We start from the raw sequence: 40925 nt of genomic DNA on the forward strand, positions 1-40925 counted from the left end.
AACATGGCCGGCGTCATCCCGGTGATCTTCGCGTCCTCGCTGCTCGCGCTGCCCACCCTGGCGGCCCAGTTCGGCGACCAGTCGGCGAGCTGGGTGCAGTGGATCGTCACGCACGTCGCCAACCCGCAGTCCGCGATCTACATCACGATCTACGCGGTCCTCATCCTGTTCTTCGCGTACTTCTACACGTCGATCACGTTCGACCCCGACGAGGTCGCGGACAACATGAAGCGGTACGGCGGGTTCATCCCCGGCATCCGAGCCGGGCGGCCCACCGCCGAGTACCTGCGGTACGTCATCTCCCGGATCACCACCTCCGGCGCCATCTACCTGGCGGTCGTGGCCCTGATCCCCACGATCGTCTTCGCCCAGATGAACATCACGCAGCTGGCCTTCGGCGGCACCTCGATCCTCATCGTCGTCGGCGTCGGTCTCCAGACCGTCAAGGAGATCGACTCCCAGCTCCAGCAGCGTCACTACGAAGGGTTCTTGCGATGAGCGCACGACTCGTCCTCCTCGGTCCGCCCGGGGCCGGCAAGGGCACCCAGGCCGCCCGGCTCTCGGACCGCCTCGGCATCCCCGCGATCTCCACGGGCGACATCTTCCGCGCCAACGTGGCCGAGCAGACCGAGCTGGGCAAGCGCGCGCAGCGCTACATGGACGCGGGGGAGTACGTCCCCGACGAGGTCACCAACGCCATGGTCCGCGACCGCCTCGCGCAGCCGGACGCCGCCGACGGCTTCCTGCTCGACGGCTACCCCCGCACGGCGGACCAGGTCGACGAGCTCGAGGGCATGCTGAGCGCCGACGGCCAGCGCCTCCACGCCGTCGTCGAGCTCACGGCCGACACCGACGAGGTCGTCACCCGTCTCCTCAAGCGGGCCGAGGAGCAGGGGCGCCCCGACGACACCGAGGTGGTCATCCGCCGTCGCCTCGAGGTCTACGCCGAGCAGACCGCGCCGCTCGCGGCCACCTACGCCGCCCGCGGGCTGCTCGTGCAGGTCGACGGGATCGGCGGCCTCGACGAGGTCACCGAGCGCATCATGACCGCGCTCGCCCCCCACCTGAACTGAGAACCACAGCCCCCGCCGGCGCAGCCCGAGGTCTCGGGCTGCGCCGTCGTCGTCGGCCCACCCGCGCGGGCCGGGCGCACATCACCTCGAGGAGAGCCATGTTCGGCCGCGAGAAGATCGAGTACAAGACGCCGGAGCAGGTCCGGGCGATGCGCCGGGCCGGCCTCGTCGTCGCCGACATCCACGCGGCGCTGCGCGAGGCCGTCGCGCCGGGCATGACGACGGCGGACCTCGACGCCGTCTCCGCCGGCGTCATCGAGCGGGCGGGGGCGACCTCCAACTTCCTGGGCTACAACGGCTTCCCCGCCACGGCCTGCATCTCCGTCAACGAGGTCATCGTCCACGGCATCCCCGGGGACAGGGTGATCCGAGAGGGTGACGTCGTCTCCTTCGACTGCGGGGCCGTCGTCGCGGGCTGGCACGGCGACGCCGCGTTCTCGCTCGTGGTGGGGCAGGGCACCGAGGCGGACCAGGCGCTCGTCGACGTCACCGAGCGCGCCATGTGGGCCGGCATCGCCGCGCTCGCCACGGGCACCCACGTGGGCGCGGTCGGCCACGCCGTCGAGGACGTGGTCGAGGACGCCGCCACGGCGGGCGTGCGGCTCGGCATCGTCGAGGAGTACGTCGGCCACGGCATCGGCACCGCCATGCACCAGCCGCCCGAGGTGCTCAACTACCGGGCGCGGGACAAGGGACCGCGGCTCCGGCCGGGCATGTGCCTGTGCGTCGAGCCCATGCTCACCGCCGGCAGCCCGGACAACGTGGTCCTCGAGGACGACTGGACCGTCATCACCCTGGACGGCTCCCGCGCGGCGCACTTCGAGCACACCGTCGCGCTGGGGGAGGGCGGGATCTGGGTCCTCACGGCGCCCGACGGCGGAGCCGAGAGGCTCGCGGAGCTCGGCGTCCGGGTGAGCCCGCTCGACTGAGCGAGGACGGGCGGGCTCACCCTCTCCTGCGGGTGACCGTCTACCTCACCCTGGGCGAGTCCCCGGAGCGCGCTCTCGCCCCACGTCCCTCACCCGGCTCATCCCGGGGCTTTCAGGCGCTGATCATCCCTGCGGGCCCGCCCGCGAGCGGCATCGCCCTGGTTGCCTAGAACGACGACCGGAGGAGATGGCGGGCATCGGCGCCCGTGCAGATCCCCGGACCATCGGTCTGGGAGGGAACTCGTGCGCAGCATGTCGACAGGTGCCTCAGCACTCGTCGACGCGCGCCGCGCGGCAGGGGCGGCGACATGGCCGTCACGGTAGGGCGCCAGGAGACCCTCAGCCGCGCGCCCGGGGTGCGGCGGCGGGTGCTGCGCGTCGGCCTCGGCACGCTCGCGGGCCCGGCGGCGCGGGCCGGCCGGCCGTGGCGCTCGGCGGCGCGCGCCTACCAGGTCGCGGCAGTGGGGCTGGACGCGGTGCTCGCGGTCGTCGCCGTGGCCGTCGTGTGCGCCGGCGTGCTCGAGATGGCGGCGCTGGTTCCCGTGGCCGCGGCGACCGCCGCCGTCCTCGTCGCCCTCATCGCGTTCCACCGCGGGTATGCGACCGCCGCGGCCGGCTCGGGGCCGGGCGAGCTCGCCGCGATCTTCCGCGCCGGGGTGATCCTGGCGGCCCTCGTCCTCGCCGTGGCCTACCTCACGGAGGCCGCGCTGCCCCGGCCGCTGCTCCTGGGCGCCCTGCCCGTCACCCTCGGGGCCATCGCCGCGGGCCGGCTCGCGCAGCGCGCCGCGCTGCGGAGGGCGCGGCGCCGCGGGCGCCTGCTCCGGCCCACGATCGTGGTGGGGGACGGCGAGCGCCTCGGGCCGTTGCTGGCGGAGCTGCGTGAGAGCGCCCAGCACGGCTACGCGCCGATCGGCGTCTGCTCCCCGGCGCCCGCGGAGGGCCTCGGCGTCCCGCTCCTGGGCACCGTCGCCGACGTGCCCCGGATCGTGCGGGAGACGGGCGCGGAGGCGGTCGTCGTGTCCGCGGCGTGCCTGGACGCGGCCGCGCTGCGGCAGCTGTCCTGGGCGCTGGAGGACTGCGACGTGCAGTACCTGGTCGCGCCCAACCTCCTCGACGTGGGGATGTCCCGCATCTGCGTGCAGCCCGCCGCCGGCATGCCTCTGCTCGGCGTCCGGGTCGGGGCGCCGCGGCGGCGGCTGCTGGCCAAGGCGGTCATCGACCGGCTCGCCGGCGCGCTCCTCCTGCTGTGCGCCGGTGTGGTGCTCGTCCCGGCCGCCCTCGCGGTGCGGCTGACGTCGCCCGGGCCGGCGTTCTACCGCCAGACCCGGGTGGGGGCGCACGGGCGCCGGTTCACCATGTACAAGCTGCGCAGCATGACGACGGATGCGGACCGGCGCCTGGCCGACCTCGCCCAGCACAGCGACGGGAACGGCACCCTGTTCAAGATGCGCCAGGACCCCAGGGTCACGCCGCTGGGCCGGGTCCTGCGCCGGTACTCCATCGACGAGCTGCCCCAGCTGTGGAACGTGGTGCGCGGAGACATGTCGCTCGTGGGCCCGCGGCCCCCGCTCCCGGAGGAGACCGCGACCTACGACGGCACCGCCCTCCGGCGTCTGCGGGTCAGGCCCGGGCTGACCGGGCTGTGGCAGGTCAGCGGTCGCTCCGACCTGAGCTGGGAGCAGTCTGTCCGCCTCGACCTGCGCTACGTGGACAACTGGACCGTGCCGATGGACGTGTCCATCCTCGGCCGCACCGTCGGCGCCGTCTTCGGCGGCCGCGGTGCCTACTGACCCCGCTTCGGCGAGCGCCTGCACGGGCCCCGGCCCCCGCAGAGAAGGAGAGGCCCCCTGACAGCATCCGGCCCGAGCACCGTCTCCCCCGACCGACGTCGGTGACACCCCGCACCATGCCCCCTCACCCCACAACATTGGGGCATCGTTCCGCCCGGACAGGTGACGACCATCACCTAGTGTGGGCTCCCTGGAGCGGAGTCCTTGGTCGAGCTGACCTGGGCCCGGGCGGACGGCGGGCTCTCATCGGGTCGGAAGTGAGGGATGATGGGCGAGGCAGCACCGTCGGTCGTTCTCGGGCGTCCCCGCGCACCGCGGGGCGTCGTCGTGGAGCAGGAGCTCGTCGACCTCCTCGCCATCCGGTCGCCGCTGACGGTGGTTCGCGGACCCCGCGGCTACGGCAAGACCACCCTCGTGGACGCGTGGCTCTCCCGGCTCGCAGGCGACCGGGACCAGGAGGTCGTGTACCTGCGGCTGACGCAGGCGTGCAACGACGGCCCCACCTTCTGGGACGGGCTGGCCCGGGCGCTGTCTGCGGCGGGCGTGATCGAGCTGCCGGACGGGGCCGACCCCCATCACGAGGCGGTGCGTCAGCTCGCCGCCCGGACCGAGCCGCTCACCCTGGTGATCGACGACTACCACCACGCCGGGCGCCGCGATGTCGCGGCCGACATCGACGACGAGCTCGTCGAGCTGGTGCGGCAGAACGACCAGCTCTACCTCGTGGTCGCGACCCGGGCGATCCGGGTGCTGGAGACCACGGGCTCGCTCTCGATCGACGTCACCATCATCTCCCCCCAGGAGCTGCGGCTGAGCCCCGGCGGGGTCGCCGCGCTCGCCGCGCGCACCGGCGTCCCGATCGGGGACGCCCAGGCCGCGCGGCTGTCCGTGGGCTTCGGGGGCTGGCCCGCCGCGATCCGCGACGTCCTGGTGCGCTCGCGCCGGGACGGCGGGCACATCAACCTGGCGCTCGCCGACCAGTACATCGCCAGCATGGTCCGCGACCTGCGCCACGAGGCGGTGCGGACCTTCATGCTGCGCACCGCGGTGCCCGAGGAGTTCGACGCGGAGCTCGCCCAGCTGGTCGCGCCGAGCGAGAAGGTGCTCGCCATCCTGCGCAACGTCCGCTCCCAGGGCCTGCTCCACGAGGAGATCCGGGACGAGCGGCGGGTCTACTCCTACGCCCCTCTCGTGCGCCAGGCCCTGGTCCGCGTGCTGACCGAGAGCCGGCCGCAGCAGCTGCGCGAGGTCCACAGCACGCTGATGGACTGGCACGTGAAGACCGGCGACCACGTGCGCGCCATCGTCCACGCCATCCACGCGGGCGACTGGGCCACCGTCGAGCTGCTCATGGAGCAGCACTGGCCGCACCTGATCACCCAGGAGCCGTGGGCGCTGGTCGCGGCGGCCCAGCTCATCCCGCCGGAGATCGCCGCGGCGCACCCGCGCCTGCGGGTCGCCCGCGACGAGCTCGCCCAGGCGCTGCCGCCCGGCACGGCGGGGCCCGGCGTGCCGCCGTGGCCGACGGGCGACCTGCGCGGCATCACCGCCGAGCTCCAGCTCCAGCGCCGGGGCGCCACGCCCGGGGGGACGACGCTCGCCCTGCTGCAGTGGGGCGTGGCCGCAGTGCTGGCCGGTGACCTGGCGACAGCCCTGTACGCCTTCGGCCGCACCCGCGACCACGGCCAGGCCGCCGGGGACGACGCGGCGCTCGTCCCGGCCACCGCCGGCCTGGCCCTGACCCACGCGCTGCTCGGCGACGTCGAGATCGCCCGGGGCTGGCTCGCCGACGCCGCCGTCGCCGACGTGGACGCGGCGCCGGAGGGCCAGGACCTGGCCGGCGTCGGTGTCCGGATCGCCCGCGCCCTCGTCGCGCTCGACGGGCTCGACGAGGATGTCGACGACGCGGTCCTGGCGATGGGGGAGCGCCACCGCCGGGACGAGATCTGGGCGCTGACCGTCTACATCCGCGCCCTGCACGCCGGGATGTCCCGCGAGCCCGGGGAGGTGGCGCGCTGGGCGGCCAACCTGCGGGCGGCGCGCCACTACCTGCCCCGGGGCGGCCTCGCCGAGATGCTTGTGCGCTCCGGCCTCGTCGAGACGCTGACCGTGGGCGGGATGCTGGTGGCCGCCCGGCAGGCCGCCGAGGACATGCAGCCCTCGGTCGTGAGCTTCGCGACCCTGGCCCGCCTCAGCCTGGCCGACGGCGACCCCGCGCGGGCCGTCGCGCACGCCCGCACGGGGCTGGCGCACCCCCGCCTGACGCAGCGCTCGGCCATGGAGTGCCACCTGGTGCTCGCGGGGGCGCACCACGCGCTGGGGGAGCGCGTCGCCGCCCGGCGCGCGTTCGACCAGGCCATCGAGTCCGCCTACGGCTCCGGCCAGCGCCGGCCGCTGCTGGCGATGCGGCACTCCACCTTCCTGCAGCTCGCGGCCGGTGACCGCGGCGTCCTCGACCTGTGGCCCGCCCGGCTGACCCCGTCCACCGAGGAGGGCCCCGCCGTCGCCGCCGCACGCCCCGCCGAGCCGCTGAGCAGGCGCGAGCGGCAGGTCCTCGACTCCCTGGCGCGCAACGCCGGCGCGGTGGGCATCGCGCGGGAGCTGGGGCTGTCGGTGAACACCGTCAAGACCCACCTGCGCGCGGTCTACCGCAAGCTCGGCGTGGGCAGCCGTGACGAGGCGCTGGTCGCGGCCTCCACGCCCCGCAGCGCCGCCCTGCCCGGGATCGTCACCTGGGCGCAGGGCTGAGGTGGATGCCTGTGCCCAGCGCCGCGCACGCCTCCCTCGCCGGTGACGGCGCCGGCCTGCCCCGGGTGCCCGCAGCCTTCACGCCCACCCCGCGGGTGCAGGAGCTGCTCGGCGGGCTCCCGAGCGTGGTCGTGCTGCGCGCGCCGCGCGGCTTCGGCAAGTCCAGCACCGTGGCGCACTGGCTGCGGCGCACCGATCTGCCGGACCACGACGTCGTCTGGGTGACCGTGCCGCCGCGGCCGATCTCACGGGCCGAGCTCTGGGCCGCGGTCCACCTCGCGATGGTCCGGGCGGGGTTCGACGATCCCGGCGCCGAGGGCTGGGACCGGGTCGTGCGGGGCGCACGGGCGGGGCGGCGGCGCCTGGTGCTCGTGATCGACGGCCTCGACCAGGTCGGCGACCGCGAGGTCGACGAGGAGCTCGTGACCCTCGGCCAGACCCACCAGGAGCTGCACCTCGCCCTCCTCATGCGCGCCCGCCGCCCGGTGGAGACGCTCGCCCGGGTCGCCCTGGACACTGTGGTGCTGCGACGCGAGGACCTGGTGCTGGAGAGCGGGCAGGTCGCCGATCTCGCGCGGGCCATCGGCCGCCCGGTGAGCGCCGCCGAGGCGCGCCGGCTCACCGACGGCCTCGGCGGATGGGCCGGCCTCGTCCGCGCCGCCCTCCTGACCTCCGAGCCCGGCCCCGACGGCGTCCTCGCCCTGGAGATGGCAAGCCTCGCCGACTACCTGCGCCTCGTGCTCCAGGACGGCGCGATGACCGCCGCCGCGCCGGCGGTCACCGCCCTGGCTGTCCCCGACCACGTGACCCCCGAGCTCGCCGGCCGGCTCGCGGGGGCGGGGGCGCTCGCCGGCGCGGTCAGCCGGGCCCGGGAGGCCGGCCTGCTGCCCGAGCACGGCGGGGACGGGCCGGACGCGGTCGCCTACCCCGCCATCGTGCGCGAGCTGCTCCTGCGGATCTTGCGGGAGGACGAGCCGGACCGGTACCGCATGCTCAACCGCGTCACGATGGAGCACTGCCTGCGCGCCGGCGAACCGCTCGCGGCCCTGACCCACGCGGTACGCACGCAGGACCCCCGCGCCGTGGTCGCCGTCCTCGAGAGCGCCTGGCCGCAGCTGCTGGCGCACCCCGAACCCGTCCGCGAGGCGCTCACGCTCGTTCCGGCCGAGCTGCTCGCCGCCAGCGCCAGGGGCCGCGTGGCCCGCGACCACATCCTGCCCGCCGAGGTGCCGCGGTCCTTCCGCCTGGCGCTGGTCAGCGGGCTCAGGCACGGCGACTACGTGCCCGGGGCGGACGCCGCGCCGGCGCCCGGGCCGGGACCGGTCCGAGCGCCCGGGCCGGGACCGGGGGCGCACGCCGGGCCGGATGACGACCACGTGCACCAGCACCTCCTCCTCCTCGGCGCGACGCGGCTGCTCGAGGCCGACGTCGTCCGGGCCGCGCACGCCTTCACGGACGCCGGGCTGTGCGCGCAGGCGAGCGGTGACCGGTCCGCGACGGCGCAGGCCCACGGCGGCCTGGCGCTGAGCCTCGCCTTCCTCGGGCACCCGGACGCGGCCCGCAGGTACCTCGGCGAGCTGCCCGGGCCGGACGCACCCGGGCTCGCGCAGGTGGCCGCCCGGGTGGTCCCGGCCCTCCTCGCGCTGGACGGGCTCGACCCCCACACCGCCGACCTGGAGCTCGACCTGCCCGCGGACCTGGCGGGGCTCGAGGCCACCTCCCTCTACGTCCGCGCCGGGCGGGCGCTGCACGCCGGGGGCAGTGAGGAGATGCTGGGCCGCCTCGAGCGGTTCCACCGGGGCCCGGCGGGCGGCTCCGCGCTGGCGGAGAACCTCGTCGTCGCGGCGCTCGTGGACCTCTACCTCGCGACCGACCAGGCGGACCGCGCCCGGTCGCTGCTCGGCTCCGTCCCGGCGGCCGTCGCGGACCGGTCGGTCTGGCTGCGGGCCGCACGCGCGCGGGTGGCGCTCTACGCCGGGGACCACGAGCTCGCGCTCGAGCTCGGCGGCCGCAGCGCCGAGATGGCGGCCCTGCGCCCCCGGGCCGCGCTGGGCCTCAGCCTGGTCCGCGCCGTCGCCGCCCATCGTGCGGGGCACCAGCTCGTCGCCATGGAGGCGCTCGAGCTCGCCACCTCCCTGGCGCTGAGCAGCGGCAACGTGCGCGCCTTCGTCCTGGTGCCGCGCGACGACCTCGAGGCGGTCGCGGCGGCCGTGCCGGCCGCCCGGGCGCTGCTGGTCCGCCCCGAGCTCGCCGCGTCCCCGCCGCTGCCGGCGCCGCACCGGGCCGTGCGGCTCAGCCGCAGCGAGCTGCGCGTGCTCGGCGAGCTGGCCTCGGGCCGGCCCGTCACGCACGTCGCGCGCCGGCTCTACGTCTCGGAGAGCACCATCAAGACCCAGGTGCGCAGCATCTACCGCAAGCTGGGCGTCCACTCGCGCGCCGACGCCCTGAGCCGGGCGAGGTCGCTGGGCATCCTCGCCCCCGACGCCCCGGAGTGACCGCCCCGCACCGCGCCCGGGTGAGACCGATCACCCCGGCCGCGGTTCCGTGGCGGGCGAGGATGCCGTAGGATTGTCCGCTGGGCATGGCATCACCGTGTCGGCGTGCGCCCGCACGACGGCCCGGGCCGGCACCAACCATCAGATCAACCTACGTTAGCGGGGGACATGGCGAAGAAGGACGGCGTCATCGAGATCGAGGGCAGCGTTGTCGAGGCCCTCCCGAACGCGATGTTCCGTGTGGAGCTGAGCAACGGCCACAAGGTTCTCGCGCACATCTCGGGCAAGATGCGCCAGCACTACATCCGGATCCTCCCCGAGGACCGGGTGGTCGTCGAGTTGAGCCCTTACGACCTCACCCGGGGTCGGATCGTCTACCGCTACAAGTAACCACCACGAACATGCGCCGTCGTGCTGACCCGGGTGGGTCGCGCATGCGCGGCGGCGGAGGAAACATGAAGGTCAAGCCCAGCGTCAAGAAGATCTGCGACAAGTGCAAGGTCATTCGTCGTCACGGCCGAGTCATGGTCATCTGCGAGAACCTGCGCCACAAGCAGCGCCAGGGCTGAGCCCAGGCATCCGCTGAGGGTCCGCCCTCGGCACAGCGCACCACCAGCGTCGCCGCCCAGGCGTCGGCGCCACCCTCGGCTCGGAGGCCGGGGCCCGCAGCAGCGGGAGGGCGGTGCTTCAGACCTCCGACCCCACAACAGGAGTCAAAGTTGGCACGTCTTTCTGGCGTCGACCTCCCCCGCGAGAAGCGGCTCGAGATCGCGCTCACCTACATCTACGGCGTCGGCCGCACCCGCGCCAAGGAAACTCTCGAGGCCACCGGGATCAGCCCTGACCTGCGCGTCAAGGACATGACCGACTCGGACCTCGTCACGCTGCGCGACTACATCGAGGGCAACTTCAAGGTCGAGGGTGACCTCCGCCGCGAGGTCGCCGCGGACATCCGCCGCAAGGTGGAGATCGGCTGCTACCAGGGTCTGCGCCACCGTCGTGGCCTGCCCGTCCACGGCCAGCGCACCAAGACCAACGCGCGCACCCGCAAGGGCCCCAAGCGCACCGTCGCCGGCAAGAAGAAGGCCGGCAAGAAGTAGTCCGCGCCCCCGCCGCCGCACGGCGCCGGCGGCGGGGACCGGTCCGACGACCTCACACCCTGGAGAAGAAAGCGCATATGCCTCCCAAGACCCGTACGGCGACCGCGGCACGCAAGCCGCGCCGCAAGGAGCGGAAGAACGTCTCCCACGGCCACGCCTACATCAAGAGCACCTTCAACAACACGATCGTCTCGATCACGGACCCGACCGGCGCCGTGATCGCCTGGGCCTCCTCCGGCCAGGTCGGCTTCAAGGGCTCGCGCAAGTCGACGCCCTTCGCCGCGCAGCTCGCGGCCGAGGCCGCCGCCCGCCGCGCCCAGGAGCACGGCATGAAGAAGGTCGACGTCTTCGTCAAGGGTCCCGGCTCCGGCCGCGAGACCGCGATCCGCTCCCTGCAGGCCACCGGCCTCGAGGTCGGCTCGATCCAGGACGTCACCCCCCAGGCGCACAACGGCTGCCGCCCGCCCAAGCGTCGCCGCGTCTGAGCTGCGGCACAGGGGATGCGCGCACCGCGGTGCGCGCATCCCGCCGTGCTGCGTGTGCACCACCCCTGCCGGACGGACAGAGGACCGGCAGGTCCTGCCATGGCGTCATATAGCGGACGCCAGCTGAAAGGAACACCACCGTGCTTATCGCACAGCGCCCCACGCTGACCGAAGAGGTTGTCTCCGACTACCGCTCCCGGTTCGTCATCGAGCCGCTCGAGCCCGGCTTCGGGTACACCCTCGGCAACTCCCTGCGCCGGACCCTGCTCTCGTCCATCCCGGGCGCGGCGGTCACGTCGATCCGGATCGACGGCGTGCTCCACGAGTTCTCGACCGTTCCCGGTGTCAAGGAAGACGTCACCGAGATCATCCTGAACATCAAGAACGTCGTCGTCTCCTCGGAGAACGACGAGCCGGTCGTGATGTACCTGCGCAAGCAGGGCCCGGGTGTCGTCACCGCCGGTGACATCACCCCGCCCGCGGGCGTGGAGGTCCACAACCCGGACCTGCACATCGCCACCATCAACGCCAAGGGCAAGCTCGAGGTCGAGCTGACGGTCGAGCGTGGCCGCGGCTACGTCTCCGCCGTCCAGAACAAGAGCTCGGACGCCGAGATCGGTCGCATCCCGATCGACTCGATCTACTCCCCGGTGCTGAAGGTCACGTACAAGGTCGAGGCGACCCGTGTGGAGCAGCGCACGGACTTCGACAAGCTGGTCGTGGACGTCGAGACCAAGAACGCGATCTCGCCGCGTGACGCCATCGCGTCGGCGGGCAAGACGCTCGTGGAGCTCTTCGGCCTGGCCCGTGAGCTCAACGTCGAGGCGGAGGGCATCGAGATCGGCCCGTCCCCGACGGACGCCGCCCTCGCCCAGGACCTGGCGATGCCCATCGAGGACCTGGGGCTCCTCTCGCGCTCGTACAACTGCCTCAAGCGTGAGGGCATCCACTCCGTGGGCGAGCTCGTCGCCCGCAGCGAGGCCGACCTCCTGGACATCCGCAACTTCGGCGCCAAGTCGATCGGCGAGATCAAGGAGAAGCTGTCCGGCCTGGGCCTCGGCCTCAAGGACAGCCCGGCGGACTTCGACCTCTCGGCGCACGTCGGTGCCGAGGAGGACGACGAGGAAGCTTACGGCGACATCCAGTTCAGCGACGAGCAGCCCAGCTGACCTGCTGGCCCGACATATCTACTAGGAGTAACCATGCCTACACCCGCAAAGGGTGCCCGTCTGGGCGGCAGCGCTGCGCACGAGCGGCTCATGCTGGCCAACCTGGCCACCGCACTGTTCGAGCACAAGAAGATCACCACCACGGAGCACCGCGCCCGGCGCCTGCGCCCGGTGGCCGAGAAGCTCATCACGCTCGCGAAGCGCGGTGACCTCTCCGCGCGCCGCCGCGTCCTGGCGACCCTGAGCCGCAAGGACATCGTCGCCGAGCTCTTCGAGCAGACGGCGCCGAAGTTCGCCGACCGCAACGGCGGCTACACGCGCATCACCAAGGTCGCCAACCGCAAGGGCGACAACGCCCCCATGGCGGTCATCGAGCTCGTGCTCGAGCCCGTGAGCCCGAAGCAGGCGACCGTGCGCGAGGCTGAGAAGGCCACCGAGCGCGCCGCCAAGGCGTCGGCTCCGGTCGAGGCGCCCGTGGCCGACGAGGCCCCCGCGGCCGACGCAGAGGCCCCCGAGGCTGAGGCCCCCGCGGCCGACGCCGCCGAGACCGAGGCCGTCGAGGCTGAGGCCCCCGCGGCCGACGCCGCCGAGGCCCCCGCCGCCGAGAAGGCGGAGGACAAGGAGGCCTGAGCCTCCCTGCCCACGCTCGCGTGAAGGGCCCGGACCGCCTGGTCCGGGCCCTTCGCGCACCCCCGGGAAGCCGTTCGCCAGAGCCGGGCCGCGCCCTACGCTGGCGCCGTGAGCTCATCAGCGGGTGCCATGACGACGGGCACGCCGACCGTCCTGCTCGTGCACGGGATCCGGGCGTCGTCGTCGATGTGGCGGCGTCAGGTCGACGCCCTCCGGGCGGCCGGCGTGCCCGCCGTCGCGCCGGACATGCCCGGGCACGGCAGCCGTGCCGGCGAACCGTTCACCGTCGACGGCGCGCTCGCGACCATCGAGGAGGTCGCCCGCCGTGTGGCGGCACCCGTGGTGGTCGCTGGCATGTCCATGGGCGGCTACCTCGCCCTGCACTGGGCCGCCCACACCCGGCGGCGGCCGGCCGCGGTGCTCGCGGCGTCGTGCAGCACCCAGCCGCAGGGGCTGCCGCTGTGGGCCTACCGGCGCCTCGCCCGCGCCATCGGCCGCCTCCCCGACGCCGGCGCCGGCCTGAGCGACGCGCTGGCGCGGCGCTTCCTGCCCGCGGACGCCCTCGCCGACGTGCTGGCCGGCGGGACGAACGTGGGCGTCATGGACCACGTCCTCGCGGGCATGGCCGGTGTTGACACGCTGGCGGACCTGCGCGCGATCGAGGCGCCCGTCTGGCTGGTCAACGGCCGCTGGGACCACTTCCGCGGCCACGAGCGCCGGTTCCTGCGTCAGTGTGCCGACGGGCGCCTCGTCGTCGTCCCGGGCGCCACCCACCTCGTCTCCCTCGTGCGGCCGGTCGCCTTCAACCGCGTCCTGCTGGACCTCGTCGAGGAGGTCCGCGCAGGCGGCGGTGGGCGGGACGGAGTCCGCACCGGCGGCGGCGGGCGGGACGGGGTCAGTGCCGGGGCGGGTGCGGGCCCGGCGGCAGCGCGTACGGCGTGACGACCGCACGCCGGCGGCCGCCCTCGCCGTACGTGATGGTCCGCACCTCCACGGCGTACAGCTCGGAGAGCGCGTCGTCGGTGAGCAGCGCGGCGGCGGCGCCGGTGCGCACGTCGCCCGCGCCCATCATCAGGACGGCGGAGTCGGCGAGGGACAGGGCGTGGTCGGGGTGGTGCGTGGTGAGCAGCACCGCCATGCCGTCCGCGACCAGCCGGCGCAGCAGCACCAGGATCCGGGCCTGGTTGTGCAGGTCCAGCCCGGTCGAGGGCTCGTCGAGCACGAGGGTCGGGCACTGGGAGGCCAGCGCGCGGGCGATCAGCACGAGCTGCTGCTCACCGCCGCTGAGCGTGGGGAACGCCCGGTCCCACAGGTGCGAGATCCCCACCCGGTCCATCGCGGCGAGCGCCGCGGCCCGGTCCGCGCGGCCGGGGGTCGAGAACATCCCGATGAGGCGCGTGCGTCCCATCACGACCATGTCGAGGGCGTCGTAGGCGAACGCGCCGCCCCGCGCCTGCGGGACGTACCCGACGGCGCCGTCGGTGGCGACGGTGCCCTCGCGCGGGGCCAGGAGCCCGGCGGCGCAGCGCACGAGCGTCGTCTTGCCCCGGCCGTTGGGCCCGAGCACGGCCGTGACGGATCCCGGTGCCACCCGGAAGCTCACCTCCCGGAAGAGCCAGCCTCCGCGCGGGTAGCGGAAGCCGAGGCGGTCGACCTCAAGCACTGTCCCAGATCCTGTCCCGGTTGCGGCGCAGCAGCACGAAGAAGGCCGGCGCCCCGACCAGCGCCGTGATGACCCCGAGCGGGATCTCCGCGGCCGTGGCCGTCCGCGCCAGGGTGTCGACGGCGATGAGATAGGCGCCGCCCGTGAGGAACGAGACCGGCAGCAGCACCCGGTGGTCCGGCCCCACCCACATCCGTGCCAGGTGCGGGACCACCAGCCCGACCCACGCCACGACGCCGCTGACCGCGACGCCCCCCGCGACGATGAGCGCGGCGGCGACGAGCACGACCCACCTCATGCGGCCCGGCCGCAGCCCGAGCGCGGCGGCCTCCTCGTCCCCGAGGGACAGCACGTTGATGCGCCACCGCACGGCCACGAGGACCACCGTGCCCGCGAGGATCGGCACGACGGCGACCGCGAGCGTGGCGTAGGTGGCCGTGGCGACGCTGCCCAGCAGCCAGAACACGATCGCCGGCAGGGTCGTGTACGGGTCGGCGAGGTAGGTCAGCAGGGACACGAGGGCGGAGAAGAACGAGCCGGTCACCACCCCGCCGAGGACGACCATGAGCATCGAGGCGCCGCTGCGCCCGAGGGTGAGCAGGAACAGGAGGGTCAGGGCCCCGAGACCGAAGACGAACGCCCCTCCGACGAGGTACACGGTGCCCAGCCCGAGGAGCAGGGCGAGCGCCCCGCCGAACGACGCGCCCGCGGAGACCCCGATGATCTCCGGGCTGACGAGGGGGTTGCGGAAGGTCGCCTGCAGCGCGGCGCCGGCGATGCCCAGGCCGCCCCCGACGAGCAGGGCGAGCAGGATCCTCGGCAGGCGCACGAGCAGCACGATGTTCTGCTCGTTCCCGGCCGCGGGGCCGGCCGCCCCCAGCGCCCGGGCCGCCACGATCTGCGCGACGTCGGTCAGCGGGACCGGGAACCGGCCCACCGACAGCGCGACCAGGACCACCCCCACGAGGACCGCCGCCATGACGAGGACCGGGAGGGCGGCCCGCCGCTGGTCGTCGTCCGATCGCCGGCGCCGCACCGCCCGGCCCGGCGCCCGGGCGTGGTCATCGGGCATCGAACTGTCCGTAGCCCGCCGAGCCGCCGTTGACCTCGGACCACAGGATCCGGCCCAGGTCCGCGTCCGTGGGCCGGTAGCCGTAGAGGAAGCCGTAGGCGTCGCGGACGTCGTCCCGCAGGGGCCGGCCGTCGTCCCCGGGGAACACGATCCGGGAGAGCCAGCGCCACATCAGCGGGGACTCCTGGCCGGGCGGGTCCCACCGGTACCCGCCCAGCGGCACCTTGTAGACGCGCCGCGACCGCACCGCGGACACGGGGCCCCACACCGCGTCGCCGTAGACGTCGTCGGGCATCGCCTCGTCGAAGTTGCCGAGCAGCACGATGTCGGGGTCCCAGCCGAGCACCTGCTCGACGTCCACCCCCACCATGCCCGGGCCCCGGACGCCGGTGGGCCCGGACGCCGGGTTCTCGGCGCCGACCAGCCGGATGTAGAAGTCGTTGTAGGTCCTCGGCCCGGCCACCTTGAGGCCGGCGGAGAAGCGGTTGAAATACAGGACCTTGGGCGCGGCGCCGGCCACCTTCGCGGTGCGCGCCTTCACCTCCCGCAGCGCGGCGTCGCTGCGGGAGATCATCTCCTTCGCGCGGTCCGGCTTGCCGAGGATGGTCGCGAACAGGGTCGTCCAGGTGTCGAGGTCGTCCTGGGTCCCGTAGGTGACGCCGAGCACCTTCAGCCCCGCGTTCTCCAGGGGGGCGATGATGCCCGTCCCCTCGTCGGCCCACTGCACGACCACGTCGGGCCGGAGCGCGAGGATGCTCTCCACGTTGGGGGTGAAGTCCTGCCCGGCCACGTCGTGGGCGATCCCGGTGGCCCTGGGGAACATCGTGGCCATGATCCCGTCGCGGATCGCCGTAAAGGACGCCTCGTTCATGCCCACCAGGTGGTCGGCGGAGGCGTCGACCGCGATCGCGAGGGAGGCGGCCGGCATCGGCAGCGTGACGATCCTGGTGACGGGGCGGTCGAAGGTCAGCGTGGTGCCCCGCTGGTCCTGGACCGTGATCCCGCCGGCCGCGGTGGTCGCGGCGGGCTCCGCCCGCGACCCGCACGCCGAGAGGAGGCCGAGGCCCCCGAGCAGCGCGGCGCCCCTGAGGACCGAGCGCCGCGAGATCGCCGGCAGCTCGCCGAAGGCCGGGGGACTCATGCGAGCATCCCGGCCGGCCCGGCCTCCGCGGCGGCGTTGACGATGTCCAGGTGGCGCCTCGTGTAGTGGCGCAGCGCCCGGACCTGCCGCTCGGTCACCCGGTCGCAGACCCACTCCCAGTGCATGGCCACCCAGTCACCCGCCCGCAGCGGGGAGCTGAGCCCGAGGCCGCCGATCGCGCGCTCGACCGTCTCGAGCTCGGGCTCGCCGAAGCCGAGCCGGCGCCCGTCCCAGGTGAGGTGCCGGGACTCCACGGCGACCCGGTCGCCGTGGAGGTGGACGACCCTGCCCCAGCGGATCCGGCACATGTCGAGCACGGTCAGGGCCTGCCCGGCCCGCCGGTCGTCGCCCAGCAGGCCCGTCCACGGGTAGATGCAGAACACCGCGAAGCTGTGGTGCGGGACGCCCCCGGCGAGCACCCCGGCGGTGAGGTTGCCGAAGCGCGGGCCGGACCGGAACCGGAAGCGGTCCTCCATCGAGCTGCCGATCTTCGTCACGCCGACACGGTCCAGCCGGGGACTTCCGATCCAGTAGGCCTCGACGGCGCGCGGGTCGAGCGGGTCGGAGAGCCCCGTGGCCCCGGCGATGAGCTCGAGGTAGGGCCAGGCCCCGGCGAACTCGCGCGCCATGGCGCGCAGACCGCGGTCGTCGCCCCCGGTGCCGCTCTCGAAGAACGCCAGGTGGTCCGCCGGGCCGCAGTACCCGTGGTGGTTGGGCGGGAACGCGTACCGGGCGAACAGCACGGGGCCCGGCACGGCAGCGGACGGGGCCGTGGGCATGTCGCCCCTCACCCGTCCGCGTCCCGACCGCCGCCCATGAGCTCGAGCCCCTCCATGGCGCGGGCCGCTCGGCCGGGGTCGATGACCTCCATGGCGAAGCCCATGTGGATGAGCACCCAGTCGCCGGGGCGGGGCGAGGGGCCGTCGAGCATGCCGAGGTTGATGGTGTCCCGCACGCCGCGCACGTCGGCGAGCGCGAGCATGCCGCCGTGGCCCTCCACGGCCTCGACGATCCTGCCCGGGATGCCTAGGCACATCGCTGTCTCCGTCCTTCGGGTCGCTGAGCCTGCCGCCCTCGGTGGTCGGTCACATCCGCAGGAGCCGGTACTCGCGCTTGAGCGCGGGCAGCTCCTTGCGGGCCAGGTACACGAAGCCGACAGCGCCCGCCGCCGCCAGCGCCGCCTTGACCGGCATCGTCACGCTCCTGCCGGCCGTCCGCGCCGCCCGCCCGGGCGGCATCACCCCGCCCGCGGCCGACGTCCTGATCCGCCCGACCAACGTCCGCACGTCCTTCACCGTCCCCGCCTCCTGTCCGTGAGTGGGCCCGCCGCTCAGCCCGGCGGCAGGTTGGGCATTGCCGTGGAGACGGGGTCGTGCTTGCGCGGGTTGATCCCCGTGGAGCGGCGCGCGTCGACGGTGTCGTCGGCGTGGTGGCCGCGCTGCTCCTCCACGGGGCCGCTGTTGCCCTGGTCCACCCCCTTGACGTGCGCCGACGCGTCGGGAGCGACGTCGCGCCTGCCTACCCGGATGCTCATGGACCCTCCCTTCAACGGTGCTCGGTGAGCTCGGCGAAGAACTGGTCGATGGCGGGCCACACCCGGCTCCCGCCGGACAGGCCGCGCCACTCACGCCGCACGACGGCGACCAGCCGGAAGCAGTCGTCGACCGGGACCAGCCAGTGGTGCCGGCTCCCGCGGGCGGTGTTGACCAGGAAGGCCTCCACCTCCGGGGTCAGCCCGGCCAGCTCGGGGCGGCGGCCCACCACGGTCCGCCACGCCAGCGGGTCGACCTCCCACTGGGTGGAGCCGAGGGGGCTCGGGTAGTGGGCGACCACCGCGCCGCCCGCCCCGCGGACGAAGTACGCCAGGCCCACCGGGACACCGAGCTCCTCGGTCGAGACCTCGCCCAGGCGCACGCGGCGCTCCGGCACGAGGCGGTAGTGGCCGAGGCTGGCGACGTCCCGGACGAAGAGCAGCGAGCACGGCTGGCAGGCGCACATCACGTCGCCCCGCTCGGTGTCGAGCAGGTGGCGGTGCCGCTCGCGCAGCGGGGCGCTGCACACGTCGCACCGCTCGGCGAGCAGCGGCGCCGCCCCGCCGCGGACCACCCGCTCCAGCGCCCCGCTGCTCACGCCGATCCCCGCAGGGCCGCGGGGCGCTGGAACAGCGCCTCCACCGGGATCACCGTCGGCCCGCCCCTCGGCGGCTGGACCGGCTCCACCTCGGTCAGCTCCGGGGCCAGCGCGAGCACGGCGTCCGACACCGTCTGCTCGAGGGTGACGGCCGACGACGAGCAGCTCCCGCAGGCGCCGGAGAGCTGGACGTGGGCGACCCCGGCGTCGATGTCGACGAGCTCGACCCGCCCGCCGTGGGACTCGATGTAGGGCCGCACCGCGTCGAGCGCCTGCTCCACCCGGTCCTGGACGGGGTCGGGATGGATGTCGTGGACGACCATGAGGTGAGCCACCAGCTGGTCCCGGGCGAGGTCGGCGCGCAGCGGCTCGGGCGCCACCGCCAGGACGCGTCGCAGGCCTTCCCCGTAGATCTCCGCCAGCGTCCGGATGGCCTCGACCGCCGCCTCGGAGGTCGCGCCGGGTACCTGCTCGACCACGTCCAGCAGCTCGTCGAACCGGTCGAGCAGCTGCCCGACCGCCGCGTCGTCCAGGCGCGGGGCCGACTCACCCATGGGATGCCCCGAACATCGGCGAGTGCGTCTGCGAGATGGTGCGGCCCCCGCCGACGTACATGTGCACCCCGCACGGCAGGCACGGGTCGAAGCTGCGGACGGCGCGCATGATGTCCACGCCGCGGAACTCATCCGGCCCGTTCTCCTCGAAGATCGGCATGTCCTGGACGGCGTCCTCGTACGGCCCCGGGGTGCCGTAGCTGTCCCGCGGGCTGCCGTTCCACGGCGTCGGTGGGTAGGGGTGGTAGTTGGCGATCTTGCCCTCGCGGATGACGAGGTGGTGGGAGAGCACGCCGCGGACGGCCTCGTGGAACCCGCAGCCGATGGCCTCCTCCGGCACGTCGAACGTCTGGAACACCTTCTGGTCACCCCTGCGCACCCGCGTCAGCGCCTCCTCGAGGAAGTACAGGGCCATGCCGGCGGCGTAGGCGATGAAGTAGACCCGGGCCCGGTCCCGCTCGATCGCGTTCGACCACGGCGGGATCCGCCACTCCAGCGTCGACTCCGGCAGCGAGGCGCTGCGCGGCAGGGAGATCTGCACGCCCGAGCCGGTCGAGCGCACGTACGGCGTCTGCACCTTGCCGGCGAGCGCCGTCGCGTAGAGCCGCGCGAACGGGCCGCCACCGGTGTCCAGCGCGAGGTGGTCCCCCGTGCGCCGGTCGAACCAGCGGGGGCTCATCACCCAGCTGTACCGGCCGTCGAAGTCACGCTTGCCGGGGGCGGGCAGCGTCGTCTGGTTCCACGGGTGGCGCATGTCCACCGGGTTGCCGAGCGGGTCATGGGTGACGAACGGCGGCTCGGCGACCCAGTCCTCGTAGTAGGAGCTACCCAGCAGGATCCGGATGCCGAGGTTGATGTCGACGAGGTTGGAGGTGACGAGCTCGCCGTCGACGATGACGCCCGGGGTGACGAACATCGCGTTGCCCCACTCGTTCATCGTCTCGTACCGGTAGTCCACGACCTCGGGGTCCTGGAACGCCCCCCAGCAGCCCAGCAGGACGCGTCGCCGACCGACCTCCTCGTAGCCGGGGAGCGCCGCGTAGAAGAAGTCGAACACGTCGTCGTTCATGGCGACGGCCTGCTTGACGAAGTCGATGATCGACATCAGCCGGGAGAGGTAGTCGGTGAACAGCGTGGGGGTGGGCATCGTCCCCACCCCGCCGGGGTACAACGTCGAGGGGTGGACGTGGCGGCCCTCCATGAGGCAGAACATCTCCCGGGTGACCCGGCTCATGTGCAGCGCCTGCTTGTAGACCTCGCCCTCGAAGGGGTTGAAGGCGCGCATGATGTCGGCGATGGTCCGGTAGCCATGCATGCCGGCGTTCGGTGCCGGCGTGTTCTCCGCCCTGGCCAGGACGCTGGGGTTGGTCGCCTTGACCATGGCCTCGCAGAAGTCGACGAAGACGAGGTTGTCCTGGAAGAGGGTGTGGTCGAAGAGGTACTCCGCGGCCTCGCCGAGGTTGACGATCCACTCGGCCAGCTTGGGCGTCTTGATCCCGTAAGCCATCTGCTGGGCGTAGTTGGAGCACACGGTGTGGTTGTCGCCGCAGATGCCGCAGATCCGGCTGGTGATGAAGCCGGCGTCGCGCGGGTCCTTGCCCTTCATGAAGACCGAGTAGCCGCGGAACAGCGAGGAGGTGCTGTGGCACTCGGCGACCCGCTGGTTCTGGAAGTCGATCTTTGTGTAGATGCCGAGGTTGCCGATGATCCGGGTGATCGGGTCCCAGGACATCTCGACAAGCTGTTCCTGCTCCTGGCCCGGTCCGGCGCCCTTGCGGTCGGTGACGGTCATCGGGGGCCTCCTGCGGTGGTGGGGACGTCGGGGCGCCAGCGCGGGTCGTAGCCGCTGGTGAGCTCGCCGCGGTTGTGCCGCCACCGCGGTTCCTTGTTCAGGGCGGTGTTGGTGATCTCGCGCATCTTGCGGACGAAGACGCCGTAGGGCTTGCCGAGCGCGGCGGAGAGGTAGCCGCCCGGCGGGACGTCCATGAACGGCATGAACTTGTCCGGGAAGCCGGGCATCGTGCAGCCGATGCAGATGCCGCCGACGTTGGGGCACCCGCCGATGCCGTGCATCCAGCCCCGCTTGGGCACGTTGCAGTTGACGACAGGTCCCCAGCACCCGACCTTGACCTGGCACTTGGGGGAGTTGTAGTCGTGGGCGAAGTCGGACTGCTCGTAGTACCCGGCCCGGTCGCACCCCTCGTGCACCGTCTTGCCGAAGAGCCACTGCGGGCGCAGCAGGTTGTCCAAGGGGGGCGGCGGCGCCGCCCCGGCCGCGTGGTAGAGGATCCAGGCCAGGGTCTCCATGAAGTTCTCCGGCTGCACCGGGCAGCCGGGGACGTTGACGATCGGCAGGTCCCCAGCCGAGCGGAAGTCCCAGCCCAGGTAGTCCGCCAGCCCCATGGACCCGGTGGGGTTCCCCGCCATGGCATGGATGCCGCCGTACGCTGCGCACGTGCCGATGGCGACCACGGCCCACGCCTTGGGGGCGAGCCGGTCGATCCACCAGTTGAGGGTGAGTGGCTCGCCCGTGGCGAGGTCGTTGCCGAAGGACGTCCAGTAGCCCTCGCCGTTGATGTTCTCGTTCGGGATGGACCCCTCGATGACGAGGATGAACGGCGCCAGCTCGCCGCGGGCCGCAGCGCGGAAGGGCGCGAGGAACTCCTCGCCGCCCAGGGTGGGGGAGAGGACCTTGTTGTGCAGGTTGACCTTCGGCAGGCCGGGGATGAGCCCGGTCACGACGTCCTCGATCGACGGCTGGCTGGAGGCCGTGATGGAGACGGTGTCGCCGTCGCAGCTCATGCCCTCCGAGATCCAGAGGATGTCGATCTCGGGGAAGCCGGCGCGGTCCTCATAGGCGGCGCGCCGGTCACCCGCCGGGGTCGTGGCGGTCGTGGTCATCTCTGTCTCCTTCGTGGGCCTGGGCGCCGGTCGCCGTGGGCGGCCTCCGGCCGCGCGGCGGTGGTCTCGTGCGAGGGGCCGGGTGGCCCGGTGGCATCGCCGCGACGCTGCGGGCGGGCCGCGGCCCGCACGGCCGCGCCGGCCGCCTCGGTCCTGGCGAGCTCGACGACGAGGGGGACGGCCTCCTCGACGGCGGCCCGCACCGGCTCGGACAGCCCCAGGACCTCCTCGAGGACCTGCGGCTGGCACCCGACCACCAGCACCCGATCGATCGTCCCGCCGAGCCCGCGCAGGGCGCCCAGGACCACGTCGGGGCTCATCGCGTGGGCGTCGACGGTGCCCGGGGCGTCACCGGCCCGCCGGCTGGCGTCGAGGACGGCGACGGTGCCCGGCGCCCGGCCGAGCGGGACCGCGTCGACGAGCACGAGCGTGGAGTACCGGCCCTCGAGGAGCTCGAAGGCGAGGTGGATGCCGCGGATGCCGTAGTCGGCGACGTCGACACCGTCCGGGACGGCGGCGCCCTGCAGCCGCCGCACCACCTCGACCCCGAACCCGTCGTCGCCGAGGAAGACGTTGCCGATCCCCGCCACCAGCACGCTCATGCCGTGCCTCCGGAGCCTCCGGCGCCCCCGGTGTCTCCCGCGGCGACCGTGCCGGTGCCGACTGCGGGCGGCCCGTCGCCGTCGAGGGGTTCGACCTCGTCGGGGGCGAAGTAGTGGAACCGCCCGTACCACCTGTGCGGCTCGCTGGAGGGGTCTTCCAGGGTGACGGCGACGTGCCGGGCGTCGTCGACGTCGCGGAAGATCCCCTCGACCCGCGCCGTGCGGCCGGCGAGGAACATGTCGTGCGCGTCCGAGCCGCGGGCGCGCGGCCGCAGCCGCACCCTGCTGCCCCGGGCGACGCGGACCCCGCCGACCGTGACCGTCTCGGACCCCGGGGAGACGGCGGGTTCCCACCGCGGCGGGGCGGCCGCGGCACCGTCCGGCGGGGCCGCGTGGGGCCGGAGCGACCGGATCGCGCCGTGCAGCCGCGCCATCACCTCCGGTGGCATCGCCTCGGCGCGGTCGACGATCGCGGCCGTCCGCGGGTCGGTCGCGCGGGCCTCGCGCTTCTCCCCGTCGGTGAGCGTCAGGGTGCGCAGCGAGAGGATCTCGTCGATCTCGGCGGCGTCGAACAGGTCCCCGGGGCTCTCCGGGGCGACCCGGGGGTGGTCGTACAGGATGATCGGCGAGGACAGGACGAGGTCGCGGCTGCCGGGCTCGCCGACCAGGACCGGGAACGTGCGGATGTTGGCGCACTGCCCTGCCGCCGCCTCCGCCCACGCCGGAGGCTCGAGCAGCGACAGGAACGACCCGGCGTCAAGGGCCAGCAGGGTGTGCGTCGCGATGAGGCTCGAGCGCAGCGCCACCGGCCGGGCCGCCGCCGGCGGCGGGCCGGCCGCCGCGTTCTCGGTGCGCACGCGCAGGCGGTGGAGCGGGAACGGGGTGGGCATCCGCTCGAGGGAGAGCTGCGCGCGCGCCGTGAGGGGGCGGCGCCGGCGCACGACCCGGCCGACCGCCCGGCCCTCGCCGTCCGCCACGGGCTCGACGTCCTCGCCGCCGGGGGCCGCGACGTCGAGCGTGCGCGGCCGGGCGCGCAGCCCACCCAGGGGCACGGCGACGTCGGCCTCCCGCGGGACGGCCTCCTCGAAGCTCAGCTCGGTGCGGCCGCCCACCTCGAGGCGCTCGACCCGGTGGAACGACCCGTCCGGCCGGCGCTCCTCGATGTCGCGGGTCTGCAGCTGGAGGTAGCGCACGCGGACGCGGAGGGTCGCGGCGTCCGGCGCCTCGAGCAGGCACTCGGTCTGCTGCCACCACGACTCGCTGGAGCCCGCGACGCCGTCCACGGCGCCGCCGCGGGCGTCCACCCAGGCGCGCGGCGCGAGGATCCCGAACTGCCAGCGGACCTGGTTCTTCCCGGACGACTTGCGGTACGGGTAGAGGACGTAGCCCTCGTAGAGGACGGCGTCGGCGACGGTCAGGGCGCGCGCGAACGGGTCGTGGGGAACCGGATCGACCACCTCGCACCTCCCTCCCGCTTCTGCGGCGTCGTCGCCCGGCGCGGGGACGTCCGCCTAGGGCTCCGCCGCCACCGCCTCCCGGGCCGGCGCACGGGCGGCGAGCCAGCCGAGCCAGCCGCCGAACCCCTCGCCGGTGGTCGCCGAGACGACCCGGGCGTCCGCCCGGGGGTTGAGCCGGCGGGCCTGCTCGACGCACCGCTCGACGTCGAAGTCGACGTAGGGGAGCAGGTCGGCCTTGTTGATGAGCACGAGGTCGGCCGCGGCGAACATGTGCGGGTACTTCAGCGGCTTGTCGTTGCCCTCGGTGACCGAGATGATCACGACCCGGGCGGCCTCGCCGAGGTCGAAGAGCGCCGGGCACACGAGGTTGCCCACGTTCTCGATGAAGAGGTACGAACCCGGCCGCGGCGCGAGGCGGTCCAGCCCCCGGCGGAGCATGTCGGCGTCGAGGTGGCAGCCGGCCCCGGTGTTGATCTGGACGACGGGGGCGCCGGTCGCGCGGATCCGGTCGGCGTCGAGGAGCGTCTCCTGGTCCCCCTCGACGACGGCGACGCCGCGGTCGCCGGCCAGCTCCCGGATCGTCCGCTCGAGCAGGGTCGTCTTGCCCGCGCCCGGCGAGCTCATCACGTTGACGGCGAAAATCTCCCGGCCCTCCAGCCAGCCCCGGTTGCGGGCGGCCAACAGGTCGTTCTTGGCGAGGAGGTTCTGCTCGAGGACGAGGGTCTCCGGACGCGCGACCTCGCCGCGCCCGTGGTCGTGGGGGTGGTCGTGCGCGTGGTCGTGGGGGTGGTCGTGCTCGTGGTCGTGCGTGTGGCCGTGAGGGTGGTCGTGCGCGTGCTCATGCTCGCGCTCCTGGTCGTCGGCGGTCGACACGCGGACCCCGGCCGCGTCGCTGCAGCCACACGTCGAGCACATCTCACACCACCCTCACCGAGGTGACCGCGAGCTCCCGGCCGCTGCGGATCGCGACGTCGGCGCTGCCGCACGGGCACAGCAGGATCGGGTCGGAGATCTCGAAGTCGCGACCGCAGCTGCGGCACGTGGCCGCCCCGGCCGGCTCCTCGATGTTGAGCTGGGCGCCGGCGAGCGTCGTGCCCTCTGCCACCACGTCGAAGCAGAACCGCACGGCCTCAGGGACGACTCCCGAGAGCCGCCCGATCGTCAGGTTCACGGCAGTGACCTTCCGGCCGCCGGTGCGGTCCAGCACCGCGTCGACGACGCTCTGGGTGAGAGACAGCTCATGCATCCACACAGCCTCGGGAAACAAGGTAATCCGCCCACCGCCCCCGGCACAACGGGTCCGACCGGGGCAATGCGCCCGGCGCGGGCGGGTGGCCGGGCGGCCGGGGAGCGGCCGGGCCGCTCAGCGCACCCGCAGGTCCCACGCGCGTACGCCGCCGATGATCCCGGCGCTGTTGGGCACGATGACGACGTCGTCGCCGAGGCGCGCGAGCACCTGCGGGCTGATCCGGCGTGAGTTCCCGCCGCCGAGGTAGAGGCGGTCCCACATGTACATCGGGCGCAGGGCCTCCACGACCTTGCGCACGCGCCGCGACCACTGCGCGTCGCCCAGCCGGAGCCGCTCGTGCTCCCCGATGTAGTCGTCGTAGGTCAGCCCCCAGCGGACCGGGCCCTGGCTCAGCTCGACGTGCGGGGCCAGGGCGCCGCCGTCGAAGACCGCGTTGCCGAGGCCGGTGCCGAGGGTCACGATCATCTCCAGGCCCGCGCCGGCCACCACGCCGGCGCCGTGGACCTCGGCGTCGTTGAGGACCAGAGCCGGCAGGGCGAGGGCCTCCTCGACGGCGCCGCGCATGTCGAACCCGGACCAGTGGAGCACCAGCTCGGGCAGCACCCGGGTGCGGGGGCCGGACCGGGTGACGTAGTGCGGCGTCGCGACGACGACGCCGTGGCGCAGCATCCCCGGCATGCCCACCGTCACCCGCTGCGCCCGGGGCAGCTGCTCGGCCAGGGACGCGATCGTCGCGACGAGGCGTGCGGGCGGCAGCGGGTACGGCGTGGCGGTGCGCACGGGCTGGGCGTGCATGGTGCCCGCGGAGTCGAGGACCGAGGCCTTGATGCCGCCGCCGCCACAGTCCACGGCCAGCGTCGCGAGAGGGGATTCCACCCCGCGACGGTACTAGCCTCGCTGCGTGAGCAACGGCGAGGACCCCCAGCGCGCGGACGCCGTGCGGATCCGGCTCGACGTCGCCTACGACGGCGGGGCGTTCGCCGGGTGGGCGACGCAGCCGGGCCTCCGCACGGTGCAGGGCGTGCTGGAGGAGGCGCTGACCACCGTGCTGCGGCTGCCCGCGCCGGCCCGGCTGACCGTGGCGGGCCGCACGGACGCCGGCGTCCACGCGCGCGGGCAGGTGGCGCACCTGGACGTCCCCCGCGGCGCCTGGCTGGCCCTTCCCGGTCGCGGCGACCGGGCGCCCGGGCAGGCGCTCGTCGCCCGGCTGGCCGGGGTGCTCGGCCGGGGGCAGCGCCCGCGGGGGGCGAGCGACGTCGTCGTGCGCGGGGCGGGCGAGGCGCCGGCCGGCTTCGACGCGCGCTTCAGCGCCGTGTGGCGCCGCTACGCGTACCGGGTCGCCGACGACGCCCGGTTCCGCGACCCGATCCGGCGCACCGACGTGCTGTGGCACCCCCGCCCGCTGGACGTGACCGCCATGGACCACGCGGCGGCCGGGCTCCTCGGCGAGCACGACTTCGCGGCCTACTGCAAGCCCCGTGAGGGGGCCACGACGATCCGCACCCTCCAGGACTTCCGCTGGCGTCGGGTGCCGGCCGGCGCGCCGGACGCCGGCCTCGTGGTCGCCACCGTGCGCGCCGACGCCTTCTGCCACTCCATGGTCCGCGCGCTCGTCGGCGCGAGCGTGGCCGTGGGGGAGGGGCGCCGGGACGCGCCGTGGCCCGCGCAGGTGCTGGCCGGGCGCGAGCGGCAGCCGGGCGTCGCCGTGGTCGCCGGGCACGGCCTCACCCTCGAGGAGGTGGCCTACCCGGGCGACCACGAGCTCGCCGCGCGGGCCGCGGAGGCCAGGAACGTGCGCACGCTGCCCTGAGGCCCGGGCGCGGCGGCCCGAGCCTCAGGGGCGGTGCGTCGCCTCAGGGGCGGCCGGGCTGGCTCAGGGGCGGTCGTCCGGGTCGATCGTGCCGCCCTCGTCGACGGCGACGTCCTCCGTGTCAGTGAGGTGCATGGCGGCCTCCTCGGGCATGAAGCGGGCCCCGTCCAGCCCGACGTCGGAGGCAAGGACGTCCTGCATCTCGCCCGGCGTGTCGCTCGGGTCGTCGTCGTCGGGCTCGGCCACGAGACGGCCCACCGAGGTCTCGTCCACCCCGTCGGGTGCCGGCTCGCCGCCGGTGCCCGGCCCGGCGTGGGGCGAGTCGTCGGCCGGCCGCTCCTCCCACACCTCCGGCTCCTCGCGCGCCACCCGCTCGGCGATCGTGTCACCCTCCCGCTGGCCCGACTCGGTCAGGTCGACGCCCGCCAGGGGGTCGTCGTCGGGCGCGGTGAGGCCCTCGTCCAGCACGTCGTCCGACGGGTTGTCGAGGAGCATGTCCTCCTCGCTGGGCTGCCAGGACTCGTCGGCCAGGAACTGGTCGGAACCGGGGGATCCCTCGGTGCTCGGAACGCCTTCAGTGCTCTCTGTGCTCATGCAGCCAGCGTGCCACCGGCCGGGCGTGCTCGCAGAAGGAGGGGCCTCGGCCGCTCACCGCCGCTCGTCGTACACGGCCCCGTACGGGTCCGGGTCGTCGGTCAGGCCGCCGGCGTCGTCGTCGTCGGCCACGATGTGCATGGCGGCCTCCTCGGCGCTGAAATCCCCGCCCGCGACCCCGGCGTCCTCGGCGGCGATGCTCTGCTCCTCGCCGAGCAGGTCGGTGCTGTCGTCGTCGTCGGGCAGCGCGACGAGGCGGCCCACCCGCCGGTCGGGGTCGTCCCTGCGGTCCTCGTCCCCGAGCCCCAGGGCGTCCTCCTGCTCCTCGTCGTCGTCCTCGTCGCGCCGGTCGTCGGGCTCCTCCCGCCCCAGGCGCCCGCGCAGGGGCTCGCCCTCGACCTGCCCGCGCTGGCTGAGGTCGAGGCCCGCGAGCGGATCCTCTTCGGCCGCGGCCACGCCCTCCTCGAGGACGTCGTCGGCGTCCGTCTCCAGCAGGCCGTCCTCCTTGTCGGGCTGCCACGACTCGTCGTCGAGGAACTGGCCGGGACCCGGGCTGACGAACTCGTTGCTCATGACATCAGCGTGCCACCGGGGAGGGCCGGTGGCGCCGGACGGGCGTCCCGGAGGCGTCCCGGAGGTGTCGCTGACGGCGCGGGCGGCGCTCCGGGATCCACGGTCCGCGCTGACCTGGCCGGGGACGACGGGGCCGTCAGCCGTGCGGCGCGTCCCTCAGCCGTGCGGCGCGGCGACCGTGCGCGCGATCCGGTCGGGCCTGGAGTAGACGTTCGCGCTGCTCCCACGGCTGAACCCGACCACCGTCAGCCCGGTCTCCTCCGCCAGCTCGATCGCGAGGGAGGAGGGGGCGCTGACGGCGGCGAGCACCGGGACCCCGGCCATGTGCGCCTTCTGCACCAGCTCGAAGGACGCACGGCCCGAGACCTGCAGCACGGCTCCCCGCAGCGGCAGCAGCCCTTCCCGCAGCGCCCAGCCGAGCACCTTGTCCACGGCGTTGTGCCGGCCGACGTCCTCGCGCAGGCACACCAGGTCGACCCCGCCGTCACCGTCCGGGACGAACAGGCCGGCGGCGTGCACGCCCCCGGTCCGGTCGAAGAGCCGCTGCCGGGCCCGCAGCCGCTCCGGCAGCCCGAGCAGCACCGGCAGGGGCACCCGGCAGCCGTCGTCGGCCACGGCGAACCGCGACGCCTTGGTGACCGCCTCGATGGACGCCGTGCCGCACACCCCGCACGAGCTGGAGGTGTACACGTGGCGCTCGAGCGACGCGCTCGGCGCGGCCACCCCGGGGGCGAGCCGGACGTCCACGACGTCGTAGCTCGCGGTGCCGTCCGGGTTCACCCCGGCGGCGTAGGAGACGCCGGCGACCTGGTCCGGGTGCCACACCACGCCCTCGGACAGGAGGAAGCCCACCACGAGGTCGAAGTCGTCCCCGGGGGTGCGCATGGTGACGCTGAACGCGGCGCCGCCGACGCGGATCTCGAGCGGCTCCTCGCCCGCGAGGGTGTCGGCGCGCCGCCGCTCGGTCCCGTCCGCCCGGAGCTGGAGCACCGGACGCAGCCGTGTCGTGCGCACCGCCACCTCCCGGACCCGCTCATGTGGCCACGGCCGGCCCGGACCGCACCGTCGCGCAGCAGTCACTACGCTCGCAGGTTACCGCCGACGGGGCGCGGGCACCGCGGAAGGACCGGCGCCCCGTCGTCGTGGCGGCTCTCCCGCCGTCGTGGCGGGTCTCACGCGAGCTCCCGGCCCGATGTTTTGACCGTGGGCGCCCCGCGGCAGTATCGTGGGTAGTCGTTGTGCATCCCTATGCGCTCCCCGGTGCTCCCACTCGCCGGTGCAGCGGCGCGGATGCGCGCAGCGAGCACCACCTGACCATGGGTCGCAGCGCCGCCATCGCTGGGCCCGATCGAACGAACGCTGAAGAAACGAAGGCTACGCCCGTGCGCACGTACACACCGAAGCCCGGCGACGTCACGAAGAACTGGTACGTCATCGACGCTACCGACGTCGTCCTCGGCCGTCTGGCGACCCAGGTCGCCACTTTGCTCCGTGGGAAGCACAAGCCGACCTTCGCCCCGCACGTGGACAACGGCGATTTCGTCATCGTGATCAACGCTGACAAGGTCGCCCTCACCGGTAGCAAGCGCGAGCAGAAGCTCGCTTACCACCACTCCGGTTACCCGGGCGGGCTGAAGGCCACCTCCTACGCGCAGCTGCTGGCCACCAAGCCGGAGCGCGCCGTCGAGAAGGCCGTTGCCGGCATGATCCCGAAGAACTCCCTGGGCCGAGCCCAGATCAGCAAGCTGAAGGTCTACCGCGGTGCGGAGCACCCGCACAGCGCGCAGAAGCCGCAGGCCTTCGAGATCACCCAGGTTGCCCAGTAGCGCTCACGCGCCTGCAGGCACCGTTGGAACAGGACTGAAGGAGAACTGTGGCTGAGACCACTGCCGACATCGAGCTGGACGACGAAAACGTCCCCAGCAGCTACACCAGCGAGAGCGAAGCTCCCGCGACCGGCCAGGGTCAGTCCCTGACCGCCCCGGGCCAGGCCCTGGGCCGCCGCAAGGAGGCCATCGCCCGCGTCCGGCTCATTCCCGGCACCGGTGAGTGGAAGATCAACGGGCGCACGCTCGAGGACTACTTCCCGAACAAGCTCCACCAGCAGCTGGTGAGCTCGCCGTTCGCGCTGCTCGACATCGCGGGTCGCTTCGACGTCATCGCCCGCATCAACGGCGGCGGCATCTCGGGCCAGGCCGGCGCGCTGCGCCTCGGCATCGCCCGCGCGCTCAACGAGATCGACCACGACTCGAACCGCCCGGCGCTGAAGAAGGCCGGATTCCTCAAGCGTGACGCCCGTGCGGTCGAGCGCAAGAAGGCCGGTCTGAAGAAGGCCCGTAAGGCACCGCAGTACTCCAAGCGCTGACCGGCGCTCCCGACGGCCCCGCCACGCACCCGTGTGGCGGGGCCGTCGTGCGTCCGGCGGCCCAGCAAGGCTCCGCCCGGCGCCCGGCGCCCGGCATCCCGCCCCCGGCGGCAGTGGCACCATGGCCACGCGCAACGACAGCACCACACGCAGATCTTTCGGAGGTAGACACATGGCACGGCTCTTCGGCACGGACGGCGTACGCGGCCTCGCCAACCGGCACGTCACCGCGGAGCTGGCCCTGGACCTCGGTGTCGCGGCCGCGCGGCAGCTGGCCGCCTCCGGGGACGTCGCCGGCCGGCGTCCCCGCGCCGTCATCGGCCGCGACACCCGCATCTCCGGGGAGTTCCTCTCCTCGGCCATCGCCGCCGGCCTGGCGAGCGCGGGCGTGGACGTGACCCAGGTGGGCGTCCTGCCGACCCCGGGCGTGGCCCACCTGACCGCGAGCACCGACGTCGACCTCGGCGTGGTCATCTCCGCGTCCCACAACCCGATGCCGGACAACGGCATCAAGTTCTTCGCGCGCGGCGGCTTCAAGCTCGAGGACGGCATCGAGGACGAGATCGAGGCGCGGCTCGGGACGGCGTGGGACCGCCCGGTGGGCGGCGACGTCGGCCGCATCACCGCGGAGACCACGCTCGCGGACCGCAACTACATCGACCACCTGGTCGGCGCGGCGGGGGACCACCTGCGCGGCCTGCGCATCGCCGTGGACTGCGCCAACGGCGCCGCGAGCGACATCGCGCCCCTCGCCCTGCGGGAGGCCGGCGCCGACGTCGTCGTCATCAACGCCTCGCCCGACGGGCGCAACATCAACCAGGCCTGCGGCTCCACCCACCCCGAGCAGCTCCAGGCCGTCACGGTGGCGTCCGGGGCGGCCTTCGGCGTCGCCTACGACGGGGACGCCGACCGGTGCCTGGCCGTCGACCACACCGGCGGCATCGTGGACGGCGACCAGATCATGGGCCTGCTCGCGACGGCGATGAAGGAGGCCGGCACGCTCGCCGGGGACACCCTGGTCGTGACGGTGATGAGCAACCTCGGGCTGCTGCTCGCGATGCGGCGGGCCGGGATCGCGACCGTCCAGACCGGCGTCGGTGACCGCTACGTGCTCGAGGCGATGCGCGCGGGCGGCTACACCCTCGGCGGCGAGCAGTCCGGCCACGTCATCAGCGCCCGCCACGCCACCACCGGCGACGGCGTGCTCACCTCCCTCATGCTCGCCGCGCGGGTCGTCGCCACGGGCCGCACCCTCGCCGACCTCGCGTCCGTCGTCACGCGCCTGCCCCAGGTGCTGGTCAACGTCCCCGGCGTGGACAAGACGCGCGCCAGCAGCGACGAGGGCATCAGCGACGCCGTCGCGGCCGTCGAGGCGGAGCTGGGGGAGACGGGCCGCGTGCTGCTGCGCCCCTCCGGGACCGAGTCCCTCGTGCGGGTCATGGTCGAGGCCGGCACCCAGGAGCAGGCCGACGCCGCCGCGAGCCGCCTCGCCGGGGTGGTGCACGAGCGCCTGGCCCTCTGACGCCCGCGGCCGCGCGAGTCCGGGTCCCTGACGCCGCGCGGCCGGATGACCAGGGGCGTCGCCGGGGCGGGCACCGATGCCGCCGGCCGCGCGCGGTGACGTAACGTTGCCGGTGCGCCGACCCCGGCGCACGCGCCCGCTCGGCGTCCGGAACCTGGGAGTGATTCTTGCTAGATGCCTCGGCGGTGGAGGAGTTCGTCCTCGGGCTGACGGGGTCGCCCTGGATCCTCGTCGCCGTCGCGGTGCTGGCCACCATCGACGGCTTCTTCCCGCCGGTGCCCAGCGAGTCGATCATCATCGCGGTGGCCGCGCTGACGATGCACGGCGACGGCCCGAACCTGTGGCTGCTCCTGGCCGCGGGGGCCGTGGGCGCGTTCTGCGGGGACGTGATTGCCTACACGATCGGCACCAAGGTGCCCATCGACCGGCTGCGGATCTTCGCGTCCCCCCGCGGGCAGGCCACCCTGAACCGGACCAAGCACGCCCTGGCGCGCCGCGGCACCGTCTTCATCCTCTCGGCCCGGTTCATCCCCATCGGCCGCGTGGCGGTGAACATGACCGCGGGGGCCGTCGGGTTCCCCCGGCGCCGTTTCGTCATCATCGTGGCGTTCGCCGCCGTCGTGTGGGGCGGCTACTCGACCCTCCTGGGCGTGGGCGCCGGCGTGTTCCTGCACGAGCATCCCATCGTCGCCGTGGCGGTCGGCGTGGCCGGCGGGGTGGTCATCGGCATCATCGTGGACAAGGTGCTCGGCATCGCCCAGCGACGCTGGTTCCCCCATATCCCCTCGCCCGAGGAGCGGATGAACCTCGCGGACGACGGCGACGAGGGGCGGGACGGGGCGCAGGCCTCGACGCCCGGGACCTGAGGTCCGCCGGCTACAGCTTTCGCAGCCGCATGCGGTGCATGCTGTGGTCCCCGGACTTCGTCAGCACGAGGGTGGCGCGCCCGCGCGTGGGCAGGATGTTCTGCGCGAGGTTCGGGGCGTTGATGGCGTCCCAGATCTCCCCGGCCTTGGCGACCGCCGCGACGTCGTCGAGGTCCGCGTACTTGCGGAAGTAGGAGTCCGGCGCGGAGAACGCGGTCCGGCGCAGCCCGAGGAACCGCTCGACGTACCACCGCTTGACGTCCGCGCTGCGGGCGTCCACGTAGATCGAGAAGTCGAAGAAGTCGCTGACGGCGAGCGAGGACGTCCCGTTCGCGGTCGCCCGGGCCGGCTGGAGCACGTTGAGGCCCTCGACGATGAGCACGTCGGGGTGGTGCACGCTCTGCGAGCCGCCCGGCACGATGTCGTAGGTGACGTGGTCGTAGAGCGGGGCCGCGACCTCCGGCGCCCCGGCCTTGACCTCGGAGACGAAGCGCAGCAGGGCACGGCGGTCGTAGGACTCGGGAAAGCCCTTGCGCTCCAGCAGCCCGCGGCGCTCCAGCTCCGCGTTCGGGTAGAGGAAGCCGTCCGTGGTGATCAGCTCGACCCGCGGGGTCTGGGGCCAGCGGCGCAGCAGCTCGCGCAGCAGCCGCGCGGTGGAGGACTTGCCCACCGCCACCGAGCCCGCCACCCCGATGACGTAGGGGGTGCGGGTGGCGCGCTCGCCCAGGAACGTCGAGGTCGCCTGGTGCAGCGCGCGCGTGGCCGCCGCGTACAGCTGCAGCAGCCCGGAGAGGGGCCGGTAGACGACGTCGACCTCGGCCAGGTCCAGCGGGTCGCCCATCCCGCGCAGGTTCACGACGTCGGCGTCGGTGAGCGGCAGGGGGGTCGAGGCGGCCAGCCGGCTCCACGCGTCCCGGTCGAACTCGACGAACGGTGAGGCGGCGGTGGTCAGGGCGCGCGGGAAGGCTGGCACGCACCAAGTCTGGCGCACGCCCGCCCGCCGCGCGGCAACCCCGCACCTCCGCGCCCCGGGGCCGGGGTGTGGGGCCCATCACGCAGTGACCGGTGTCATGCCCGGCGGGCGGCGCCGCCGGTTATCCTGACGCGCATGTGTGGAATCGTCGGGTACGTAGGCCCCGCTATGCCCAGCAACCGTCCGCTCGAGGTCGCCATGGAGGGCCTGGCCCGGATGGAGTACCGCGGGTACGACTCGGCCGGGGTCGCGCTGGTGGCCCCCATGGGCCTGGTCAGCGCGAAGAAGGCGGGCAAGCTCGCCAACCTGCGCGGCGTGCTCGAGGCCAGCCCGCTGCCGGAGGCGACCGTGGCCATCGGGCACACCCGGTGGGCCACCCACGGCGGCCCCACCGACGCCAACGCCCACCCGCACCTCAGCGAGGACGGCAAGCTCGCCGTCATCCACAACGGCATCATCGAGAACTTCGCGCCCCTGCGCGCCGAGCTCGCCGCCGCCGGGGTGACCTTCACCTCCGAGACGGACACCGAGGTGGTCGCGCACCTCCTGGCGCGCGAGTACAACGCCGCCCGGGACCTCACGCAGGCGATGCTGACGGTGACCCGGCGCCTGGAGGGCGCGTACACGCTCCTCGCGATCCACGCCGACGCCCCCGGGTCCGTGGTGGGCGCGCGGCGCAACTCCCCGCTGGTGATCGGCCTCGGCGACGGCGAGAACTTCCTCGGCTCCGACGTCGCCGCCTTCATCTCCCACACCAAGGACGCCCTCGAGATGGGGCAGGACCAGGTCGTGACCATCACTGCCGACGACGTGCGAGTCGTCGACGCCGACGGGAACCCCGCCGAGGGGCGTCGCTTCACCGTGGACTGGGACGCTGACGCGGCCGTCAAGGGCGGCTACGCCACCTTCATGGACAAGGAGATCCACGACCAGCCCAAGGCCGTGGCCGACACCCTCCTCGGGCGCACCGACACCGCGGGCAACCTCGTCCTGGACGAGCTGCGCATCGACGAGACCATCCTGCGCAGCGTCGACAAGATCATCGTCGTCGCCTGCGGCACCGCCGCCTACGCCGGCCACGTGGCCAAGTACGCCATCGAGCACTGGTGCCGGATCCCCGTGGAGGTCGAGCTCGCCCACGAGTTCCGCTACCGCGACCCGGTCGTGAGCGAGAAGACCCTCGTCGTGGCCATCTCCCAGTCCGGGGAGACCATGGACACGATCATGGCCGTGCGCCACGCCCGCGAGCAGGGCGCCAAGGTGCTCGCCATCGTCAACACCCACGGCTCGACGATCCCGCGCGAGTCCGACGCCGTCCTGTACACCCACGCCGGCCCCGAGGTCGCCGTCGCCTCCACGAAGGCGTTCCTGGCGCAGATCACCGCCTGCTACCTCCTCGGGCTCTACCTCGCCCAGCTGCGGGGCAACAAGTACCCCGACGAGGTGGCCGGCTACCTCGAGGAGCTGGCCGCGCTCCCCGCGAAGATCCAGCACATCCTCGACAACGAGGAGGAGGTCCGCGCCGTGGCCCGCGCCATGAAGGACGCCACCTCGGTGCTCTTCCTCGGCCGCCACGTGGGCTACCCGGTGGCGCTGGAGGGTGCCCTGAAGCTCAAGGAGCTCGCCTACATCCACGCGGAGGGCTTCGCCGCCGGCGAGCTCAAGCACGGCCCCATCGCCCTGATCGAGGACGGCCAGCCCGTCTTCTTCATCGTCCCCACGCCCCGGCGCCCGCTGCTGCACTCCAAGGTCGTCTCCAACATCCAGGAGGTGCGGGCCCGCGGCGCCAAGACCCTGGTCATCGCCGAGGAGGGCGACGAGGCGGTCACGCCCTACGCCGACGTCATCTTCCGGGTGCCGAGGACCCCGACGCTCATGATGCCGCTCGTCACCGTCGTGCCCCTGCAGATCTTCGCCGCCGAGCTCGCCGGCGCCAAGGGCTACGACGTCGACCAGCCGCGCAACCTCGCCAAGTCGGTGACGGTGGAGTGACGCGGGCGCCGGCCGGGCCGGCCTCATGATCGTCGCCGTGGGCGTCGACGTGTGCGACGTCGCCCGGTTCATCGCCGAGCTCGACCGGGTGCCGCGCCTGCGCGAGAAGATCTTCACCCCCGAGGAGCGGGACCTGCCCGACGCCTCCCTCGCGGCCCGGTTCGCCGCGAAGGAGGCGATCGCCAAGGCCCTCGGCGCCCCGGCCGGCATGCGCTGGCACGACTGCACGGTCCACCGGGTCACCGGCTCCGCCCCGGTCGTGGAGATCCGCGGCACGGTGGCCGCGCGCGCCGCCGAGCTGGGCATCACCCGCTGGCACCTGTCCATCTCCCACGACGCCGGGATCGCCTCGGCCATGGTGGTCGCGGAGTCCTGAGCCCGGCGCCGGCCGATGCCGGGTCAGGGCCCGCCCGGCGCGGCACCATGGGCACATGATCACCGCGCACACCGCCGCCGCCGTCCGCGAGGCCGAGGAGCCGCTGCTCGCCGCCGGCGTGCCCCTCATGGACCGGGCCGCGTTCGCCCTGGCCGCCCACGTCGCCGCGGAGCTGCGCGCGCGCGGTCACCGCGTGAGCGGATCGGTGGTGCTCCTGCTCGTCGGCGGCGGCAACAACGGCGGCGACGCCCTCCACGCCGGCGCGCACCTGGCCCGGCGCGGTTGCGAGGTGCACGCCGCCCTGCTGGCGGACCGCGTCCACCCGGGCGGGCTCGCAGCCGCCCGCACGGCCGGTGTGCGCCTGCACGACGTGCTCGGCGCGCTCGCGGACGACGGCGCCCGGGACGACGGCGCCCGCGCGGACGACGGCGCCCGGGACGGCGTCGTCCGGCTCGCCCGCGGCGCCGGGGTCTGGGTGGACGCCCTCACGGGGATCGGCGCGCGCGGCGGGCTCCGCGAGCCCCTTGCAGGGGTGGTCGCGGCCCTGGCCGCCGAGAAGGCGTCGTCCCCGGACGAGCCGGTGGTCGTCGCCGTGGATGTGCCCAGCGGCATCGGCGTGGACGACGGCGCCGTGGACGGCCCCGTCCTGCCCGCCGACGTGACGGTGACCATGGGCACCGCCAAGCCCGGCCTACTCCTGCCGCCCGCCGCGGCGCTGGCCGGGCGCGTGGAGATCGTCGACCTCGGCCTGGACGCCGCGCTCGCGGCCGCCGCGCCGTCCGTGTGCCGGCTGCTGGGCGCGGACGTCGCCGACCTCTGGCCGGTCCCGGGCCCCGCCGACCACAAGTACACCCGAGGGGTCCTCGGACTCGTCGCCGGCTCCCAGGCGTACCCCGGCGCGGCGGTGCTCGCCGCGTCCGGCGCCCTGGGCGCCGGCCTGGGCATGATCCGCTACCTGGGGCCGGGCACCCCCACCGCCCTGGTGCACGCCCGCCACCCCGAGGTCGTCACCGCGCGGGGCCGCGTCCAGGCCTGGGCCATCGGCTCCGGCATCGACCCCGCCGACGTCGGCCGCGCGGAGGAGATGGAGGAGCACCTCGCGGCCGCGCTGGCCGACCTGCTGCCTGTAGTGCTCGACGCCGGGGCGCTGACCCTCCTGCACGACGACCGGTTCCCCGACCTGCCCGAGACCGCCGTGCTCACGCCGCACGCCGGCGAGCTGGCGGCGCTGCTCACCGCGCGCGGCGAGGCGACCACCCGGGCGGCGGTCGACGCCGCACCCGCCCGGCACGCCCGCCTGGCCGCCGAGATCACGGGCGCGACGGTGCTGCTCAAGGGGGCGACCACCCTCGTCGTCGCCCCCGACGGGCCGGTCCACGCCCAGGCCGACGGGACGGCGTGGCTGGCCACGGCGGGCGCCGGCGACGTCCTGGCCGGCATCCTCGGCGCGCTCCTGGCCGGGTACGGCGACGTGCTCGCCGCCGCCGACGACGGCGCCCAGCGGGCGAGCCTGCCGGCCCGGCTGGCCGCCGCGGCCGCGCTCGTGCACGGCCGGGCCGCGCGCCTCGCCGCCGGGCTCGCGGTGCCCGGGCCGGGCGGCGGCGGGCCGGGACCCGGCGAGCCGATGGCGACCGGCGGCCCAGGGGCGCCGATCACCGCCCTCGACGTGGCCGGGGCCGTGCCCGCCGCGCTGCGCACCCTTCTGGGCTGACCGGGCCGCCTCAGGGTGGTGGCCGGCGCCGCGCCGGCGGGTGGAACACTGGACCCCGTGAGCCTTCCCGTTCCCGCCCTCCTCGGCGGCACCCCCGCGCCCGGCGGCGAACCGACGCACCCCGTCCACCCGGCGCGCGCCGTGGTCGACCTCGGCGCCATCGAGGACAACATCGCGGTGCTGCAGGCCGCCGCCCCCACCGCCCAGGTCATGGCGGTCGTCAAGGCGGACGCGTACGGGCACGGGCTGCTGCCGGTGGCCCGCGCGGCGCTGGACGGCGGCGCCACGTGGCTCGGCGTCGCCCAGCTCGGCGAGGCCCTCGAGCTGCGCGCCGGCCTCGCCGCGGCCACCGGGGCGCCCGCCGCCGTGCCCGCGGCCCCCGCGGGCGGGCCGTCGGCCACCCCGCCGCGGATCCTCACCTGGATCTTCGCGCCCGGCGCCCCGCTGGACCGCGCGCTGCGGGCGGACCTGGACCTGTCGGCCTCCGCCCCGTGGGCGGTGGCCGAGATCGCCGCGGCCGCCCGGTCCACCGGGCGCCGGGCACGCGTCCACCTCAAGGTCGACACCGGCATGGGCCGCGGCGGCGCGCGCCCCGAGGCCTTCGGCTCGCTGCTCGGCGCGGCCCTGGCCGCCCAGGCGGAGGGCACGCTCGACGTCGTCGGCATCTGGTCGCACCTCGCGTGCGCGGACGAGCCGGACAACCCCGCCACGGCGAGGCAGGTGGGGATCTTCACCACTGCCGTCGCCCAGGCCGAGGCGGCCGGTGCGCGCCCCGAGGTGCGCCACCTCGCCGCCTCCTCCGGGACACTGTTCCACCCGGCCACGCACTTCGACCTCGTGCGGCCAGGGATCGCGGTCTACGGGCTCAGCCCCGCCCCGGCCGTGGCGACCTCCGCCGCGATCGGCCTGCGCCCCGCGATGCGCCTGGAGGCCCGCCTCACGGTGGTCAAGGCGGCGCCCGCCGGCACCCCGCTGTCCTACGGGCACACCGCCGTCACCGTCTCCGACACCCACCTCGCCGTGGTGCCGCTGGGCTACGGCGACGGCATCCCCCGCGCCGCCTCGAACGCCGGGCCGATCTCCGTCGCCGGGCGCCGGTACCACGTGGCCGGCCGCGTGTGCATGGACCAGGTCGTCGTGGACCTCGGTCCCGAGAGCGCGGCCGTGCGCGAGGGGGACACGGCCGTCCTCTTCGGCGACGGCACCGGCGGGACCCCCACCGCCGACGACTGGGCCGCCGCCAGCGGCACCATCAACTACGAGATCGTCACCCGCCTGGGCGCCCGCGTGCCGCGGGTGCACGTCGGCGGGACGCGTGCCCTGGACGGGCACAGGCAGGAGCAGGCATGACCGACGTGACACTGACCGTCCCCGACGCCGAGGCGACCCGGGAGCTCGGCACGCGCCTGGCGGCGCTGCTGCGCGCCGGCGACCTCGTGCTGCTCAGCGGCGGGCTCGGCGCGGGCAAGACCACCCTCACGCAGGGCATCGGGACCGGCCTGGGCGTGCGCGGCCAGGTCGCCTCGCCGACCTTCATCATCGCGCGGGTCCATCCCTCGCTCGTGCACGGGCCCGACCTCGTGCACGTGGACGCGTACCGGCTCGGCTCCCTCGACGAGGTCGACGCCCTCGACCTCGACACCGCCCTGGAGGACTCCGTCACGGTGGTCGAGTGGGGCGAGGGCAAGGTCGAGGTCCTCGCCGCGGACCGGCTCGAGATCGAGGTCCGCCGGCCGCGTGGCACCCCGGGGGTCGTCACCGACGACATCGAGGGCCTCGCGGAGCCGGCCCCGCGGGAGGTCATCGTGCGGCCGGTGGGGGAGCGGTGGGCCGGCGTCGACCTCACGGCGCTGCGCCCGGGGCCGTCGTGACCCTCCGGCGCCCGGCCCCGCGCCGCCGGCTCGGGGCGCGCGTGCTCGCTACCCTCGCCGGCGCCCTGATGGCCGCGGTGGCCGCGGTGCCCGCCGTCGCGGCGGCCGCGCCCCACCCCGTCGTGGTCCCGTCGGTCGCGCCGGCGTCGGCCGCGGCCGCGCCGGGGTCGGTGGCGGCAGCCGTGCCCTCCTCCACCCCGGACGCCGCTGAGGGCCCGTCGCCCGCACCTCGGCCCACCGGCGCCGGGGTCCCCGCCGACGTCGCCGCCTGGTTCGCGGCCGAGGGACCCGGCGTCGTGGTCACGCAGGGCGGCAGGGAGCTGAGGGACGTCACGGCCGAACGGCGCGCCGACGTCGAGGTCGGCAGCGTGCGCGCGGTGATGACCTGGTCGCCGAACCTGATCGCCGGCGGGACCCTCTCGCCCGCCGTGGAGCCCGTGCGCGACCAGTGGGTGGCGCCCCTCCTGCTCGACGGCGGCGCGGTGGGTGCGCTGTTCGCCGGGCGCGAGACCACCGGTGACGTCGCGCTCGACCGCCTCAGCGGCGACCGTGACCTGGGGGAGGCGCTGGAGGGCCTCGACCTGGCCAGCCCCTTCATCCACGACGTGCCCCTCGACGCGTGGTTCACCATCGAGGACGACCATGTCCGGGCGCTCGACGAGGGCGCGCGCGAGTCGCTGGCCGGATCCGTGCCACTAGAGGTCTACCAGCCCTTCATCGCCGCCCGGAACGCCGAGGACGAGGCGGCCCGGCCGGGCTCGGCGGCGCCACAGGCGAAGGAGGACAGCGCCTGGCACCCCGTCACGTGGGTCGCCATCGCCCTCACCGTCGTCCTCGTCTGGACCGGCGCCGTCGTGTGGGTGCGCCGGCCGGAGGGCGACGGGAGGGCCGACGCCGCCCTCGGTCCGCGTCGCCGGATCCCCGCGCGCCCGGCGGCCCGCGCCCGGTCCGCGGGGCGCGTGCGGCGGCCCGGGACTGGTGGCGCGACCACGACGGCAACTGGCACCACGGCGAATGGTGGCGTGACCACCACGGCAGGTGGCACCGCGACAAGGACTGCGACAACGACAAGCACCACGGCGAC

Annotated in this window: 43 protein-coding genes and 1 pseudogene (1 of these 44 running past the window's edge); 25 read left to right on the forward strand and 19 right to left on the reverse strand. The window is 74.5% G+C overall.

Annotated elements, in window-relative coordinates; genetic code table 11:
* The 13 genes from secY to EJK16_RS19270 form a co-directional block, all read left to right on the forward strand.
* A protein-coding gene (secY, locus tag EJK16_RS19210) for a preprotein translocase subunit SecY (RefSeq protein ID WP_127132296.1) crosses the window boundary here: on the forward strand, positions 1–498 show its 3' portion. Its footprint begins 792 nt before the window's first position; the window shows 498 of its 1290 coding nt (coding positions 793–1290); its start codon lies beyond the left edge, outside the window; the stop codon is at positions 496–498.
* Positions 495–1073 (forward strand): adenylate kinase, encoded by a 579-nt coding sequence (locus EJK16_RS19215; protein ID WP_127132298.1) that lies wholly within the window; start codon positions 495–497, stop codon positions 1071–1073. The genes secY and EJK16_RS19215 overlap by 4 nt, the downstream gene beginning before the upstream one ends.
* Before the next feature lie 98 nt (positions 1074–1171).
* Positions 1172–2002 carry a type I methionyl aminopeptidase gene (gene map, locus EJK16_RS19220; protein WP_127132300.1) on the forward strand — a complete coding sequence of 277 codons (831 nt, stop codon included), beginning with the start codon at positions 1172–1174 and terminating at the stop codon, positions 2000–2002.
* Positions 2003–2310: 308 nt separating this feature from the next.
* A complete protein-coding gene (locus tag EJK16_RS19225; protein WP_127132302.1) occupies positions 2311–3792 on the forward strand; it encodes a sugar transferase in 1482 nt (493 codons plus the stop codon).
* A gap of 267 nt (positions 3793–4059) precedes the next feature.
* Positions 4060–6540: a LuxR C-terminal-related transcriptional regulator gene (locus EJK16_RS19230; RefSeq protein WP_127132303.1), complete on the forward strand. Its 2481-nt coding sequence runs from the start codon at positions 4060–4062 to the stop codon at positions 6538–6540.
* 5 nt (positions 6541–6545) lie between these two features.
* Positions 6546–9035: a LuxR C-terminal-related transcriptional regulator gene (locus tag EJK16_RS19235; RefSeq protein ID WP_127132305.1), complete on the forward strand. Its 2490-nt coding sequence runs from the start codon at positions 6546–6548 to the stop codon at positions 9033–9035.
* A gap of 168 nt (positions 9036–9203) precedes the next feature.
* Positions 9204–9425 (forward strand): translation initiation factor IF-1, encoded by a 222-nt coding sequence (infA, locus tag EJK16_RS19240; protein WP_043501486.1) that lies wholly within the window; start codon positions 9204–9206, stop codon positions 9423–9425.
* Between the two features lie 65 nt (positions 9426–9490).
* Positions 9491–9604, forward strand: coding sequence for a 50S ribosomal protein L36 (rpmJ, locus tag EJK16_RS19245; protein WP_009740505.1), 114 nt, complete (start codon positions 9491–9493; stop codon positions 9602–9604).
* A 150-nt stretch (positions 9605–9754) separates the two neighbouring features.
* Entirely contained in the window at positions 9755–10135 is a 381-nt protein-coding gene (gene rpsM / locus EJK16_RS19250; RefSeq protein WP_127132307.1) for a 30S ribosomal protein S13, read from the forward strand.
* 77 nt (positions 10136–10212) lie between these two features.
* A complete protein-coding gene (rpsK, locus tag EJK16_RS19255) occupies positions 10213–10620 on the forward strand; it encodes a 30S ribosomal protein S11 (RefSeq protein ID WP_123917129.1) in 408 nt (135 codons plus the stop codon).
* 140 nt (positions 10621–10760) lie between these two features.
* On the forward strand, positions 10761–11789 hold the full coding sequence (locus EJK16_RS19260) for a DNA-directed RNA polymerase subunit alpha (RefSeq protein ID WP_127132309.1): 1029 nt from the start codon (positions 10761–10763) through the stop codon (positions 11787–11789).
* Positions 11790–11822: 33 nt separating this feature from the next.
* Positions 11823–12419 carry a 50S ribosomal protein L17 gene (gene rplQ / locus EJK16_RS19265; RefSeq protein ID WP_127132311.1) on the forward strand — a complete coding sequence of 199 codons (597 nt, stop codon included), beginning with the start codon at positions 11823–11825 and terminating at the stop codon, positions 12417–12419.
* A 108-nt stretch (positions 12420–12527) separates the two neighbouring features.
* Positions 12528–13361, forward strand: a complete 834-nt coding sequence (locus EJK16_RS19270) for an alpha/beta fold hydrolase (protein ID WP_240646172.1) — start codon at positions 12528–12530, stop codon at positions 13359–13361.
* Here the strand turns inward: EJK16_RS19270 and EJK16_RS19275 are convergent.
* The 5 genes from EJK16_RS19275 to EJK16_RS19295 are packed head-to-tail and all read right to left on the reverse strand — an operon-like array spanning position 13315 to position 17331.
* Positions 13315–14082 carry an ABC transporter ATP-binding protein gene (locus EJK16_RS19275; protein WP_127132312.1) on the reverse strand — a complete coding sequence of 256 codons (768 nt, stop codon included), beginning with the start codon at positions 14080–14082 and terminating at the stop codon, positions 13315–13317. The two genes, EJK16_RS19270 and EJK16_RS19275, sit on opposite strands and share 47 nt — an antisense overlap.
* A complete protein-coding gene (locus EJK16_RS19280; protein WP_127132314.1) occupies positions 14075–15154 on the reverse strand; it encodes an iron ABC transporter permease in 1080 nt (359 codons plus the stop codon). The genes EJK16_RS19275 and EJK16_RS19280 overlap by 8 nt, the downstream gene beginning before the upstream one ends.
* Positions 15144–16295: an ABC transporter substrate-binding protein gene (locus EJK16_RS19285; protein WP_240646173.1), complete on the reverse strand. Its 1152-nt coding sequence runs from the start codon at positions 16293–16295 to the stop codon at positions 15144–15146. The genes EJK16_RS19280 and EJK16_RS19285 overlap by 11 nt, the downstream gene beginning before the upstream one ends.
* Entirely contained in the window at positions 16292–17074 is a 783-nt protein-coding gene (locus EJK16_RS19290) for a DUF6390 family protein (RefSeq protein ID WP_127132316.1), read from the reverse strand. Before EJK16_RS19290 ends, EJK16_RS19285 begins: the two co-directional genes overlap by 4 nt.
* An 8-nt stretch (positions 17075–17082) precedes the next feature.
* The gene (locus tag EJK16_RS19295) at positions 17083–17331 is read right to left on the reverse strand and encodes a HypC/HybG/HupF family hydrogenase formation chaperone (protein WP_127132318.1); all 249 of its coding nucleotides are present in this window, start codon (positions 17329–17331) and stop codon (positions 17083–17085) included.
* A 146-nt stretch (positions 17332–17477) separates the two neighbouring features.
* Here EJK16_RS19295 and EJK16_RS20485 point away from each other — a divergent pair, with 146 nt between their 5' ends.
* Entirely contained in the window at positions 17478–17612 is a 135-nt protein-coding gene (locus EJK16_RS20485; protein WP_255411523.1) for a hypothetical protein, read from the forward strand.
* Between the two features lie 13 nt (positions 17613–17625).
* Here EJK16_RS20485 and EJK16_RS19300 read toward each other — a convergent pair whose 3' ends face one another.
* The 10 genes from EJK16_RS19300 to EJK16_RS19345 form a co-directional block, all read right to left on the reverse strand.
* A complete protein-coding gene (locus EJK16_RS19300; RefSeq protein ID WP_127132320.1) occupies positions 17626–17829 on the reverse strand; it encodes a hypothetical protein in 204 nt (67 codons plus the stop codon).
* Between the two features lie 11 nt (positions 17830–17840).
* Complete coding sequence (locus tag EJK16_RS19305; protein WP_127132322.1) at positions 17841–18425, reverse strand: DUF5947 family protein; 585 nt, start codon at positions 18423–18425, stop codon at positions 17841–17843.
* Complete coding sequence (locus EJK16_RS19310; RefSeq protein ID WP_127132324.1) at positions 18422–18979, reverse strand: NifU family protein; 558 nt, start codon at positions 18977–18979, stop codon at positions 18422–18424. The genes EJK16_RS19305 and EJK16_RS19310 overlap by 4 nt, the downstream gene beginning before the upstream one ends.
* The gene (locus EJK16_RS19315; RefSeq protein WP_127132326.1) at positions 18972–20771 is read right to left on the reverse strand and encodes a nickel-dependent hydrogenase large subunit; all 1800 of its coding nucleotides are present in this window, start codon (positions 20769–20771) and stop codon (positions 18972–18974) included. The genes EJK16_RS19310 and EJK16_RS19315 overlap by 8 nt, the downstream gene beginning before the upstream one ends.
* On the reverse strand, positions 20768–21880 hold the full coding sequence (locus EJK16_RS19320; protein ID WP_127132328.1) for a hydrogenase expression protein HypE: 1113 nt from the start codon (positions 21878–21880) through the stop codon (positions 20768–20770). The genes EJK16_RS19315 and EJK16_RS19320 overlap by 4 nt, the downstream gene beginning before the upstream one ends.
* The gene (locus EJK16_RS19325; RefSeq protein ID WP_127132330.1) at positions 21877–22482 is read right to left on the reverse strand and encodes a hydrogenase maturation protease; all 606 of its coding nucleotides are present in this window, start codon (positions 22480–22482) and stop codon (positions 21877–21879) included. Before EJK16_RS19325 ends, EJK16_RS19320 begins: the two co-directional genes overlap by 4 nt.
* On the reverse strand, positions 22479–23939 hold the full coding sequence (locus tag EJK16_RS19330) for a hypothetical protein (protein ID WP_205739853.1): 1461 nt from the start codon (positions 23937–23939) through the stop codon (positions 22479–22481). The genes EJK16_RS19325 and EJK16_RS19330 overlap by 4 nt, the downstream gene beginning before the upstream one ends.
* A 54-nt stretch (positions 23940–23993) precedes the next feature.
* Positions 23994–24854 (reverse strand): hydrogenase nickel incorporation protein HypB, encoded by an 861-nt coding sequence (hypB, locus tag EJK16_RS19335; RefSeq protein WP_127132332.1) that lies wholly within the window; start codon positions 24852–24854, stop codon positions 23994–23996.
* Position 24855: 1 nt separating this feature from the next.
* Positions 24856–25185, reverse strand: a complete 330-nt coding sequence (locus tag EJK16_RS19340; protein WP_127132334.1) for a hydrogenase maturation nickel metallochaperone HypA — start codon at positions 25183–25185, stop codon at positions 24856–24858.
* A gap of 117 nt (positions 25186–25302) precedes the next feature.
* Positions 25303–26064 carry an ROK family protein gene (locus EJK16_RS19345; protein ID WP_205739854.1) on the reverse strand — a complete coding sequence of 254 codons (762 nt, stop codon included), beginning with the start codon at positions 26062–26064 and terminating at the stop codon, positions 25303–25305.
* 25 nt (positions 26065–26089) lie between these two features.
* Here EJK16_RS19345 and EJK16_RS19350 point away from each other — a divergent pair, with 25 nt between their 5' ends.
* Positions 26090–26998, forward strand: coding sequence for a tRNA pseudouridine(38-40) synthase TruA (locus tag EJK16_RS19350; protein WP_127132336.1), 909 nt, complete (start codon positions 26090–26092; stop codon positions 26996–26998).
* Between the two features lie 63 nt (positions 26999–27061).
* Here EJK16_RS19350 and EJK16_RS19355 read toward each other — a convergent pair whose 3' ends face one another.
* From EJK16_RS19355 to fdhD, 3 genes are all read right to left on the reverse strand, one after another.
* Positions 27062–27592 (reverse strand): DUF5709 domain-containing protein, encoded by a 531-nt coding sequence (locus EJK16_RS19355; RefSeq protein WP_127132338.1) that lies wholly within the window; start codon positions 27590–27592, stop codon positions 27062–27064.
* Positions 27593–27646: 54 nt separating this feature from the next.
* Positions 27647–28165, reverse strand: a complete 519-nt coding sequence (locus EJK16_RS19360) for a DUF5709 domain-containing protein (RefSeq protein WP_127132340.1) — start codon at positions 28163–28165, stop codon at positions 27647–27649.
* A gap of 156 nt (positions 28166–28321) precedes the next feature.
* Positions 28322–29185 (reverse strand): formate dehydrogenase accessory sulfurtransferase FdhD, encoded by an 864-nt coding sequence (fdhD, locus tag EJK16_RS19365; protein WP_127132342.1) that lies wholly within the window; start codon positions 29183–29185, stop codon positions 28322–28324.
* A gap of 362 nt (positions 29186–29547) precedes the next feature.
* Here fdhD and rplM point away from each other — a divergent pair, with 362 nt between their 5' ends.
* The 4 genes from rplM to EJK16_RS19385 all read left to right on the forward strand — a co-directional run bounded on the left by rplM (position 29548) and on the right by EJK16_RS19385 (position 32918).
* Positions 29548–29991, forward strand: coding sequence for a 50S ribosomal protein L13 (rplM, locus tag EJK16_RS19370; RefSeq protein WP_127132344.1), 444 nt, complete (start codon positions 29548–29550; stop codon positions 29989–29991).
* A gap of 47 nt (positions 29992–30038) precedes the next feature.
* Positions 30039–30530: a 30S ribosomal protein S9 gene (rpsI, locus tag EJK16_RS19375; RefSeq protein ID WP_127132346.1), complete on the forward strand. Its 492-nt coding sequence runs from the start codon at positions 30039–30041 to the stop codon at positions 30528–30530.
* Between the two features lie 172 nt (positions 30531–30702).
* Positions 30703–32052, forward strand: a complete 1350-nt coding sequence (gene glmM / locus EJK16_RS19380; protein ID WP_127132348.1) for a phosphoglucosamine mutase — start codon at positions 30703–30705, stop codon at positions 32050–32052.
* A gap of 167 nt (positions 32053–32219) precedes the next feature.
* Entirely contained in the window at positions 32220–32918 is a 699-nt protein-coding gene (locus EJK16_RS19385) for a DedA family protein (protein WP_127132350.1), read from the forward strand.
* A 10-nt stretch (positions 32919–32928) separates the two neighbouring features.
* Here the strand turns inward: EJK16_RS19385 and coaA are convergent, their stop codons facing one another.
* Entirely contained in the window at positions 32929–33891 is a 963-nt protein-coding gene (gene coaA / locus EJK16_RS19390) for a type I pantothenate kinase (protein ID WP_127132352.1), read from the reverse strand.
* A 135-nt stretch (positions 33892–34026) separates the two neighbouring features.
* Here coaA and glmS point away from each other — a divergent pair, with 135 nt between their 5' ends.
* From glmS to EJK16_RS19420, 6 genes and pseudogenes are all read left to right on the forward strand, one after another.
* Complete coding sequence (glmS, locus tag EJK16_RS19395) at positions 34027–35883, forward strand: glutamine--fructose-6-phosphate transaminase (isomerizing) (RefSeq protein ID WP_127132354.1); 1857 nt, start codon at positions 34027–34029, stop codon at positions 35881–35883.
* A 25-nt stretch (positions 35884–35908) separates the two neighbouring features.
* The gene (locus EJK16_RS19400) at positions 35909–36259 is read left to right on the forward strand and encodes a holo-ACP synthase (RefSeq protein ID WP_127132356.1); all 351 of its coding nucleotides are present in this window, start codon (positions 35909–35911) and stop codon (positions 36257–36259) included.
* A gap of 55 nt (positions 36260–36314) precedes the next feature.
* A complete protein-coding gene (locus tag EJK16_RS19405; RefSeq protein ID WP_127132358.1) occupies positions 36315–37970 on the forward strand; it encodes an NAD(P)H-hydrate epimerase in 1656 nt (551 codons plus the stop codon).
* Positions 37971–38027: 57 nt separating this feature from the next.
* On the forward strand, positions 38028–39320 hold the full coding sequence (alr, locus tag EJK16_RS19410) for an alanine racemase (RefSeq protein ID WP_127132360.1): 1293 nt from the start codon (positions 38028–38030) through the stop codon (positions 39318–39320).
* Positions 39317–39841, forward strand: a complete 525-nt coding sequence (gene tsaE / locus EJK16_RS19415; RefSeq protein ID WP_127132362.1) for a tRNA (adenosine(37)-N6)-threonylcarbamoyltransferase complex ATPase subunit type 1 TsaE — start codon at positions 39317–39319, stop codon at positions 39839–39841. Before alr ends, tsaE begins: the two co-directional genes overlap by 4 nt.
* A 41-nt stretch (positions 39842–39882) precedes the next feature.
* Positions 39883–40925 (forward strand): annotated as a pseudogene (locus EJK16_RS19420) (hypothetical protein); the annotation flags it as partial.

It is taken from the genome of Georgenia sp. SYP-B2076, assembly GCF_003991205.1.
In the GTDB taxonomy this organism is placed as follows: Bacteria; Actinomycetota; Actinomycetes; order Actinomycetales; family Actinomycetaceae; genus Georgenia.

Bases quoted from the DNA above. Each gene is read 5' to 3' on its own strand.
- EJK16_RS19215 (WP_127132298.1), top strand. From the start codon at position 495: ATGAGCGCACGACTCGTCCTCCTCGGTCCGCCCGGGGCCGGCAAGGGC.
- map (WP_127132300.1), top strand. From the start codon at position 1,172: ATGTTCGGCCGCGAGAAGATCGAGTACAAGACGCCGGAGCAGGTCCGG.
- EJK16_RS19225 (WP_127132302.1), top strand. From the start codon at position 2,311: ATGGCCGTCACGGTAGGGCGCCAGGAGACCCTCAGCCGCGCGCCCGGG.
- EJK16_RS19230 (WP_127132303.1), top strand. From the start codon at position 4,060: ATGGGCGAGGCAGCACCGTCGGTCGTTCTCGGGCGTCCCCGCGCACCG.
- EJK16_RS19235 (WP_127132305.1), top strand. From the start codon at position 6,546: ATGCCTGTGCCCAGCGCCGCGCACGCCTCCCTCGCCGGTGACGGCGCC.
- infA (WP_043501486.1), top strand. From the start codon at position 9,204: ATGGCGAAGAAGGACGGCGTCATCGAGATCGAGGGCAGCGTTGTCGAG.
- rpmJ (WP_009740505.1), top strand. From the start codon at position 9,491: ATGAAGGTCAAGCCCAGCGTCAAGAAGATCTGCGACAAGTGCAAGGTC.
- rpsK (WP_123917129.1), top strand. From the start codon at position 10,213: ATGCCTCCCAAGACCCGTACGGCGACCGCGGCACGCAAGCCGCGCCGC.
- rplQ (WP_127132311.1), top strand. From the start codon at position 11,823: ATGCCTACACCCGCAAAGGGTGCCCGTCTGGGCGGCAGCGCTGCGCAC.
- EJK16_RS19280 (WP_127132314.1), bottom strand. From the start codon at position 15,154: ATGCCCGATGACCACGCCCGGGCGCCGGGCCGGGCGGTGCGGCGCCGG.
- EJK16_RS19285 (WP_240646173.1), bottom strand. From the start codon at position 16,295: ATGAGTCCCCCGGCCTTCGGCGAGCTGCCGGCGATCTCGCGGCGCTCG.
- EJK16_RS19290 (WP_127132316.1), bottom strand. From the start codon at position 17,074: ATGCCCACGGCCCCGTCCGCTGCCGTGCCGGGCCCCGTGCTGTTCGCC.
- EJK16_RS19295 (WP_127132318.1), bottom strand. From the start codon at position 17,331: ATGTGCCTAGGCATCCCGGGCAGGATCGTCGAGGCCGTGGAGGGCCAC.
- EJK16_RS19300 (WP_127132320.1), bottom strand. From the start codon at position 17,829: ATGAGCATCCGGGTAGGCAGGCGCGACGTCGCTCCCGACGCGTCGGCG.
- EJK16_RS19310 (WP_127132324.1), bottom strand. From the start codon at position 18,979: ATGGGTGAGTCGGCCCCGCGCCTGGACGACGCGGCGGTCGGGCAGCTG.
- EJK16_RS19315 (WP_127132326.1), bottom strand. From the start codon at position 20,771: ATGACCGTCACCGACCGCAAGGGCGCCGGACCGGGCCAGGAGCAGGAA.
- EJK16_RS19320 (WP_127132328.1), bottom strand. From the start codon at position 21,880: ATGACCACGACCGCCACGACCCCGGCGGGTGACCGGCGCGCCGCCTAT.
- EJK16_RS19325 (WP_127132330.1), bottom strand. From the start codon at position 22,482: ATGAGCGTGCTGGTGGCGGGGATCGGCAACGTCTTCCTCGGCGACGAC.
- hypB (WP_127132332.1), bottom strand. From the start codon at position 24,854: ATGTGCTCGACGTGTGGCTGCAGCGACGCGGCCGGGGTCCGCGTGTCG.
- EJK16_RS19340 (WP_127132334.1), bottom strand. From the start codon at position 25,185: ATGCATGAGCTGTCTCTCACCCAGAGCGTCGTCGACGCGGTGCTGGAC.
- EJK16_RS19355 (WP_127132338.1), bottom strand. From the start codon at position 27,592: ATGAGCACAGAGAGCACTGAAGGCGTTCCGAGCACCGAGGGATCCCCC.
- EJK16_RS19360 (WP_127132340.1), bottom strand. From the start codon at position 28,165: ATGAGCAACGAGTTCGTCAGCCCGGGTCCCGGCCAGTTCCTCGACGAC.
- glmM (WP_127132348.1), top strand. From the start codon at position 30,703: ATGGCACGGCTCTTCGGCACGGACGGCGTACGCGGCCTCGCCAACCGG.
- glmS (WP_127132354.1), top strand. From the start codon at position 34,027: ATGTGTGGAATCGTCGGGTACGTAGGCCCCGCTATGCCCAGCAACCGT.
- EJK16_RS19400 (WP_127132356.1), top strand. From the start codon at position 35,909: ATGATCGTCGCCGTGGGCGTCGACGTGTGCGACGTCGCCCGGTTCATC.
- EJK16_RS19405 (WP_127132358.1), top strand. From the start codon at position 36,315: ATGATCACCGCGCACACCGCCGCCGCCGTCCGCGAGGCCGAGGAGCCG.
- tsaE (WP_127132362.1), top strand. From the start codon at position 39,317: ATGACCGACGTGACACTGACCGTCCCCGACGCCGAGGCGACCCGGGAG.